Raw genomic sequence first — 57,671 nt, 5'->3', positions numbered from 1 at the left:
CGTACAGCACCACTTCCTGCGCATGGGCGACTAGCGCGGCAAAACGCAGAAAATCGCCCAGCGGGTTGTTCTCTGCCAGCTCGCGCAGACGCTCTGCGCGGCGGTTGTAGAGGTTCTTGAGTCTGGGGAATAACAACGGCGGAATATACTCCGCCGTACGTTTCTCGCTCGACCCCAGCTCATCTTGCGGGATTATGCGAATACTCATTCAGATGACTTTTCCTGTTTCTGGCGGACTTCTCGGTACCAGCGCGGGTGATGTTTCTTCGCCCACGTTTTGGTGACCCAGCCTTCCACCATCGCGGTAATGGTGCCTTTCACCCAGAGGGCGGCGTAAATATGCACCATGATAACCACAATTAACGCCACTGCGGCAAATGAATGCAGCATCAGCGCGAATCGGATCACCGGGATTGAGAAAGCAGGCGCAAAGTACGGACGCCAGATGATCACGCCGCTCACCAGCAACAGGACCAGGAAGATAATCGCCGCCCAGAATACGCATTTCTGGCCGAAGTTATAACGCCCGGTATCACCCACTTCCTCGTTGACGACGATCTTACGAATATTCTTCGCCCAAAAGATATCATCCCGATTGATTAGGTTATGGTGCCAGTAGCGGAAAAACATGATGATGAACGAGGCAAACATCACCACACCCACGAACGGGTGAAGGATGCGCGCCAGCTGCGGCGTGCCCAGTATCTGCATCAGCCAGTTGAAGGACGGGAAGAAGAACCCTAGCCCGCTTATCGCCGCCAGCATGAAGCAGAAGGCGGTGACCCAGTGGTTGATGCGTTCCGGCGCGGTGTAGCGCACGATGGTGTCACGTTTTCTCATTTGCGCACCTCGTCTTTCTCTTCATGCAGGTTGTCGTCTTCCTCTTCCGCACGGTTCGGACCAACGCCGACGTAGTGGAAGATGCTCGCTGCGAAGGTGGCCGCAAAACCGACCGCGGCCAGCGGTTTCCAGATGCCTTTCCAGAACTTCACGGTCGCGCTGATTTCCGGGTTCTCCGGCAGGCCGTGATACAGGTTCGGCTTGTCGGCGTGGTGCAGCACGTACATCACGTGCGTACCGCCAACCCCGGCCGGATCGTACAGGCCCGCGTTATCGTAACCACGAGTTTTCAGCTCGCCCACGCGCTCTGCCGCCAGCGTTTTCATATCCTCTTTGGAGCCAAAGTGGATAGCGCCAGTTGGACAGGTCTTCACGCACGCTGGCTCCTGGCCGACATTTACGCGGTCAACGCACAGCGTACATTTGTAGACGCGGTTGTCTTCCGGGTTCAGGCGCGGCACGTCAAACGGACAACCCGCGATGCAATAGCCGCAGCCAATACACTGCTCGGACTGGAAGTCGACGATGCCGTTGGCATACTGAATGATAGCCCCTTCTGACGGACACGCCTTCAGGCAGCCCGGATCCGCACAGTGCATACAGCCATCTTTGCGGATAAGCCATTCCAGTTTGTCGTTCTGCTCCACTTCCGAGAAACGCATTACCGTCCAGGACTTGGCGGTCAGGTCCGCCGGGTTGTCGTACACCCCGACGTTGTGACCCACTTCGTCACGGATGTCGTTCCACTCTGAACAGGCCACCTGACAGGCTTTACAGCCGATACAGGTGGTCACGTCGATAAGCTTCGCCACTTCCTGCTGGTGGTCCCGCGCCTGAGGCGCGGGCGTGAAACCGTTAGTCGCGGAACGACGGATAATGTCTTGAGATTGATAAGCCATAAGTCGTCTCCGTTAGACCTTTTCCACGTTCACGAGGAAGGCCTTAAACTCCGGCGTCTGCGTGTTCGCATCGCCGACGAACGGCGTCAGGGTGTTTGCAATGAACCCTTTCTTCGCCACGCCCTCATAACCCCAGTGAATTGGGATGCCGATGGTATCCACCTGCTGACCGTGAACGTTCAGCGTGCGAATACGCTTGGTCACCACCGCCTTGGCTTTGATGTAGCCGCGGTTAGAGGAGACCTTCACGGTATCGCCATGGGCAATGCCGAGTTTGTTCGCCAGCTTCTCGCCGATCTCCACAAACTGCTCCGGCTGCGCGATGGCATTCAGCAACGCGTGCTTGGTCCAGTAGTGGAAGTGCTCGGTCAGACGGTAAGTGGTGCCGACATACGGGAACTTGTCCTTTTTACCCAGCGCTTCAAAATCGCCCTTGAAGATGCGGGCTGCCGGGTTAGAGACCACGTTCGGGTGCAGCGGGTTGGTACCCAGCGGCGTCTCAAACGGCTCGTAGTGTTCCGGGAACGGACCTTCCGCCATCTTATCGATAGCAAACAGGCGCCCCATCCCTTCAGGCTGCATGATAAACGGCCCGACATCGCTGCCTGGTGCGGCAGTGCTGTAGTCCGGAATATCCACGCCGCCCCATTTCGCGCCGTCCCACTTCAGCAGCTGACGCTTCGGATCCCACGGGTTGCCCTGCGGGTCAGCTGAGGCGCGGTTATAGAGGATGCGGCGGTTAAGCGGCCATGCCCATGCCCAGCCCAGCGTATTGCCGAGGCCCGACGGGTCGGCGTTATCGCGGTTGGCCATCTGGTTGCCTTTTGGCGTCCAGCTACCGGCAAAGATCCAGCAGCCGCTGGAGGTCGTACCGTCATCGCGCAGGTGCGCAAAGGTGCTGAGCTGATCGCCTTTCTTCGCCAGCACCGCACCGGTCGCCGGGTCGATAACGTCCGCCAGCGCCTTACCGTTGCTCTCCATCGCCACTTCTTCCGGAGACGGATTCTCTGGCGTCGAGTAGTTCCAGGTCATGTTCAGCACCGGCTCAGGCGTTGCGCCGCCTTCAGCCGCGTACATTTTACGCAGACGTAAGAAGATACCGGCCAGGATCTCGCCGTCGTTCAAGGCGATGCCCGGGGCATCCGCGCCTTTCCAGTGCCACTGCAACCAGCGGCCGGAGTTGACGATAGACCCGTTCTCTTCCGCGAAGCAGGTAGACGGCAGACGGAACACTTCGGTCTGAATCTTCGACGGATCGACATCGTTCGACTCACCGTGGTTCTGCCAGAACGTCGACGTTTCGGTATTGAGCGGGTCAATCGTCACCAGGAACTTCAGCTTCGACAGAGACTCGACAACCTTGTTCTTGTTCGGGAACGACGCCACCGGGTTAAAGCCCTGGCAGATATAGCCGTTGACCTGGCCCTGGTGCATCATTTCGAAGTACTGAAGTACGTCGTAACCTTTGTCCCACTTCGGCAGCCAGTCAAAGCCCCAGCTGTTTTCCGCCGTCGCCTTGTCGCCGTAGAAGGCTTTCATCAGCGAGACGAAGAACTTCGGATAGTTGCCCCAGTAGTTCACCTGGCCTTCGAGCAGCGGTTTTGGCGTGCTGGCCGTCAGGTAGGTTTGCAGGTCGGTCTGTTTCTCGCTCGGCAGGTTCATGTAACCCGTCAGGCTCTGAGACAGCAGGCCGAGGTCGGTCAGACCCTGAATGTTGGAGTGACCGCGCAGGGCGTTCACGCCGCCGCCTGCCATCCCCATGTTGCCGAGGAGCAGCTGAACCATCGCCATGGTGCGGATGTTCTGCGCGCCGATGGAGTGCTGCGTCCAGCCGAGCGCATACAGGAACGACGCGGTTTTATCTTTCGCGCTGGTTTCCGCTATCAGCTCGCACACCTTCAGGAAATCCGCTTTCGGCGTCCCACAGATGTTTTCGACAACCTCCGGCGTATAGCGGGACACGTGCTCTTTCAGCAGGTTCCACACGCAGCGCGGGTGTTGCAGGGTGGTGTCGCGCTTCGCAAAGCCGTTTTCGTCCAGCTCGTAGTTCCAGCTGGTTTTGTCGTATTTGCGTTTTTCGGCGTCATAACCGCTGAACAGGCCATCTTCGAAGTGGTAATCCTCACGCACGATCAGGCTGGCGTTGGTATAGGCTTCGGTGTACTCGCGGTTGTATTTTTCGTTGGTCATCAGGTACAGCAATACGCCTGACAGGAAAGTGATGTCAGTACCTGAACGAATAGGGGTGTAGAAATCCGCCACTGACGCTGTACGCGTAAAGCGGGGATCGATCACAATCAGCTTCGCGCCGTTGTGGATTTTGGCTTCCATCGCCCAGCGGAACCCGACAGGGTGCGCTTCAGCGGCGTTACCGCCCATCACCACAATGAGGTTGGCGTTTTTGATGTCGACCCAGTGGTTGGTCATCGCACCGCGACCAAATGTTGGAGCAAGACTTGCTACCGTTGGTCCGTGTCAGACACGCGCCTGGTTGTCGACCGCGAGCATACCGAGTGCGCGCGTAAATTTCTGGGTTAAATAGCCGGTTTCGTTACTGGACGCAGAAGCACACAGCATGCCGGTGGAGAGCCAGCGGTTAACGGTGGTGCCTTCGGCATTCTTCGCGATAAAGTTGGCATCGCGGTCTTCTTTCATCAGCTTAGCGATGCGATCGAACGCTTCCTCCCAGCTGATTTGCTGCCATTTGTCAGAGCCGGGAGCGCGATACTCAGGAAACTTCAGGCGGCTTTCGGAGTGGATAAAATCTACCAGACCGGCCCCTTTCGGACACAGCGCACCACGGTTGACCGGGTGATCCGGATCGCCTTCGATGTGGAAAATGGATGCTTTGGCGTTTTTCGCACCGTCGCCGAGGCTATACATTAACAGCCCACAGCCGACGGAGCAGTACGTACAGGTGTTACGGGTTTCGCGGGTGCGCAGCAGTTTATACTGCCGTGTTTCCGCCAGCGCTACACCGGGCGCAAAGCCCAGTGCCGCCGCCGTGGTGCCTGCCATACCGCCAGCGCAGATCTTAAAGAACTGCCTTCTGCTGACCTGCATGGGTCACTCCTTGGTTCATTACGACATTGCTATGTAGTTTTACTTTGCGGTTGAGAATTAACCGCAAAGGAGAAAAATTTGCATTAATCCCTCATTTCTCCGAGGGATAAGCCCAGAATACCACAATGTCGGTACGCCTGTTCTAACGGGGTTAAAACAAAGTGAACGTATTATCACGGCATTGATTATAAAATGTGATATCAATCACATTTTATCCTGTACATGTTAAAGAGGTGTAGCAGCTGATCGGTTGCACCCCTCCGTATTGAGTAGGAGAATGGTTGCTGAAAAGTTGATCCATACTATGCGTAAGGCCTGCCGTTTGTGTTGCAATAGCAGGCTCACTTCCGTGGTTGTTCAGGAATACCGTTGTGTCTAAACAAAACCGTGCTGCCCACGTGTCGCCACTGCCTGCGGGCATTGTGGAACTGTCGGTACACAGACCGCCTCACATTTCACATGCCACGCCGGATTTTCTGGCGGAAGAGGTCCCCGTTGCCCTGGTTTACAACGGGATTTCGCATGTGGTGATGATGGCTTCGCCGAAAGATCTGGAACTGTTCGCCATAGGTTTTTCCCTCTCGGAAGGCATCATTGCGCATCCGCAGGAGATCTACGGTATGGATGTGGTTCAGGCCTGTAATGGCCTTGAAGTACAAATCGAACTCTCCAGTCGCCGCTTTATGGGGCTGAAAGAGCGCCGCCGGGCGCTGGCCGGACGCACCGGCTGTGGCGTGTGCGGTGTTGAACAGCTTAACGATATCGGTAAGCCCGTCGCGCCGCTGCCGTTTACCCAGACCTTCAACCTCGGTAACCTCGACAAAGCCCTGGAGCACCTCAATGATGTCCAGCCCATAGGTCAGCTGAGCGGCTGTACACATGCTGCGGCGTGGGTGCTCCCGTCGGGCGAGATCGTCGGAGGTCATGAAGATGTAGGCCGCCATGTGGCGCTGGATAAGCTGCTGGGCCGTCGCGCGCGTGAAGATGCCGTCTGGCAGCAAGGGGCCGCGCTCGTTTCCAGCCGCGCCAGCTATGAAATGGTGCAGAAAGCGGCCATGTGCGGCGTGGAGATCCTGTTTGCGGTGTCGGCTGCGACAACGCTGGCGGTCGAAGTGGCAGAGCGCTGCAACCTGACGCTGGTGGGGTTCTGCAAGCCGGGCAGGGCGACAATTTACACCCATCCGCAGCGAGTAATTGTTAATCAGTAATTTTGAATGAGTATAGCAAAACCTTCCGCTTTTAGTTGTTCATGATGAGGGCTAGTATTTATCTCATCAAGGCACGGTGCCTTATCTAAACAACTTAACGAAAAGGTTTATCTCATGAAAAGCATCAAAACTTTTGTCGCTGTAATCGCTCTGGCTGCTTCTTTCGGTTCTTTCGCTGCGCAGACTGTGACTGCATCCGCCTCTACGCTGGATGGTGCAGAAGCTAAAATCGCCGCACAGGCTCAGGAAGCGGGCGCGTCATCCTACAAAATTACCCAGGCATTCACCGGTAACCGCGTACACATGACCGCTGAACTGAACAAATAAGTCATATAGCCGCTGTCCCTTGCTTTTCGGAGCAGGGACAGGTTTCATTCTGCTCCCCTGTTTTATCCCGCCTTCCTGTACAAACCGCCTGTATTTTCAACCTGACAGAAAATAGCCATATCCTCCGGGATATTTCTTATTGGTTGAATAATAACTATAATGTTCCGTCCGGTTGAGTTACCCTTACTTAAAAATCAGCAATCTCATACATGATCTAAATATAAGGTCTGACCAGTTCTTTTAATTCATTTCAATAATGTATGATTTCATGTCTTTCAGACTGTATTTCGGGATTTATTATATAAATAATCAATAATTGATCCCAAATAATAAGGAAATCCTCAGGCTTTAATCCTAAAGAGATTCGGAGTCATTGACCCCGGTTATTCATGATGATAGTTTCAAAAACAATATTAAATCTTTACCCCTAAAACCAAATATTTCTCTTTTGGTTTATTTTGTATTTAACTCATATAAGGAAATTAAATGAACGCGATGTTTAAAAAAGGAGTGCTGGCATCTGTACTGGCAGTAGCGGCGTCTTCAGCAATGGCGGCTTCCAGTGTTGATATTCAGGTTACGGGGAAAATTGTTCCGTCTTCCTGTACACCGGCATTTATTAGCGGTGGCGGTATTGCTGATTTCGGTACCATGAAGGTGGCTAGTCTGAATTCCACCACCCCAACCCCTCTGGCGGATGTTAAAATTATCCCTATTTCTATTACCTGTGAAGAAGCGACCCGCGTTGGCGTGACCTTTAACGATTCGCATGTGGATTCTGCGCCTACGGAGACTATTCCGGTGAACTTTATTGATTCGGATTTCCCTACCAGCGTGGGTTTTACGGCTGGCCTGGGGATGTATGGCGATAAGAAAATTGGCGCTTATTCAATGGGTATCCAAAAGACCGACGGGGCGACGACCAACGGAGACGGTGTAAACCTTTATCCAATCTTCACCAGCGATAACGGTGCATCATGGGGAGTTAAAAGCGGGGTTCGCTATTTACAGGTGAAAGCAGATAAGAGTGAGATTTATTCCTTCACAGATCAAGCGACCGGTACAATTGCACCTGTTGCACAAACTAAAATTAACTTCAACGTGGGCATTGCCGCGATGATTAACCCAACCAACGATTTAAATATCACGGATGAAGCCACCCTGGACGGCTTAACCAACGTTGAGCTGGTTTATCTGTAATCACCCCCACGTATCATGAAATACCTGACACCTCACTTCGGTGGGGTGTCCTATACCAATATTAATGGACTAATATTATGCTGCTTTTAAAGAGAACGCTGATCTGTGCCTGCCTGCTGGCCTCATTCAACGGTATGGCTGCCGGGATGGTGCCGGATACCTCGCTGCTTATTGTCAATGAAGACAAGCAGGGGGCCAGCATGGATGTTAAAAACACCGATGCTGAAGCACAGCTGCTGTACACCAAAATTATTGATCTCCCGGACGACCCCAAACCGGGTCTGATTGCCACGCAGCCGGTTGTGCGCGTAGATGCGGGTAAAACCCAGCGCGTGCGTTTTGTGCTGAAAAACAGTAATGAGCCGCTGAAGGTGGAACATTTTAAGCGTGTCATTTTTACCGCTATCCCTCAGCGTGAAAAAAATAAAGTTAAAGTGGTGTTTAGCCAGAACCTTCCCGTCATTATTCACCCGGCTGGCCTGGCGGTAAATATTGAACCCTGGAAGGCACTCACCTGGCAGATAAAAAATGGCAATGTCACGGTTGAGAATAATACGCCTTATGTCGTCCGACTGGAGCAAAAGGTGAAATTAATGGCCTCGGGTACGATCGCGACATTAGCTAAGACTTACATTCTTCCTGGCGAAAAAATGACGGCCAGCGCCCCAGCCAAAATATCAGCATCCGAAAAACAAATCGAAATCTATCCGGCAACGCGTTATGGCTATAAGGCAGGGAATTATATCGCCGACCTTCAGCAATAAAATCACTTAACAAACATGGAGTAGTTATGTTAAACGGTTCCTGTAAAAAGGGAATGCTCGTGTTTTGCCTTAGCGTGCTGGCATTTAATATTCGGGCTGAGATTTCCTCTAATGCGAATGAATCTCTGGAACTGGCGCGAGCCATATTTGACAGCGATGCTTTAAAAAATAACGGGCTTGATCCGGCCATTGCGGATTACTATTCCCTCACTCCCCGTTTTACCCCTGGCTACCATAATGTGACGGTTAATATTAATGGTAAGCAGCGCAATATTATGCCCGTGAAATTTGATGAGGAAGGAACGCCCTGTATTGATAAAGCGTTTCTGGAAAACGCGGGCCTGATTAAACAGACGAAAAGAGGCACCTGCCCGAAGATTTATCACTACTGGTCCGGATCAACGATTCAGACTTCGCCGGATATTGATGAAATATCGGTTGTTGTACCGCCTGAAGCGATCGACCCTGATTATGGCCGACAGTTCGCCGAGGTGCGTGGCGGACGTGCAGCCATGCTGAATTACTCCATGTTTGGCACCCATAATCACTATGATGATGAGAACGCTGACCGTTTCCAGTCGACCTTTGAAATGGGCTTTAATGCCGGAGACTGGATTGTGCGCAGCACGCAGTTCATTAGCGACGGCAGCGATCAGGATTTTGAGGTTGACTCCCTCTACACCTATGCCCAGCGTACCTTTACCGATTATGGCGTGATGGTGCAGGGTGGCCAGATTAACATCGCCAACAGCCGCTTCAGTATTCCGGGAATTTACGGGGTCCAGATGATGCCGGATACCGCACTCACTCCTCAGGTGGGGACGGGCGTCGAAGTCAGCGGTATTGCCCGTAATCCGCAGGCGCGCGTCGATATCCGCCAGGGCGGACAGCTTATTTACTCAACGCTGGTTCCTGCCGGTCCGTTCAACCTGGAGGACGTGCCGCTGGCGAACCTCAACACCGACCTGAACGTAACGGTCACCGAGACTGACGGCAGCGAAAACCGATTCACTGTCTCGGCAAGTACGTTCCGCAGCAATCATATAGGCCGTGCCCCGGGCTTTACGCTGGCTATGGGCCGCGTTGAAGACATGGACTCACGCTTTGAAAATCCGTGGGTGGTGTCCGCCAACAACGGCTGGTCTGTCAATAAGCGTGTCAATTTCCTGGCCGGTATGGTGATGGCGGATAACCACTATTATGGCTTCTCCGGCAACCTCGATACCATACCGATGCAGAACCTGTATGCCTCGTTGGGTTTTCTGGCGTCAATAGACAACCAGACGCAAACTGACGGCAACAAAACGACGCTGGATCTGGGTTACTCCCTGCCGTGGGGCATTGGGCTTTCGCTGGGCGGTAGCTATGGCACACCGGACTATCGCGAGATGGCGGAACTTTACGGCGACGATGACGATATGTCGCAAACCAAATACGACACCAGCGTCGGTATCAACTGGTCGAGTACCACGCTGGGCCGCTTTTCCCTCAGCTATTATCGCAACGAGAGCTGGAACAGCGACTATGACAGTCGCCGGTTTATCTCGTCGTGGTCACAGACTTTTAAATACTTCAACGTGAGCGTGAACTGGGAGTCGGATGTCAGCCGGCACGACAGCAGCGACAACGATCAGTTTTACGTAAACGTGTCGATCCCGCTGGGACGCTCAGGCGTGACAACCAGCTCCTGGTATCGCGAGAGCGAAGGTAAGCGTTCTTACGGCACGCGGGCAATGGGCTCGCTCAACGCTGAGAACCAGTACACGGTGGGGGTCACTCAGGACCAGGAAGAGAACACCACCAGCTGGGACAGCTCGCTGAACAGTAATCTGCATTACACCAACCTGGCGCTGGCGGCAGGAGGAGATAACGACAGCAATACCAACTACTCAGCAGCATTAAGCGGCGGGATTGTCGCCCACAGCGACGGGGTGACCTTCTCGCCTTACCGCGTGACCGATACGTACGCCATTGCCAGACTGGATAAACCGGTGGCTGGTATCGAGATAGGTACCCCGCGCGGCGCGGTATGGACCGATAAATGGGGCCAGGCGATTATTCCTGCGCTGTCGCCGTTCCGTGAAAGCACGATAGAGATCAACACGGAAAGCCTGCCAGGCAATCTGGACGTAAGAAATGGCAGAACAGCGATCAAAGCGTCTCACGGCGCTGTGGCGAAGTGGGAGTTTGCGACGTTAAGCCAGCGCCGCGTGCTGCTCAGTATACGCCGTGCGGACGGTACGCCGCTGCCGGAAGGTGTCTCGATTGTGGACGCGGCAGGGGAGTATGTGACGAGTGCGCCAGAAGACGGCGTGATCTTCCTGAACGATATCTCTGCCAGCCAGCAGCTGTATGCGAAGCTGGATGAAGGGCGTTGCAGGCTGACGTACACCCTGCCGGAGGCAGAACCGAATAAATTCTATGAAGAGGTGACAGGGAAATGTCTCTGAATAACGTTCGTCAATACGCGCTGATGCTTATGCTGCTCTGCGGCGCAGCGGGACTTTCGGGAATGGCGCAGGCCGATGACGGCGCCTGTGAAATGATGTCGGCGGTGAAGAAAGTCGATTACGGGCGCTACCGTAAAGAGGATATGCGGCAAACGTCCGCTGAGCATATTGGCAAAGTGTATAACGGTTATGCTTCTGTGACGCGTGAAGTTCAGGTTTCGGTGCTGTGTCCGGATGCGCGCAAAATGCGCCTCTCCGTAGACGGGATTGCCCGACAGAACCTGGCGTATCGTTTTACGGATAACGGCGCGATGAAAATCGAATTTAAAGATGGGCGGGTAGACGGGAACCCCGTGCAGCTGGCCGCGGTCGATATTGGCGCGGTAGCCGTTCAGGGAGGCGCTTCTCAGGTGACGCTAAAGCCGGAAAAAGCGCTGGCTGCCGTAAACGGTACAGAAGTGGCGGGCGAGCAGTTTGTCGCCACCATGATGATCACGACCTATCTCTCTGACAAGGCGTTTAGCGTTACTAACACCACGGATTTTGAAGAAACGCTGACGCTTAACGTCGATACGCTTCCTGCGCATTAACCCCTCAGATGCCCGGCAGCGCTGTTCTGTCGGGCATTTTTCTTAGTGGATCCCCGCCAGACGCAGCAGCGCCGTCACCACCGCCGCCGCGACGATCACCACAATTAACGGCATTTTGCGCCAGGCCAGAAACACCGCGAACCCCACCCCCAGTACGCGCGCCATCCCGGCAAAATGGTCCCCTTCATAAAACGTTGTTGCCAGCGCGACGGAGAACAACAAAACGGTTGCCGCGTCTGAAAGCAGCGCCTGCGACCGTTCAGAAAGCGCCAGCCGGCTACCGAGTTTCGCCCCGCCGAGACGCATCAGATAGGTTCCGGCAGAAAGAATGGCGATGCCGAGAATAAAAACCGTCATGTTTTCCATTATTTTTTTCTCGCGGCAAGGCCGAGCAAAGAGAGCAGCACCGGCAGGCCAACCGGCGCAAACGGTACGGCGGCCAGCGACAACACTGCGCCGCTACAGGCGCGGATCAGCGTGGTACGGTTTTTAAATGCCGGCACCACTAACGCCAGCAGGATTGCCGGGAACACCGCGTCCAGCCCGATGGTTTCCGGGTCCGGCAGCAGCTTGCCGACTATCGCGCCCAGCACCGCCCCCAGCGGCCAGATGATTGCCACGCCCAGGCCGCACAGCCAGTAGGCCGCTTTACGCTGCTCGGCGGTTTTTTGCGACAGGCCGAACACCACACTTTCATCATTCATGATATGACAGCCCAGAAAGCTCAGGCCGCGCTTGCCCACCAGTTCACGCACCGTAACGCCGAACGGCACATGGCGCGCGTTAACCAGTAAACCGGCCGCTGCCGCTGCCAGCGGATTGCCGCCGCTCGCCACGATGCCGATAAACATAAACTCGGATGCGCCTGCCAGCACCGTGAGGGAGAGGACAAACGGCACCCACAGCGGGAAACCGTAGGCCATCGCCAGTGAGCCATAAGACATGCCGACCACGCCCACCGCGAGGCAGACCAGGACGATCGCTTTTATCGTGTCGCCTTTCAGGCAAGAGAGGTGATTCTTCATACCATTTTAGCCATATCGAACGTGTTTCCATTATAATGAACGCATCAGAAACGTTTTACAAGACGAACGATTCGTTCGTTATAGAGAGAAAGAGGCCGTTATTATGACGCAGCCAATCAGCGTGATCGCCAAAAGTCTGGTGCGAGAGCGCCTGCGAACCGGGCTCTCACTGGCAGAAATTGCCCGCCGTGCCGGGATCGCCAAATCCACGCTTTCTCAACTGGAGTCTGGCAACGGCAATCCTAGCCTGGAAACGCTGTGGTCGCTTTGCGTGGCGCTGGATATTCCGTTTGCTCGGTTACTGGAGCCGCAGCAACCCGTCACGCAGGTGATCCGCCGCGGCGAGGGCACAAAAGTCGTCGCCGGGCAGGCGAACTACGAGGCGATTTTGCTCGCGGCGTGTCCGCCTGGCGCGCGTCGTGATATCTATCTGCTGCTGACTCAGCCGGGGGCAGACCGTATTTCCCAGCCCCATCCGCCTGGTTCGGTTGAGCATATTATCGTGACCCAGGGGCGGGCGATGGTCGGCCTGATCGACGCGGCGGAAGAGCTCGGCCCGGGAGATTACATTTGCTACCCCGCTGACCAGCCGCATATCTTTAAGGCGCTGGAGCCAGATACGCACGCGCTGCTGGTGGCGGAACAAAACTAACAAAGATACGGAAAATCATGTCGCTTAAAGCCATTGCCAAAGAACTGGGGCTGTCTGTTACCACCGTCAGCCGCGCCCTCAACGGATATGACGACGTTTCTGCTGAGACGCGCGCCCGCGTGGAAGCGGAGGCCCAGCGCCGTGGCTACCGACCAAATACCTTTGCCCGTCGCCTGAAGATGGGCAAAATCGACGCCGTCGGGCTGGTGTTTCCGGTGCATCCTGTTCCGCTCAATAACAGCGTTTTTATGGACATGGTCGGCGAAATTAGCCACGAACTGGCGCGACATGAGATTGACCTGCTGCTCATCGCTGACGACGATCTGGCGGACAAACACAGCTATATGCGCATGGTGCAGAGCCGACGCGTGGATGCGCTGATTGTGGCGCATACGCTGGATCACGATCCGCGTCTTGAGCAGCTACAGGCCGCCGGGTTCCCGTTCCTGGCGCTCGGCCGCAGCCAGCTCCCGCAGCCGTACGCGTGGTTCGATTTCGACAACTATGCCGGCACATATCAGGCCACCCGCTGGCTGATCGAGAAAGGCCATCAGCGCATTGCGCTGCTGGGCGAAAGCAACAACCAGGCATTCATCACCCAGCGCCGCCAGGGCTACCTGGACGCGCTGCGGGAAGCCGGACTTTCCAGCGAATGGCTGCGCGCCATGCCCCCTTCGCGTCGCGTGGGGTATGCCACCACGCAAGAACTTCTCTCCCTGCCGCAGCCGCCCACGGCCATCATTACCGACTGCAACACCCACGGCGACGGCGCAGCGATGGCCCTGGCGCAGATGGGGCGCTTAACCGGTGAAAATGCCGTTTCGCTGGTGGTCTATGACGGCTTACCGCAGGACAGCATTGTCGATATCGACGTCGCGGCGGTGATCCAGTCTACCCGTCAGGGTGTCGGGAAACAGATTGCCGATATGGTGCGCCAGCTGATTAATGGCGACGACATTGACACCCTTCAGGTGCTCTGGCAGCCAGAATTCTCCCCAGGCCAGACGGCCTGATTACACCAAAAATTCCAAACCCGATCACAGATCCGAAACGTTTTGGTTTGTATCCGAAACGTTTCGGATCAACACTCAGGACATCCCGATGACAGGAGATGTCTGATGCAAGATTCCATTTTTCGACTTGAAAGCAATACGGTTGACGTGGTGGTAAAAACCCACCCGTTCGCCGAAATTTTCTACTGGGGGGCACACCTTCAGCACTTTTCGCCGCAGGATGTGCTGAGTATTGCGCGCCCGGTTGCTAATGGCAGGCTGGACGTCGACTCCCCCGTCACGCTGATGGCAGAGCTGGGGCATGGGCTGTTTGGCTCGCCGGGCATCGAGGGGCACCGCCAAGGGCTGGACGGATCGCCGGTATTTAAAACCACGCAGGTGCAGCAGGCGTTAAACGCCCTGACAATCACTGCTGAAGACGAGCATGCAGGCCTGCGCCTGACCAGTGAAATAACGCTGGATGCCAGCGGCGTACTGGTGGTGCGTCATGGGTTAACCAACCTGAAAATGCAGGCGTGGCAGGTGGATCGATTTGCCGTGACGCTGCCGGTGGCCGAACGCGCGCAGGAGGTGATGGCCTTCCACGGACGCTGGATCAGGGAGTTTCAGCCGCACCGCGTGATGCTTGAACATGACAGCTTTGTGATTGAAAACCGTCGGGGTAAAACCTCCCATGAACATTTCCCGGCGCTGATTTCAGGTACGCCGTCATTCAGTGAAATGCACGGCAACGTCTGGGGTATACATCTGGGCTGGAGTGGTAACCACCGCCTGCGCGCAGAGGCGAAAACCGATGGCCGCCGCTATATGCAGGCCGAAGCGCTCTACCTGCCGGGTGAAATGGCGATTGAAGAAGGGGAAACGCTCTGGACGCCGCGCCTGTATGCCAGTCACTCCCCGCACGGGCTGAACGGCATGAGCCAGCAGTTCCACCGCTACCTGCGCGACAATGTTATCCGCTTCCCGGAAGATAAACCGCGCCCGGTGCACCTCAACACCTGGGAGGGGATCTACTTCAACCACGACCCGGACTACATCATGCGCATGGCCGACGAGGCCGCAGCGCTGGGTGTGGAGCGCTTTATCATTGACGACGGCTGGTTCAAAGGCCGCAACGACGACCACGCCGCGCTGGGCGACTGGTATCTGGACGAGAAAAAATACCCGAACGGCCTAAAGCCGGTAATCGATCACGTTAAACAGCTCGGCATGGAGTTTGGTATCTGGGTTGAGCCGGAGATGATTAACCCGGATTCCGATCTGTATCGCGCGCACCCTGACTGGGTGCTGGCGCTGCCGGGCTACGCCCAGGCGACCGGGCGACACCAGCTGGTGCTCAATCTCAATATTCCGCAGGCCTTTGAATATCTGGTCGAACGCATGAGCTGGCTGCTGGGCGAACACGCGGTCGACTACGTGAAATGGGATATGAACCGCGAGCTGGTGCAGCCAGGGCACAAGGGCAAAGCCGCCGCCGACGCCCAGACGCGCCAGTTTTATCGCCTGCTGGACGTGCTGGGCGAGCGCTTCCCGCACATTGAGTTTGAATCCTGCTCCTCCGGCGGCGGGCGAATCGATTATGAAGTGCTGACCCGCTGCCACCGCTTCTGGGCGTCCGACAACAACGACGCGCTGGAGCGCAACACTATCCAGCGCGGCATGAGCTACTTCTTCCCGCCGGAGGTGATGGGGGCGCATATCGGTCATCATAAATGTCACGCCACCTTCCGCCAGCACAGCATTCAGTTCCGCGGGCTAACAGCGCTGTTTGGTCACATGGGGCTGGAGCTGGATCCGCTCACCGTCGATGCGCAGGAGCGTGAAGGCTATCGCCATTACGCCGCGCTGCACAAGCGGTGGCGAGAGGTCATTCATCACGGCACCCAGTGGCGCGTGGATATGCCGGACGCCACCACCCTGGCGCAGGGTATAGTGAGCGAAGATAAGACGCAGGGGCTGTTTTTGGTCAGCCAGCTCGCGATGCCGGATTACACCCTGATGATGCCGCTGCGCATGCCGGGGTTAGACGCCAGCGCGCTGTACCGCATCACGCTGCTCGATCACCCGAACATCCAGATTACGGGCGAGGGCGGGCACACCATGCGTAAGCTGCCGGCGTGGATGAACGCGCCGCAAACGGTAAGCGGTGAGTGGCTGATGCAGGCGGGTATTGCACTGCCGATTCTGGATCCGGAAACCGCCATTCTGATTGGTGTGGAACGCGTGTAAGGGTGACGGGCCGGGCAACCGGCCCTCCGTTGAGGATAAAAATAATGAACACAACAACCTGTACCCACAAAGACAACCCTAATTTCTGGATCTTCGGGCTGTTCTTCTTTCTCTACTTCTTCATCATGGCCACCTGCTTTCCGTTCCTGCCGATCTGGCTGTCGGACATCATCGGCCTGAACAAAACCCATACCGGGATTGTTTTCTCCTGCATCTCGCTGTCGGCCATTGCCTTCCAGCCGGTGCTGGGGGTCATTTCGGACAAGCTGGGGCTGAAAAAACACCTGCTTTGGATCATCTCGGTGCTGCTGTTCCTGTTCGCGCCGTTCTTCCTGTACGTCTTCGCCCCGCTGCTGAAAACCAATATCTGGCTGGGGGCGCTGAGCGGTGGGTTGTATATCGGCTTTGTCTTCTCAGCGGGGTCGGGGGCGATTGAGGCCTATATTGAGCGCGTAAGCCGCAACAGCTTTTTTGAGTACGGCAAGGCGCGTATGTTCGGCTGTCTCGGCTGGGGGCTGTGCGCCTCAACGGGCGGCATCCTGTTCGGCATCGATCCGTCGTACGTCTTCTGGATGGGGTCGGCCGCGGCGCTGTTGCTGATGCTGCTGCTGGTGGTCGCGAAACCGAAGCCTAACCAGACGGCGCAGGTGATGAACGCCCTGGGCGCGAATCAGCCGCAGATCACCGCTAAAACCGTCTTTACCCTGTTCCGCCAGCGCAGAATGTGGATGTTCATCCTGTACGTGATTGGCGTGGCCTGCGTGTATGACGTCTTCGACCAGCAGTTTGCCACCTTCTTCAAAACCTTCTTCGCCACGCCGCAGGAGGGGACCCGTGCCTTTGGTTTCGCCACCACGGCGGGGGAAATCTGTAACGCGATCATTATGTTCTGCTCGCCGTGGATCATTAACCGCATCGGCGCGAAAAACACGCTGCTGATTGCCGGGGTGATCATGGCGACGCGCATTATCGGCTCGTCGTTTGCCACCACTGCCGTGGAGGTGATTGCCCTGAAGATGCTGCACGCGCTGGAAGTCCCGTTCCTGCTGGTGGGGGCATTCAAGTACATCACCGGGGTGTTTGATACGCGCCTGTCGGCCACCATCTACCTGATTGGCTTCCAGTTTGCCAAACAGTCGGCGGCGATCTTCCTCTCCGCCTTTGCCGGAAATATGTATGACCGGGTCGGCTTCCAGGAGACGTATCTGATACTGGGCTGCTTCGTGCTGGCGATCACGGTGGTGTCGGCGTTTACGCTGAGTGGCAGGCGGGAGATTGCTGCCGCCTCGGGGGCAGCAGCGTTAACACATCAGTCCAGGTAAAACACCTCTTTCAGCGCCGAACTCACCGGGCTGTTATCCGAGTTCGACGGCATAACGTCACCCATATACTTCCACCAGCGCTGGCAGACATCGGTGTTTGCCACCGCGTTCCAGCGCTCCTCCGATTCAATCTCCACCGTCGCAAACAGCAGGTTGCGGGTTTTGTCGAGGTAAATGGCGTAGTGGTGCGCGCCATGGGCTTTCAGTACCGCCTCCAGCTCAGGCCAGATCGGGTTGTGGCGACGTGCGTACTCCTCGTGCGCGTCCGGGTTTACCTGCATCACAAACGCTTTGCGGATCATAAAGCCTCCAGGTACAGCTCGCGGACCTCATCGCGGCTGGCGGTGCGCGGGTTGCACGGCGCGCACGGGTCGGCGAGGGCTTTATCCAGCCAGCCTTCAATATCGGCTTTGGTGACGCCGAGCTGGCTAAATCCGGACGGAATGCCGACGCGAGCGCTCAGGTCGCGAATCGCCTGAATGGCCGACATGCTGGCCGCTTCATCGCTCATGCCGCGCGTGTCAACGCCCATCGCCTGCGCCACGCGGGCGAAACGTGCGACCGCGTTCGGGCGGTTAAAGTTTTCGATGATCGGCAGCAGAATGGCGTTGCACACGCCGTGCGGCAGGTTGTGCGTCGCGCCCGGCTGGTGCGCCAGGGCGTGCACCAGCCCCAGACCGGCGCTGTTAAACGCCATGCCCGCCAGATACTGACCAAAGGCCATCTGCTCGCGCGCTTCCAGGTTGTGACCATCGTCGACCGCTTTCGGCAGCCACAGGTTGATCAGGCGAATCGCTTCCAGCGCGTTAGCATCGGTCAGCGGGTGCGCGCCGACGGACACGTAGGCTTCAATCGCATGAGTCAACGCATCCATGCCGGTTGCGGCGGTCACGGAGGCGGGAATATCGAGCATCACGCTGGCATCGTCCACGGCGATATCCGGGATGATGTTCGGATCGATTATCACCTCCTTCACCTGGCGCGCGGAGTCGATGATCACCGCGTTGCTGGTCATCTCTGCTGCCGTGCCTGCGGTGGTGTTGATCGCCACAAGCGGTACGCCCGCGTTTTTCACCTTGCCGACGCCGGAGTAATCGGTTGACGGACCTGGGTTGGCGGTGAGGATTTTGATCGCCTTGGCGGTATCAATCGGGCTGCCGCCGCCAAAGGCAATCAGGTAATCACACTCCGCATCCTGATATGCCGCATAGCCTTTTTGCACCAGCGCTTCCGTCGGATTCGGGAATACCTCATCGAACAGGTGATACGACATCTGATGGGCGTCGAGCGCGGAAAACAAACTGTCGAGCAGGCCAAGTTTCACCAGCTGGCCGTCGGTGACAATCAGCGCTTTTCCCCACTGTTTGTTTGCCACCAGATTGACCATATCGCCGATCGCGCCCGCGCCGTGCAGGCTGATTTTGGGGAGTGCCAACATAAAGCTCATGATAATTCTCCTTAATTACTGTGATTTTTATGCCCGGCGGCGCTGCGCTTGCGCGGGCCTACGGTTAAGTAGGCCGGGTAAACGCAGTGCCACCCGGCTATGAGATCCGTCTTCGCTGCATCATCCGGCGGGTAATAATCGGCAGCGAAATCACCACGATCAGCATCGCGCCGATAATCACCGACATCACGATGCCGGGCACGTTGAGCAGGCTCAGGCCGAAGGTCACCAGCCCCATCAGGAAGGCGGCGATAATCACGCCCACCATGCTGCCGGACCCACCGAGAATATTGACGCCGCCGAGCACCGCCATCGTCACCACCGCCAGCTCCCAGCCCATCGCGATGGTCGGGCGGGTACTGCCCAGACGCGAGGTGAGCAGCACCGACGCCAGGCCGGACATCAGTCCTACCAGCGCAAACAGGATCAGGTTGTGGCGCTTCACGTTGATGCCGGAGTACCACGCGCCGGTCGGGTTGTTGCCGATGGCGTAGGTGCGGCGGCCAAAATTGGTGCGGTGCAGCACAAAGGCAAACAGAGCGGCCAGCACGATAAACAGCGCGAACTCAAACGACAGCGCGCCCCAGACGTAGCCCTGGCCGAACCAGGCGAAGCTCTCCGGGTAGCTGTTCAGCGCCTGGTCCCCGAGCAGGATGTAGGTGATCCCGCGGTACAGGCTCATGGTGCCGATGGTGATGACGATGGACGACAGGTTAAAGCGCGTCACCAGAATGCCGTTGAACAGCCCGCACAGTAGCCCGACGCCTAATCCCACGCACACCAGCAGCGGCGTATCGACGCCCGCCGCCGCGCAAAAGCCCATCACCGTGGAGCTGAGCGCGATGGTGGAGGCCACAGACAGGTCAATTTCCCGGGCGATAATCAGCATCGCCATCGGCAACACAATGATCGCTTTTTCCGTGAAGTTGAACGTCGCGTCGGAGAGGTTCCAGATATTGAGGAAGTAGGGCGAGGCGAGCGCGTTCACCACAAACACCGCCAGCGTCACCGCCAGCAGGAAGCCCTCCCAGCACAGCAGGCGCTGGAAGATGCCCGGCGCAGAAGTGGGTTTGAACTCTTCAGATGTCATCATTTTGCTCATGGTTTCACCGCCAGTTTCTGACGTGCCAGCGCCGCGTCGCGCAGGATCAGCCTGCCTTTGCGCCTGTTGCCGCGCTCGTTCAGCAGCACAGCGATGACAATGACCGAGCCGGAAATCGCCATCTGCCAGAACGGGGAGACGCCGATCACCGGCAGGGCGTTGTTGATGACGCCAAGGAACAGCGCCCCGAACAGACAGCCGAGCACGCGGCCGGTGCCGCCCATGGTGCTGATCCCGCCAATCACACAGGCTGCCACCACCTGCAATTCAAAACCGTTAGCGACGTCAACATACGCAACGGCAAAGCGTGATATCCACAGGTAGCCGCAGAACCCGGCCAGCAGACCGGAAAGGCAGAAGCTGATGAACTGCATTTTCCCGGCGTTGATCCCGGTGTAGTACGCTGCCGTGGCGTTCCCGCCGGCGGTGTAGAGCGCCCGTCCGGTGCGACTGTAGCGCAGGAAGTAGCCCACCAGCAGCAGTACGGCGATGGCGCACCAGCTCAGCACCGGCAGGCCCAGCACTGACGCACGCGGCAGGCCGAGGAAGTCTGCACCCATCTGGTTGGAGTTCACCCAGCCGCCGCCGGAGAGCAAAAAGATCATTCCGCGGTAGATGCTCATGGTGCCGAGCGTGACCACAATCGCCGGAATGCCCAGTTTCCACACCAGCAGGCCGTTTATTGCGCCCATCAGCAGCCCAAGCGCGCTGGCAAGGATCAGCAGCGCCCAGACGGGCACGTCCGGGTAATGGAAATTAATCAGGGCGACAATCATCCCGGTCAGGGCCAGATTAGCCGCCATCGACAGGTCGATGCCTTTAGTGAGCAGCACCATCATCTGCCCGAGCGCGAGGACGATCAGAATGGCGGTGTCGTTAAACATCTCCACCAGGTTTCCCGGTGCGATAAACGATGGCACGCGGCTGCCAATGGCGACGACCATCAGGACAATCACCGCGCCAAGCAGCGCCTCGCGGTGTTTTAAGAGTGAGCTAAGCATTTATGCCGCCTCCTGTTTTGCACCGCTGGCGGCGCTGACGATGGTTTCCGCCGTCGCGTCTCCCGCCTGGTATTCGGCCACCATCAGCCCCTCGTGCATGACGATAATGCGATCCGCCATGCCCATCACTTCCGGCAGTTCGGACGAGACCATAATCACCGCCAGCCCCTGACTGACCAGCTCGGACATAAACTGATGCACGGCTGCCTTTGAGCCGATATCGATGCCTTTTGTTGGCTCATCGAGGATGATCACGTCAGGGTGCGTCGCCAGCCATTTGCCGATCACCACCTTTTGCTGGTTGCCGCCAGAGAGGGTCTCCACCGCCTGCTTCCAGCTGAAGGCTTTCACTTGCAGGCGCCTGGCGTATTCGTCTGCCAGCTTCCATTCGCGGTCGTCGTGCAGTACGCCGTTCGGATTGAGCCTGCTGAGCTGAGGCAGGCTGATGTTCTGGGCAATCGGCAGGGCGATAATCGCCCCCTGTTTCTGCCTTTCTTCCGGCACACAGACGATACCGGCCTTGATCGCATCCGCAGGCTGGCGGAAGCGCCGGGGCTGTCCGTTGAGGATAATTTCCCCGGACGATGGCCGCGTGACGCCGGAAAGCGCCTGCATCAGCTCGGTACGCCCGGCACCCACCAGCCCGTAAAAGCCGAGGATCTCCCCTTTACGCAGGGAGAACGAGATATGCGCAAACTCGGTCGGATGGCAGAGGTTTTTCACCTCCAGCACCGTCTCGCCTTTTTCGCAGTCGATTTTCGGGAAGGTTTGGGTAATGGCGCGCCCGACCATCATCGACACCATCCGCTCCTCGGTGATCTCATTTATTGCCCCTGCACCGACGAACACGCCGTCGCGCAAAATGGTGTAGTGATCGGCCAGCTCAAAAATCTCGTCGAACTTGTGGGAGATAAACAGGATGGCTTTTCCCTCCTGCTTTAAGCGCTCCACAATCTGGTAAAACTCGAGGATTTCATGCTGTGACAGCGCCGCCGTGGGTTCATCGAGGATCACCACCTGCGCCTCAAACGACAGCGCGCGGGCAATCGCCACCATGTGACGCTGGGCGATGCTCAGGGTTTTCAGCGTTGCGCGCGGGTCGATTTGCACCTCAAGGCGGGCGAGAATAGCCTGCGCCCGGCGGTGCATTTCCGGCCAGTCGAGCTTTTTCAGGAAGCCTTTGTGAAGGTACTGACCGACAAAGATATTTTCGGTGACCGAGAGTTCATCGAACAGGACGGTTTCCTGGTGAATGGCGGTGATGCCCATTTTATGCGCCGACTCCGGCGTCGGAAGGTGAACGGGGATCGCCTTGTAGAGAATTTCGCCCTCGTCGGGCTGGTATATGCCGGTCATCACTTTGACCAGCGTCGACTTGCCCGCGCCGTTTTCGCCGATAAGCGCCGTCACTTTGCCGGGCCACAGCGCAAGCTGCACGTTCTCAAGAGCACGCACGCCGGGGAACACCTTGGTGATGCCAGAAAGCTGTAGCAATGGGGTCATGATAGTTCTCCTGGACAGGGGAATTTGTAGGGCGGGTAAGCGGCAGCGCCACCCGCCTTTTGCCGGATGGCGCTACGCTTATCCGGCCTACAAATCGCATCAAAAGATTTTTGAGAACTTATCAATATTGCTGGCATCGTAAACGAACGGCTCGGCCATCGCGCCGTTGCCGTCGGCATCCAGCTTCACTTTGCCCAGCTTGCCCATGCTGGCCTCGCCTTTCGTGGCGGTGCCTTTCACCAGGTCATCCGCCAGGTAGGTTGCGGCATAGCCCAGGTCAATCGGGTTCCAGATGGCAAAGCTCTTGCTTGCGCCGGACTTCACCGCGCCCGCCATCTCAGACGGCAGGCCTAAACCGGTGACGTACACTTTGCCAATCTTGTCCTGGTCCTTCACCGCCTGCGCCGCAGCGACAATGCCGACGGACGACGGTGAAACGATCACTTTCAGATCAGGATAGGTTTTCAGCAGGCCGACCGCTTCGCGGTAGCTCTTGTCAGAGAGATCGTCCCCGTAGGCCACGGTCACCAGATTGACGGACGGGTACTTCGGCAGCACCTTTTTCATCTCCGCAATCCAGGTGTTCTGGTTGGTGGAGGTTGGCGTGGCGCTCAGCACCGCCACATCGCCTTTCTCCACGTTCAGCGCTTTCAGGGCATCGGCGGCGAGCTTGACGTTAGTTTCGCCAATCAGGGCGTTATTGGACGGGTTGAGGTGGATCTGACGCCCGGCTTTCGCCACGCCGGAATCCCACGACACAACCTTGATGCCGCGCTGCATCGCTTTTTTCAGCACCGGCACGACGGCGTCCGGATCGTTCGCGGAAATCGCGATCGCATCAACGCCTTGGGCGATCAGCCCGTTCAGCACCTCGATCTGCGCTTCCGCCGTGGTGGTGGTCGGGCCGGTATAAATCACTTTTACATCGCCTAACTCTTTGGCCGCCTCCTGCGCGCCGACGTTCGCTGCCTCGAAGAATCCATTCCCTAAGGACTTCGCCACCAGGGCGATTTTCACTTCTGCTAAAGCGGAACCGGACAACGCCAGAGCGGCAACGGTGAGGATCAAGCTTGCTTTTATTTTCATTGCTTTTACTCCACTGACTTGAGTTAGTTGTAGGGATTGCAGGTGGTTTTCGCCCCGTCTCGGTGAGCGGGGCGCGATGTTGTTATTGGTACAAATCTAACGCCGACTGCATGGGGGTGACGCCAAAGCGTTTACCCAGGGCGATCAGTTCTTCCCGGGTGATGGTCTGCTTCATGCCGCCCATGGAATAGACCTTTACCAGCACTTCCGCGGATTTCTCGGCGGTGTCGATCAGGCCGAAGGTTTCATCCAGCGTCGGGCCGCTGCCGAAGACGCCGTGGAACGGCCACAGCACCAGTGAATGTTTCTGCATGTCCGTCGCGGTTGCCTGGCCGATTTCGTCGGTGCCCGGCACCATCCACGGCAGAATGCCGATGCCGTCCGGGAACACCACCAGACACTCGGTGCTGCCTTCCCACAGTTTGCGGGTGAAGAAATCAGAATTATTTTCCAGCACGTAGGTCAGGGCGATCAGGTTGGTGGCGTGGCAGTGCATGATCACGCGGTCCTTGCCATTGGTCGCCTTGATGCGCTCGCAGTGGGAGAGGAAGTGCGCCGGCAGCTCAGAGGTTGGCACCGCCTCATCCGTCAGCCCCCACAGAATGTGGTAGCCCGCGCCGTCGCTATCCACTTTCACTACGCCGAGGTTGGCCTGCGGGTCGAGCTGAACGTTGCGGAAGAACTTCCCGGAACCGGTGACGATAAACGGCGTGTTGGCGAGCAGCGGCATCGGCTGGCTCAGGGCGATATAGCGCGGCTTCTGGTGGAAATCGGCGGCAAATGGCTCGATATCCGCGTCGTCCAGGCGTAGCGTCAGGTTGCCGCCGTTGCGCTCGTCCCAGCCCTTCAGCCAGGCGTCGGAGGTGGCTTTGATCATGCCCTGGACGAACCAGGAGGTGGTGATGGTCTGCATACTGTGTTTCCTTTGAAAATGCCGGGTGGCGCTGCGCTTACCCGGCCTACTTTTACCTGTAGGCCCGGCAAGCAACGCGCCGCCGGGCAATGTTTTTTACTGACGAGCGGCAAGAACGTCTTTCTCATATGCCCGCACGTTGTCCAGCCACTGGCTGCCCGCAGGCGCATCGTGAAGCTGGCAGTACATCTCCCACACCGCCTGCCACGGCAGGGATTTCTGCTCTTCCAGCAGCGCCAGGCGCGCGGTGTAGTCGCCGTTTTCTTCCAGCTGTTTCAGGGCGGCGACAGGCTCCAGCAGCGCGCGCAGCAGGGCTTTCTTCATGTTGCGGGTGCCGATAACCCACGCCGCGATGCGGTTGATGGAGGCGTCGAAGAAGTCGAGGCCAATGTGTACGCGGTCGAAGAGGTCGTGGCGGATGATTTCGCTGGCAATCGCCTGGGTTTCGTCATCCAGCAGCACCACGTGGTCGCTGTCCCAGCGCACCGGACGGCTGACGTGCAGCAGCAGGCGCGGCACGAAGAGCATGGCGGCGGAGATCTTGTCGGAGATCACCTCGGTTGGGTGGAAGTGGCCGGCATCCAGGCACAGCGCGGTCTGGCGGCTGGTGGCATAACCCATGTAGAACTCGTTTGAGCCCACGGTGTAGCTCTCTGCGCCAATGCCGAACAGCTTGCTCTCGACGGCGTCGATGTGGTGCGCCGGGTCCAGCTTCTCGCTGATGGCTTCATCCAGCGCGGCCAGCAGGCGCTGGCGCGGGGCCAGTCGGTCTACGGTGATATCCTTCATGCCGTCCGGGATCCAGATGTTCATCACCGACGGTGTGCCAAGCTGCTCGCCGAAATACGCAGAAACGCGGCGGCTGGCTTTGACATGGTCGATCCAGAACTGGCGGATTTCGTCGTTGGCGTGCGCAAGGGTAAAGCCGTCCGCGCTCAGCGGGTGCGAGAAGCAGGAGGGGTTAAAGTCCAGGCCCAGCTTGTTGGCTTTCGCCCACGCCACCCAGTTCGTAAAGTGCTCCGGTTTGATTTCATTACGCGCCACCGGCTCGTCGGATTCGAGATAAATGGCGTGCAGATTCAGGCGCTTTGGCCCGGGGATCAGGCTCAGCGCCAGCTCCAGATCCGCACGCAGTTCGGTGGCGTTGCGCGCTTTGCCCGGATAGTTACCCGTGGCCTGAATCCCCCCCGTCAGGGAACCGCCCGGGTTCTCGAAGCCAGCAACGTCATCACCCTGCCAGCAGTGCATGGAGACGGGCAGACGGTCGAGCTGGCGCAGCGCCTCTTCGACATCCACGCCGACGGCGGCGAAACGCTGTTTAGCCAGGTCCCAGGCTTGTTCAAGTTGAGTGGTCATGCGCAAAGCTCCTTAGTCAGTCGTTTTTGCTGAAACTGCGCCCGGTAGCGGGCAATTTCATGGCAGGGATGGGGGGTGAAGGTGGTCAGGCTGTTATTCGCCGTCACCACCGAACGGAAATCGTCGACGTTTGAAAGTTCGTCCAGGGTCATCAGCTGAATGCCGATATTGCCGAGCGTGGAGGCTTCAATCGGACCTGCCACCACGGTAATGCCGCAGGCATCCGCGCAGAGCTGGTTCAGCAGCTGGTTCTGGCAGCCGCCGCCCACGATATGCAGCTGCGTGAACGGTTTGCCGCGAAGGTCAGCCAGCTCGCTCAGGATGTCGGCATAGAGCAGGGCGAGACTGTCAAAAATGCAGCGCGCCAGCTCGGCGGGGCGGGAAGGTACCGGCTGCCCCGCTTCAAAACAGGCGGCCTGGATTTCAGCGCTCATGTGCGCCGGATTGATAAAGCGGTCGTCGTTCGGGTTAATCAGGAAGGTGCAGGCCTTCAGCGTTTCGGTTTCCGCGATAAGCGCGGGCAGGTCGTTGATGTTCTGCTCTTTCAGCACCCGCTGGAGAAGCCACAGGCCCATGATGTTCTTCAGCACCCGGTAGCGCCCTTCGGCGCCACCTTCGTTAGTGATGTTCGCCGCCAGTGCGGCATCGCTGGTGTAGGGTGTTTTGCTCTCAAAGCCCATCAGCGACCAGGTGCCGGAAGAGAGGTACGCCGCATCTTTGCCGGCGAGCGGCGAGGCAATGACCGCGCTGGCGGTGTCGTGACTGGCAACGGCGACAACAGGGATCTCATTCCCCTGCGGGCAAAGCCAGTGGCCGATCACATTGCCCGGATGGGTTGGCGCGCCGAACCAGGACGGCGAGGCGCCCGTCCAGGCCAGCAGATGTTCATCCCAGTTATCGGTGTTGATGTTAACCAGCTGCGTGGTGGTGGCGTTGGTGTATTCCCAGTTCATGTTGCCTGTCAGACGGTAGCTTAAGTAGTCCGGGATCAGCAGCGCATGCGCCACCTTTTCGACCAGCTCTGGCTGTTGCTCAACCAGCGCGCGCAGCTGATACAGCGTGTTAAACGGCAGAAACTGAATGCCGCTGCGACCATAGATGTTCTCCTTGCCAAGCTGGGCGATGGCGTGCGCCATTAGCCCATCGGTGCGGCTGTCGCGGTAGGAGACGGGCAGGCCGACGCGTTCGCCGTGACTGTCCAGCAGTACGTAATCCACACCCCAGGTATCAATGCCGATACTGTCGATGCGAATACCGTCTTCGCAGACGTTGTGAAGTCCGGTGCGGATCTCTGCTTCCAGGGCGTCGATATCCCAGGTAACAAAACCGTCCTGTTTTTGCAGACAATTGGCGAAACGGTGCATTTCGCGAAGCGTAAGGGTGTGCAGGTCGCAGTCCCAGGTGGCGAGCATTACACGGCCGCTGGATGCGCCTAAATCGACAGCCACACAATGGCGAAAAGTCATGGTCGGGTCCTTTCTTAAGTCATTAGCGAGGAGTGTAAGAAAGGGAAGAAATAGCCACCTTCTCGCCACTGACAGCCCAAATCTCGCGCTGGCAAGAAAGCAAAGATGAACGTGAGGGAGTTCACAGTTTCCAGTAATGGCGGGGTTTGCAGGCAGTGTGACGCTGACCGCATTTCCTGATTTTTCCGCCTGTTTCTTGAAAAACCGACAGCTTTTGCGCGGTTTGCTGTCAAAAATTTAAGGTGAGCGTGGAAGGCCTTAATTACTATTTTGAGAACTTTTCTCATTGGTGGGGGCCGTTATGACCGTACTGCACAGCGTCGATTTTTTTCCTTCGGGGGCTTCGCCGGTCGCGATTGAGCCACGGCTGCCTCAGGCTGCGTTCCCGGAGCATCATCATGATTTTCATGAAATTGTGATTGTTGAGCACGGAACGGGCATCCACGTGTTTAACGGTCAGCCGTATACCATCAGCGGCGGTACGGTGTGCTTCGTGCGCGATCACGACAGGCACCTGTATGAACATACCGACAACCTTTGCCTGACCAATGTGCTCTATCGTTCTCCGGATGCGTTCCAGTTTCTCTCCGGGCTGAATCAGCTGTTGCCGCAGGAGAAGGACGGTCACTACCCCTCGCACTGGCGGGTGAATCAGTCCACGTTGCAGCAGGTGCGTCAGCTGGTGAGCCAGATGGAGCAGAGCGAGGATGGACAGGAGACGCACGCCATTGCTACCCGCGAGCTGCTGTTTATGCAGCTGCTGGTGCTGCTGCGGCGCAGCAGCCTGGTGGAAGGGCTGGAAAATAACGACGCGCGCCTGAATCAGCTGATGGCCTGGCTGGAAGATCATTTTGCCGAAGATGTCTGCTGGGAAACGCTGGCGGATGACTTTTCGCTCTCGCTGCGCACGCTGCATCGTCAGCTCAAGCAGCATACCGGGCTGACGCCGCAGCGCTACCTCAACCGTCTGCGCCTGATCAAAGCGCGGCACCTTTTACGTCATACCGACGAAAGCGTCACCGATATCGCCTATCGCTGCGGATTCGGCGACAGTAACCACTTTTCGACGCTTTTTCGCCGGGAGTTTAACTGGTCGCCGCGCGATATTCGTCAGGGGAAAGACGCGTTGCTTCAGTAACGCGAGGGCAGTCACCGTTTTTTTGCTGCAAAAAGGCTAATAATGTCCGGTTATTCGCCGTAGAGGTTGTGGTGTGGCTGCTCAGCTCATTCTTCGCAAAGATGATTTTTTTGCCTCCGCGAGTCAGGCCGTCGCGGTGGCCGACCGCTACCCGCAAAACGTCTTTGCCGAGCACACCCACGAGTTTTGCGAGCTGGTGCTGGTATGGCGAGGCAACGGCCTGCACGTCCTCAACGACCGCCCCTACCGCATCACGCGCGGAGACCTGTTCTACATCCGCGCTGAAGACAAACACTCCTACGCCTCGGTTAACGATCTGGTGTTGCAGAACGTCATCTACTGCCCCGACAGACTTAAACTGAATGTCGACTGGGCGGGCAATATCCCCGGTTTTCATGATGCCAGAGGCGAACCGCACTGGCGCTTAAGCAGCAACGGCATGGCTCAGGTGCGCCAGACGATTTCCCAGCTGGAGCAGGAGAGCCAGAAGAGCGATCCGGTGGCAAACCAGATGTCGGAGCTGCTTTTTGCCCAGCTGGTGATGACCCTGAAGCGGCATCGTTACGCTACGGATAATCCCTCTGCTACCACACAGGAAGCGCTGCTGGATAAGCTCATCACCCGGCTTGCGGGCAGTCTGAACAAGAGTTTCGTGCTGGAAAAATTCTGCGAGCAGGAGCAGTGCAGCGAGCGCGCGCTGCGCCAGCAGTTCCGCACCCAGACGGGGATGACGGTCAACCACTATCTGCGCCAGCTGCGCATCTGCCACGCCCAGTACCTGTTACAGCATACGGAGCTGATGGTGAGTGAAGTGGCGATGCGCTGCGGCTTTGAGGACAGTAACTACTTTTCGGTGGTGTTTAACCGTGAGGTGGGGATGACGCCGGTTCAGTGGCGTCATCGCAGTCGAAAGGCAGCGTAATCAGTTCGCCATGCCGAGGCCGACGATATTGGCCGCAATGATAATCACCACACAGCCCAGGCTCAGCACGCCAACCGGACGACGCCCGGCGTTGTTCCACTCTTTCAGCACCAGCCCAACAAGCCCGCCGCACAGCACGTAGAAGCTCATGTGCAGCATCCAGCTCATGTAGTCATACTGCGCCGGAATACTGGCGTGACCCCAGGCGTAGAAGAAGAATTGCAGATACCACATCAGACCGCCGAGGGCGGAGAGCAGGACGTTGGTGACGATCAGCGGTTTTGCCAGCGAGAAGTCGGCTTTTACCGACAGGTTCTTCACCTTTGCCAGACGAATGAAGCAGAAGCCGAGGTTTACCAGCGCGCCGCCGCCCATGATCACCACGTAGCTTGGCAGGGCAGCGTACAGCGGATCGACGCCCAGCGCCGCAGCGGCGTCGTGCATCGGTTTGGCGGCGTTCATGGCGAACGACATGCCCGCCGAGAAGACGCCGCACATCACCGCCAGCAGCAGCCCTTTCTTCAGGTTGAACTCTTCGGCTTTGATGCCCATCTTGCGTTCTTTCAGCTGGCCTGCGCGGGTGACGATGCCCACGCCGATCACCGCCACCAGCACGCCCAGCAGCGTCATTCGCCCGCCCTGAGTGTTGATCAGCACGTCGAAGTGGCCGTTGAGGATTGGCGTCATCAGGGTGCCAACAATCAGCGTAATGCCAATCGCGATGCCAATCCCCATCGACATGCCTAGGTAGCGCATGGTGAGGCCGTAGTTGATATTACCGATGCCCCACATCGCGCCGAACAGGAATACCGGCAGCAGGGTGGAGGCGTTGAAGGAGGAGAAGTAGCCCCAGAAATCGGGCAGCAGCATGGCGCTGATTGTCCACGGCAAAATCAGCCAGGACACGGTGCCGCCAACGGACCACATGGTTTCCCATGACCAGCCTTTCACCTTTTTAAACGGGGCATAGAAACAGGCTGCACTGGCCGCGCCTATCAAATGCCAGAAAATACCCATCGTAATCGCATGATTCATTTTTACATCCTCATCGTTTTTATAGCCGGAGGCTTCCCGCCGACTTGATGAGTGTAAAAATGAGGCGGTTTGGGAACCTTCAGAAGGTTGCCGCACTTTTGTTCAGGATGGCAATCAGCACGTTAAGCACGTGAGCAGACTCACAATTTTGTCATTTATCAAAAATCTAATAACCTTATAAAAACTACGGCATTGATAATCATTTTCAATATCATTTAATTAACTATAATGAACCAACTGCTTACGCGGCATTAACAGCTGTGCCGCCCGACAATAATGGAGAGGATTATGAGTTATACACTGCCATCCCTGCCGTATGCCTACGACGCACTGGAACCGCATTTCGACAAGCAGACGATGGAAATCCATCACACTAAACACCACCAGACCTATGTGAACAACGCGAATGCTGCGCTGGAAAGCCTGCCAGAGTTCGCTAATCTGCCTGTTGAAGAGCTGATCACCAAACTGGACCAGCTGCCGGCAGACAAGAAAACCGTGCTGCGCAACAACGCGGGCGGTCACGCTAACCACAGCCTGTTCTGGAAAGGCCTGAAAACCGGCACCACCCTTCAGGGCGACCTGAAAGCGGCTATCGAGCGTGACTTCGGTTCCGTTGACAACTTCAAAGCGGAATTCGAAAAAGCCGCTGCAACCCGTTTCGGCTCTGGCTGGGCGTGGCTGGTCCTGAAAGGTGACAAACTGGCGGTCGTTTCTACCGCTAACCAGGACTCCCCGCTGATGGGTGAAGCTATCTCTGGCGCATCCGGCTTCCCAATTCTGGGTCTGGACGTGTGGGAACACGCTTACTACCTGAAGTTCCAGAACCGTCGCCCTGACTACATCAAAGCCTTCTGGGATGTAGTGAACTGGGACGAAGCAGCAGCGCGTTTCGCCGCTAAAAAATAAGGTTGCATTGACGCCTGTGAGAAGCGAGTCTGATGACTCGCTTTTTTTGTATCTGAAGGAGTGGAGATGCATTACCCGGTGAATGTGTTTACAGGCAAGGTAAGGGAGTACGAAGGCAGCCGCCCGAGCGCCATCGCCAAAGTGCAGGTCGACGGTGAGCTGACGTTGACCGATCTCGGGCTTGCGGGTGACCAGCAGGCTGAAAAGAAAATCCACGGCGGGCCCGATCGCGCGCTGTGCCACTATCCGCGCGAGCACTATCAGCACTGGAAAGCCGAATTTCCTGAACAGGCGGACCTCTTCGTTGCCCCCGCGTTTGGCGAAAATCTCTCAACGGAGGGGCTGACGGAGAAGAACGTCTTTATCGGCGATATTTACCGCTGGGGCGATGCTTTGATTCAGGTCACCCAGCCGCGCTCACCGTGCTTTAAGCTTAATTACCATTTCGGCATTCAGGATATGTCGGCCCAGCTGCAAAACGCGGGTAAAACCGGCTGGCTGTATCGCGTTGTGCAGGCGGGACAGGTTTCGGCGGATGCGCCGCTTGAGCTGGCTTCGCGCTTGAGTGAGGTGTCGGTATACGAGGCCTGCGCAATTGCCTGGCATATGCCGTTTGATGACGAGCAGTATCACCGCCTGCTGTCAGCGGCGGGATTATCCACCAGCTGGACCAGAACGATGCAGAAGCGGCGGTTAAGCGGCAAGATCGAGAGCAGTTCGCGGAGATTGTGGGGGAAAGAGGTTCCGTAGAAAGTAGGCCGGGTAAGGCGAAGCCGCCACCCGGCACATACGGTTACGAACGCTTATACAGCGGCAGCCATAGCGTTAACCTCAGCCCGCCCAGCGGGCTGTCATCGGCTTTCACCCAGCCACGGTGCTGTTGCATGGCGGTTTCAACAATCGCCAGACCTAGCCCCGTACCACCAGATTCACGGTCGCGCGCCTCGTCGGTGCGGTAGAACGGACGGAAAATCTGCTCGCGATCTTCCGGGCTGACGCCAGGACCATCGTCATCGACAATGACGGTAATCCCGTCTTTATCCACCGAAAACGCCACTTCAATCTTCGTGTGCGAATAGCGCAGGGCGTTACGCACGATATTCTCCAGCGCGCTTTCCAGCGTGTTGGGGTTACCGTAGAGCGGCCACGGGCCCGGCGGGAAGTTGACGGTGAACGATTTGCCCATCTGCTCCGCTTCGAACGCCGCGTTGTCCAGCACCTCATGCCAGAGGTGATTGGCTTTCACCGTTTCGCTCACCAGCGCGTTTTTCTGCTGATTGCGCGACATCACCAGCAGATCGTTGATCATGCTGTCCAGGCGATGCGCTTCCGTCTCAATACGCTCCAGCTCTTTGCTCTCGCCGCTGCGGCGGCGCAGCAGGGCGGTACCCAGCTGTAAGCGCGTGAGCGGCGTCCGCAGCTCGTGGGAGATATCCGACAGCAGGCGTTGCTGCGCGGTCATCATGCGGTCAAGAGCAGAGACCATCTGGTTAAAACTGGTTCCGGCGGCCAGGAACTCCTGCGGCCCGGATTCCAGCTCCGGATGCTGCCTCAGGTTGCCCTGCGCCACTTCGTCCGCCGCATTTTTCAGCTTACGCGCCGGTTTCGCCAGGCTCCACGCCAGCCATAACAGCAGCGGGGAACTGACCAGCATCGTGACAATCAACAGCAAAAGCGGACGGTCAAACAGCAGGTTGATAAAGTCGGACTGGGAACTGCTCGCAGGGCGAATCAGATAGAGCTGGTAATTGTCTTCCCCATCCCGCACCGAGAAAGGACCGACCATCTCTACCCGACCATATTTCTTTTTCTGTGGGTGATCGGCATTATCCGCCTGGCCAATAAAGTTGCGGATAATCTGCATTTCATTGCGATCGGCCCCAATCACGCGGCCTTCACTGGTGACCAGTAAAAGACGTTGTCCGGGGGGCGCCCACTTGTCGATAGCGCGAAACAGCCTGCGCCACCACATTAAATCGTTCGGCGGATCGTTTGCCAGCTCCGCTTCCACGTGCTGCTCGATCATCACGCCCTGACGTTGCTCGCTGTCGAGCAGCTCCGTCATCTGGCGTGAGTCGAGTTTTGGCAACATCAAAACGAGCATTAAAACCAGTGCCAGCGTCAGCCAGAAGATGGCGAAGATGCGGGCGGTTAAGCTGCCTATCATGAAGCGGAAACCATCAGATAACCGCGACCACGCAGGGTTTTAAACCATGGGTGACCGTCTTTACGCTCCGGCAGCTTACGGCGCAGGTTAGAGATGTGCATGTCGATGGCGCGGTCAAACGGGGTGAGGCGTTTGCCGAGCACTTCCTGGCTTAAGTGTTCACGCGACACCACCTGGCCGAGATGCTGCGCCAGCAGATACAGCAGGGTGAACTCGGTGCCGGTTAGCTCCAGCGTTTCACCGTCGAAGCTCGCTTCCTGGCGGCCCGGGTTCAGGCTCAGGGAGTCCACTTCCAGCGTAGGTGAGCTGTTGTCGGTATTCTGCTGCTGCTCGCTCCAGTGAGAGCGGCGCAGGATCGCGCGAATACGGGCCACCAGTTCACGGTCGTTGAACGGCTTAGGTAAATAGTCATCCGCACCCAGCTCAAGGCCGAGTACGCGGTCAAGCTCGCTGCCGCGTGCGGTCAGCATAATGACGGGGGTCTGGTGTGTCTGGCGAAGCTCTTTCAACGTATCAATACCGTTTTTCTTCGGCATCATGACGTCGAGCAAAAGTAAATCGATGCTGTCGTCAAGGAGACTCAGCGCCTGCTCGCCATCATGGGCAACCAGGACGTTGAAACCTTCCATGTCGAGCAACTCCTTTAAAAGAGATGTGAGCTCTCGGTCATCATCAACTAACAGGATTTTATTCATTGTTTAAATACCTCCGAGGCAGAAATTACGACATCAAGGCTATCTAATCCATGACTTTACGTTGTTTTACACCCCCTGACGCATGTTTGCAGCCTGAATCGTAGACTGTCTCTCGTTGAATCGCGACACGAAAGATTTTGGGAGCAAGTGATGCGCAAAGTTACCGCTGCCGTCATGGCCTCAACGCTGGCCTTCAGTGCGTTTAGCCAGGCTGCTGTAGCTATCATCAGCGATAACGGTTCCTCAGCAGAGGGCGCAACGCAGCACAGCAGCCAAAGCCATATGTTTGACGGCATAAGTTTAACCGAACATCAGCGTCAACAGATGCGAGATCTGATGCAGAGGGCAAGACACGACCAGCCCCCTGTTAATGTTAGCGAAATGGAGACAATGCATCGCCTTGTCACCGCAGAAAATTTTGACGAAAGCGCTGTACGCGCTCAGGCCGAAAAAATGGCGCAGGAACAGGTTGCCCGCCAGGTAGAGATGGCGAAGGTTCGCAACCAGATGTTCCACCTGCTAACGCCCGACCAGCAAGCGGTTTTGAATACCAAACATCAGCAACGTATGAATCAGTTGCGTGAGGTTGCACGGATGCAGCGAAGCTCAGATATGACGCTTTTCAGTAGCAATAGCAGTACCCGTAGTAACCAGTAAACCCTGTTTTCCTTGCCATAGACACCATCCCTGTCTTCCCCCACATGATGTGGGGGTTTTTTTTGCCCATTGTTCAGGTTTGTTAACGCTTTATTCATCCTTTCACTCCACCACCATCCGTTATACTAGCGCCATGGCATGACAGGAGTGTTTATGAATCAATCCTATGGACGGCTGGTAAGCCGGGCCGCAATAGCCGCGACGGTGATGGCGTCGTGTTTGCTGATCATTAAAATTTTCGCGTGGTGGTACACCGGGTCGGTCAGTATTCTGGCGGCACTGGTGGATTCACTGGTGGATATTGCCGCCTCGCTGACCAACCTGCTGGTGGTGCGCTACTCGCTGCAACCGGCGGATGAAGAGCATACGTTTGGCCACGGCAAAGCGGAATCGCTGGCCGCGCTGGCACAAAGCATGTTTATTTCGGGCTCTGCGCTTTTCCTGTTTTTGACCGGTATTCAGCATCTTATTTCGCCTTCTCCGATGAACGATCCGGGCGTTGGCGTGGTCGTAACGGTAGTTGCACTTATAAGCACACTTGTTCTTGTAACGTTCCAGCGCTGGGTTGTACGCAAAACACAAAGCCAGGCTGTACGGGCCGATATGCTTCATTATCAGTCTGATGTTATGATGAATGGGGCTATTCTTATTGCGCTTGGTCTGGCCTGGTATGGCTGGCATCGGGCCGATGCGTTGTTTGCGTTAGGGATAGGGATCTATATTTTATACAGCGCCTTGCGGATGGGGTATGAAGCGGTACAGTCGCTTCTTGACCGTGCGCTTCCGGATGCAGAACGTGATGAAATTTATGCCATCGTGACCAACTGGCCTGGCGTCAGTGGTGCTCACGATCTTCGTACGCGGCAGTCAGGGCCGACCCGCTTTATTCAGATTCATTTGGAAATGGAAGACAACCTGCCACTGGTTCAGGCGCATATGGTCGCTGAACAGGTGGAGCAGGCGATTTTGCAGCGTTTCCCTGGGTCAGACGTCATTATTCATCAGGATCCGTGCTCTGTCGTACCCAGGGCGTTTTGAGCTTTCGTAATTCGTTGTAAAAAAGTGAGCCAGAGCAGCATTTTGTGGATAAATTACCACCATATGGCCTGACCTGAATCAATTCAGCTGGAAGGGATTGATATACTATTTGCAGTATTCGACGGTTGAACAGTTTCTTCCGGCAGCAGATTTCAATTTTGCATTCCTAAGTTCAGAGGTAGTCATGATTAAGAAAATCGGTGTGTTGACAAGCGGCGGTGATGCGCCGGGCATGAACGCGGCAATCCGTGGGGTTGTCCGTGCAGCGCTGACGGAAGGTCTGGAAGTTTTTGGTATCTATGACGGTTACCTGGGTCTGTATGAAGACCGCATGGTTCAGCTCGACCGCTACAGCGTGTCTGACATGATCAACCGTGGCGGTACTTTCCTCGGTTCTGCACGCTTCCCGGAATTCCGTGACGAACACATCCGTGAAGTGGCTATCGAAAACATGAAAAAACGGGGTCTGGATGCGCTGGTGGTTATCGGCGGCGACGGCTCCTACATGGGTGCAAAACGTCTGACTGAAATGGGCTTCCCGTGCATCGGCCTGCCTGGCACCATCGACAATGACATCAAAGGCACCGACTACACCATCGGTTACTTCACCGCGCTGGGTACCGTTGTGGAAGCGATTGACCGCCTGCGTGACACCTCTTCCTCACACCAGCGTATTTCTATTGTTGAAGTGATGGGCCGTTACTGCGGTGACCTGACTCTGGCGGCGGCAATTGCCGGTGGCTGTGAGTTCGTGGTGGTGCCGGAAGTGGAATTCAGCCGTGAAGATCTGGTCGCTGAAATCAAAGCCGGTATCGCGAAAGGTAAGAAACACGCCATCGTTGCTATCACCGAGCACATCTGTGACGTTGACGAGCTGGCGAAGTACATCGAAACCGAAACCAAACGCGAAACCCGCGCGACCGTTCTGGGTCACATTCAGCGTGGTGGTTCCCCAGGCCCGTACGACCGTATCCTGGCGTCCCGCATGGGCGCGTACGCGATCGAGCTACTGCTTCAGGGCCACGGCGGCCGCTGCGTCGGTATTCAGAACGAGAAACTGGTTCACCATGACATCATCGATGCCATTGAAAACATGAAGCGTCCGTTCAAAGGTGACTGGCTGGACTGCGCGAAAAAACTGTACTGATTGGCTCTGTTGCCCGGTGGCGGCAAGGTAAATGCAAAACGGTAACCCTTGGGTTACCGTTTTTTATGGTTGCTCCCTCTCCCGTGGGAGAGGGTTGGGGTGAGGGCATCAGGCCGCTCATTCACTTTTTTTATTCCTGCACGTTATAGCCAATCTTTTTTTATTCTTTAATCATCGGTTAGCTTTCTGGCACGCTGCATTCATCAAAACACTACACAAGAGAGCTGGGCGATGAATAAATGGGGCGTGGGGTTAACATTATTGCTGGCATCGACCAGCGTTCTGGCAAAGGACATTCAGTTACTGAACGTGTCGTACGATCCGACGCGTGAACTATACGACCAGTACAACAAAGCTTTCGCGGCGCACTGGAAACAGGAAACCGGCGATAACGTGGTGGTTCGCCAGTCTCACGGCGGTTCCGGTAAGCAGGCGACATCGGTGATCAACGGTATTGAAGCCGACGTGGTGACCCTGGCGCTGGCTTATGACGTGGACGCGATCGCGGAGCGTGGCCGTATCGACAAAAACTGGATCAAGCGTCTGCCGGACAACTCTGCGCCATACACCTCGACCATTGTCTTCCTGGTGCGTAAAGGCAACCCGAAACAGATTAAGGACTGGAACGACCTGATTAAGCCAGGCGTGTCTGTCATTACCCCGAACCCAAAAAGCTCCGGCGGCGCACGCTGGAACTATCTGGCAGCCTGGGGCTACGCGCTGCACCACAACAACGGCGATCAGGCCAAAGCACAGGGCTTCGTCAAAGCACTGTTTAAAAACGTCGAAGTGCTGGACTCCGGCGCGCGCGGTGCAACCAACACCTTCGTCGAACGCGGCATTGGCGACGTGCTGATCGCCTGGGAAAACGAAGCCCTGCTGGCGACCAACGAGCTGGGTAAAGACAAGTTCGAGATCGTCACCCCGAGCGAATCCATCCTCGCTGAGCCGACCGTCTCCGTCGTCGATAAGGTTGTTGATAAGAAGGGCACCAAAGCGGTGGCGGAAGCCTATCTGAAGTACCTCTACTCACCTGAAGGGCAGGAAATTGCGGCGAAAAACTTCTACCGCCCACGCGATGAGGCCGTCGCGAAGAAATACGAAAACGCCTTCCCGAAACTGAAGCTGTTCACTATTGATGATGTGTTTGGCGGCTGGACCAAAGCGCAGAAAGAGCACTTCTCTAACGGCGGCACCTTCGACCAGATCAGCAAGCGCTAAGCGTTTTACAAAGAACGACACGGTAACCCGGTGTGAGAAATCCGCCGGGTTTTTTATTTGGTCATCATTTTGCGTTACTCTTTTGCCTCTATTGAAAACAGGGAACGCGTTGTGAAAAAAATTATCTTACTGATTCTGATCGTTATCGCCCTTGCCGCAGGCGGCGTGTACTGGATGAAAGCGGGTAATCCGAATGCGTTGCGTCATATCGTTCTCGACCAGTGTGTGCCCAACCAGCTGCATAACCGTAACCCGGCACCGTGTGCGCAGGTGAAGCCAGATGCGGGCTACGTGGTGTTCAAGGACCGCAACGGGCCGCTGCAATACCTGCTGATGCCCACGTACCGTATCAACGGCACCGAAAGCCCGCTGCTGACTGAGCCGCAGACACCGAATTTCTTCTGGCTGGCATGGCAGTCTCGCCATTTTATGAGTATGAAACGGGGGGCCGACGTGCCTGACAGCGCCGTTTCGCTGACCATCAACTCCCCGACCGGGCGCACGCAAAACCATTTTCATATCCACATCTCCTGTCTGCGCCCAGACGTGCGCGAGAAGCTGAACGCGTCGCAGGGGCAAATCAGCACCCAGTGGTTACCGCTTCCGGGCGGGCTGGAAGGGCATGAATACCTTGCCCGTCGGGTGACGGAGAACGAACTGGTGCAGCGCAGCCCGTTTATGATGCTGGCGGAAGAGCTGCCGGAAGCCCGCGATCATATGGGACGCTTCGCGCTGGCGATGGCGCAGCAGTCGGACGGCTCGTTTGTATTGCTGGCGACAGAGCGTAACCTGCTTACCTTTAACCGCGCGTCGGCTGAGGAATTGCAGGATCATCAATGCGATATCCTGAAGTGACCCCACCATAAATAGCGTTTACTCGCCCTGCCTGTCGCCGTAGACTTGCTGAAAAATTCTACAGGAGACAGGTATGTCGCTCTGGTTAACGCATCCTCTGCTGCTTCCCTCGCTGATCGTCGGCGTCACCATCGTGCTGTGGGCGACGTCGCTGTTGCCGGAATTTATCACCGCGTTGTTGTTTTTCACGGCGGCGATGACCGCCAGAATCGCCCCGCCGGAAGTGATCTTCGGCGGCTTCGCCTCGTCTGCCTTCTGGCTGGTGTTCAGCGGCTTTGTGCTGGGCGTGGCGATTCGGAAAACCGGCCTGGCGGACAGGGCCGCCCGGGCGCTGTCGGCAAAGCTTACCGACTCCTGGGTGCTGATGGTGGCGAGCGTTGTGCTGCTGAGCTATGCCCTGGCATTCGTGATGCCGTCGAACATGGGACGTATTGCGCTGCTGATGCCGATTGTCGCCGCGATGGCGAAGCGGGCCGGCATTCCTGATGGCTCGCGGGCCTGGTTTGGCCTGGCGCTGGCGGTCGGGTTTGGCACCTTCCAGCTCTCGGCCACTATTTTGCCCGCCAACGTGCCAAACCTGGTGATGAGCGGCGCGGCGGAAGGCTCATACGGTATCCACCTCAACTATGTCCCGTATCTGCTGCTGCACACCCCGGTGCTGGGTATTCTCAAAGGCCTGATTCTGATTGGCCTGATCTGCTGGCTGTTCCCCGGCAACCCGAAACCGGCGAAGGATCTCGCGCCATCGGAACCGATGGGGCGTGACGAAAAACGACTCGCCTGGCTGCTGGCGGTGGTGTTGACGATGTGGGTGACGGAGAGCTGGCATGGCGTTGGGCCAGCGTGGACGGGGCTGGCGGCCTCGGTCATCGTTATGCTGCCGCGCATCGGTTTTATCACCGGGGAGGAGTTCTCGGCGGGGGTGAATATGCGCACCTGTATTTACGTCGCGGGTATACTCGGGCTGGCCATTACGGTGACGCAGACCGGTATCGGTGCGGCCGTAGGCGAGGCGTTGCTCCATATCATGCCGCTGGATGCAGACCGCCCGTTTACCAGCTTCCTGGCGCTGACGGGGATCACCACGGCGCTCAACTTCATTATGACCGCCAACGGCGTTCCTGCGCTGTACACCACGCTGGCGCAGAGCTTCTCCGACGCGACCGGCTTCCCGCTGCTGTCGGTGATCATGATTCAGGTGCTGGGGTATTCCACGCCGCTGCTGCCTTATCAGGCGTCGCCGATTGTGGTGGCGATGGGCTTAGGGAAAGTGCCTGCGAAGGCGGGGATGCTGCTCTGTCTGGCGCTGGCGATTGCGACGTATCTGGTGCTGCTGCCGCTGGATTATTTGTGGTTTAGCGTGTTAGGTCGTTTGTAGGGCGGGTTAGCGAAGCGCCACCCGCCACAAAGGCAATTACGCCTGCTTAGCCGCTTCTGCCGCTTTAACGATCACCGCGAAAGCGTCTGCTTTCAGGGATGCGCCGCCAACCAGTGCGCCATCGATGTCTGGTTGGGTGAACAGCTCAGCTGCGTTTGATGCGTTAACGGAACCGCCGTACTGGATGATGACCTGCTCAGCCACTTTCGCGTCTGCTTTTGCAATGTGGTCACGAATGAACTTGTGCACCGCCTGTGCCTGCGCTGGAGTTGCAGATTTGCCGGTACCGATCGCCCAGACTGGCTCGTAAGCGATAACCGCGCCTTCGAACGCTGCCGCGCCCTGGGTTTTCAGCACAGCGTCGATCTGACGTGCGCACACTTCTTCGGTTTTGCCTGCTTCGTTTTCTGCTTCGGTTTCACCGATGCACAGAACCGGGATCAGACCCTGCTCTTTCAGCACAGCGAATTTCTTCGCGATGAACTCATCGGATTCTTTGTGATAGGTGCGACGCTCGGAGTGGCCGATGATGATGTATTTCGCGCCGATATCTTTCAGCATTTCAGCGGAGGTTTCACCGGTGAACGCGCCAGACAGGTTAACGTCAACGTTCTGCGCGCCCAGAATGATGTGGCTGCCGTCAGCGGCACGTTTAGCCAGATCCAGGTACATATCCGGCGGAGCGATAGCAACCGCGCAGCCGGTCACGCCAGCCAGCTCTTTACGCAGGTTAGCAACCAGTTCGTTTACCATGTGGCGGCTGCCGTTCAGTTTCCAGTTACCCATCACTAAAGGATGTCGCATTTCAATTCTCCACGCTCAATAAGCGAATTAAGGAATATGGCCGCCCTGTCGGGCAGCATGGTCTGTGAATCAGTATAGAGATTTTCCCTCGAAAGGCTTTGCTTTTTGTCATTAATTCGCCCCCTCGAGTGCGTCTGATAGGGCCAGCTTAATCGGTTCAACCGCGAAGGTCAGCCCCTTTTCGCCGTTATCTGCGACGACATAGCGAACGGCACCTTCGGTATCGGCGTAATAGCGTTTGTTTTTCCCGGCGGTAAGCAGTTTTTGCAGCTTTTGCTGGCTTTGCGCTTTCGTGAAGGTGGGGGTAAAGGCGCGCAGAATAGCGCTCATGTACTCCAGCGCTTTCGCTTTCGCCGCTTTCTGCTCTGGCCCCTGAATCGGCAGCCAGGTGATCTGCATACTTTTGATTTTTAACGTTCCGCGCTCAAGGGCGGTAGAGGCATACAGATTCTCGTTAATTTTGCTGGCCGCGCGGGTCAGGGTCGGCGTATCGCGGGCGCTGTCAATCGCACGGAACTCTCCCAGCGGAAGTGAGGGGTTTTCTTTGTTGAAGGCTTCGCGGAACTGGCTGATAGATTGATCGAAAGAGGGGGCGCCCGCCAGAAGATAGGGGGCGGTGACCGGGGAAGCCGTTTCCGCGGCATACAGGGAAAAACTGGCGCTCAGCATCGCTAAACACAAATAAAGAGAGTGTGCCGAACTTTTCATCAACATTGCCCCTGGCCGTCATTGCCCATGATTAAAACGATATCTGGTCGGCTTGTCAAAAGGTCACAACTCCAGGGTAAAATGCGGGCTAAACAATAATAAGGAACCTTACATGACCATACAGCAGTGGCTGTTTTCATTCAAAGGGCGTATTGGACGCCGTGACTTCTGGATCTGGATTGCAACGTGGGTTGTCGCCATGCTGCTTCTGTTTTTTGTTGCCTACAACGCATGGCTGAGCACGCAAACGGCGGCATTTGCGCTGGTCTGTTTACTGTGGCCAACCGCCGCCGTAGTGGTGAAACGTCTGCACGATCGTGGCCGCTCCGGCGCATGGGCTTTCCTGATTATTCTGGCGTGGATGCTGGTGGCGGGGAACTGGTCAATGCTGCCCTCAATCCTCCCATGGGTGGTGGGCAGACTGCTGCCGACGGTTATCTTTGTAATGATGGTTGTCGAACTGGGCGCGTTTATCGGCACCCAGAGCGAGAACAAATATGGAAAAGATACCCTTGAGGTGAAGTACCGCTGATCACCAGTAGTGTTCGGCGGTCATGTGGCCCGGCCGGCGGCGAAGGTGCTTCGTCATCTGCCGGGTATCCTTCAGCAACTGCTGCGTATCGCGTACCATCTGCGGGTTACCGCACAGCATCACATGGCTGGTTTCGGTATTCATCGGTAAACCCACCGCTTCTTCCAGCGCGCCGCTTTCAATCAACGCCGGAACGCGACCGGTTAACGAGCCGGCTGCGGTTTCGCGGCTGACCACCGTCTTAATTTTTAACTTCCCGCCATATCGCTGTTCCAGCGCCTGCATCTGCGGCAAATAGCTCAGGTCTGCGGCGTAGCGCGCGGCGTGAACCAGCACGATATTTTTAAAGCGCTCCAGATCTTTGCCGTATTGCAGAATGGAGAGATACGGGCCGATGGCCGTCCCGGTCGCCAGCATCCAGAGCGTGTCACAGTCGGGGATTTCATCCAGCACGAAGAACCCCGCCGCGTCGGAGACAATCTGCACTTCATCGCCCGGTTTCAGCGCGGCGAGGCGCGGGCTGAGCTTACCGTCCGGGACGGTGACCAGATAGAACTCAAGGTCCGGGTTATCAGGCGCATTAACGTAAGAGTAGGCGCGCTGTACGCGTTCACCGTCGATATCCAACCCGAGCTTGGCAAACTGCCCGGCAGTAAACGGATGAACGGGAGCGTGCAGCGTGAGGCTAAATAGCGCATCGGTCCAGAACTGTACCTTTGTGACTTTACCTGTTACCCAGTCCGCCATGATCTTCTCCTGTGCTGTTTCTCTCTTCTATCTTCCGTACTTGCGGGAAACATTTCCAGCCCATTCGGGCCGGAAAGCTCTATCGATCAAACGGTTTTACAGAATGTGCGTCTGTACGTCCGGATCTTTACGATCGAGATAATGAATGGACTTAATGCGACGAATGGTGCGGGATTTACCACGGATCAGCAGGGTTTCAGTGGTGGCCATGTTGCCCTTGCGGGTGATGCCGTCCAGCAGATCGCCTTTGGTGATGCCGGTTGCGGAGAAGACCACGTTATCGCTGCGGGCCATCTCGTTCAGCGCGAGCACTTTATTGGCTTCGATGCCCATCGCTGCGCAGCGCGCCAGTTCGTCTGCACCAATGCGAAGGTTCTCGTCGCTGTCGCCTTTGACCTCATGGCGTGGCAGCAGACGCGCCTGCATATCGCCGTCCAGCGCGCGGATCACTGCCGCAGAGACCACACCCTCCGGCGCGCCGCCGATGCCGTAAAGCACGTCGACTTCGCTGTCAGGCATGCAGGTCAGAATAGAGGCGGCAACGTCGCCATCCGGAATAGCAAACACGCGTACGCCGAGCGCTTGCAGGTACGCGATGGTGGCGTCGTGGCGCGGTTTCGCCAGAATGGTCACGGTGAGTTCGCTGAGCGCTTTACCCAGCGCCGCAGCGATATTGCGCAGGTTGGCGTCCAGCGGCAGGCTAAGGTCGATAGCGCCTTTAGCGCCAGGACCGACGATCAGTTTTTCCATGTACATATCGGGCGCGTTGAGGAAGCAGCCCTTATCGCCCACCGCCAGTACCGCCAGCGCGTTGGCCTGGCCCATCGCCGTCATACGGGTGCCTTCGATTGGGTCGACCGCGATATCCACCGCATCGCCTTTGCCCGTCCCGACTTTTTCACCGATGTAGAGCATCGGCGCTTCGTCGATTTCGCCTTCGCCAATGACGATAGTGCCATCGATATTGACCTGATTAAGCACAATGCGCATGGCGTGGACGGCTGCACCATCTGCGGTATTTTTGTCGCCACGGCCCAGCCACTTGTAGCCTGCGAGGGCGGCAGCTTCGGTGACGCGGGAAAACTCGATAGCAAGTTCACGTTTCATGAGGTACTCGTACAATCAAAAGGAATTGCACGAAGTTTATCACAGAGTGGGGAGGGGCGAAGGGACCGGTGCGGTCGGAGCCCCTCACCCTAACCCTCTCCCAGGGGAGAGGGAATATAGGTTTACTCGTCGTGCTCTTCCCACGCCAGGGCACGTTTCACCGCTTTCTTCCAGCCGCTGTAGCGGTAGTTGCGCTCGGTGGTTTCGATGCCAGGACGGAATTCGCGTTCGATAACCGCTTTTTCCTGAAGCTCGTCGAGGTTTTGCCAGAAGCCAACCGCCAGACCTGCCAGATACGCCGCGCCCAGCGCCGTCACTTCTCGCACCTCAGGACGTTCAACGCGGGTGCCCAGAATGTCGGACTGGAACTGCATCAGGAAGTTGTTGGCTACCGCACCGCCGTCCACGCGCAGGGCGTGCAGACGAATGCCGGAGTCAGCCTGCATCGCTTCCAGCACGTCGCGCGTCTGATAGGCGATAGATTCCAGCGTCGCGCGAATGATGTGGTTTGAGTTCACGCCGCGCGTCAGGCCGAAAATCGCGCCGCGGGCATACGGATCCCAGTACGGTGCGCCCAGACCGGTGAACGCTGGCACCACGTACACGCCGTTGGTGTCTTTCACTTTGGTCGCGAAGTATTCGGAGTCAAACGCATCGCTGATCAGCTTCATCTCGTCGCGCAGCCACTGAATGGAGGCACCCGCCATGAATACCGCGCCTTCCAGGGCATAGTTCACTTCGCCGCGCGGGCCGCAGGCGATGGTGGTCAGCAGACCGTTTTCTGATTTCACCGCTTTCTCGCCGGTGTTCATCAGCATAAAACAACCGGTGCCGTAGGTGTTCTTCGCCATCCCTTCCTTGACGCACAGCTGGCCGAACAGGGCCGCCTGCTGGTCACCGGCGATACCGGCGATAGGAATACGCGTACCGCCTTTACCCCCAATGTTGGTCTGGCCGTATACTTCAGAAGACTTACGTACTTCAGGCAGCATCGCGCGCGGAATGTCCAGCGCGTCCAGCATCTTGTCATCCCACTCCAGGGTGTTGATGTTGAACAGCATGGTGCGCGAGGCGTTGGTGTAGTCGGTGACGTGAACGCGTCCCTGAGTCATCTTCCAGATAAGCCAGGTATCGACGGTGCCGAACAGTAGCTCGCCACGTCGTGCGCGCTCGCGTGAACCTTCCACGTGGTCGAGGATCCACTTCACTTTGGTGCCGGAGAAATAGGGGTCAACCACCAGGCCGGTGGCGCTGCGCACGTACTCTTCCATTCCTTCGCGCTTCAGCTGTTCGCAGATCTCTGACGTACGACGGCACTGCCAGACAATGGCGTTGTAGATGGGCTTACCGGTTTCGCGCTCCCAGACCACAGTCGTTTCACGCTGGTTGGTGATACCGATAGCGGCAATCTGGTCAGAACTGATGTCGGCTTTAGCCAGCACTTCCACCAGCGTGGAGCTTTGCGACGCCCAGATCTCCATCGGGTCGTGTTCTACCCAGCCTGGACGCGGATAAATTTGCTCAAATTCGCGTTGAGACACGCTGACAATGTTCGCGTCATGATCCATTACGACAGCGCGGGAGCTGGTGGTGCCCTGGTCGAGCGCAACGATATATTTTTTTTCGGTCATGGTATGTGTCCCGTAGTCAGATTACAGCGAAGCTTTTTGTTGTGTGGTGGAAGCCGTCTCTTTCTCCTCTTCCACACAGGTGTCGCACGGTAAGTGGCGACCAATTAATTTGCGATAGCCGAATGCGCCCAGCGCCGCCCCTACGATTGGCCCGAACAGCGGAACCAGGAAGTAAGGAATGTCTTTGCCGCCCGTGAAGGCGACATCGCCCCATCCCGCAAAGAAGGCGAAGGTTTTTGGACCCAGGTCACGCGCCGGATTCATCGCAAAGCCGGTCAGCGGACCCATGGATGCGCCAATTACCGCAATCAGAAGGCCAATCAAAAGTGGCGCCAGCGGGCCGCGCGGAATGCCGTTTCCATCGTCGCCCAGCGCCATGATGACGCCCATCAGAATAGCGGTAATCACCATCTCAACCGCGAACGCCTGCACAAAATTGATATGCGGATTCGGATACGTTGAGAAAATGCCTGCCAGATCCAGACTTTCGACACTGCCACGCACCATATGATGCGTCTGTTCGAAGTCGATGAAAAGATTGTAATAAAGCCCGTAAACTAACGCCGCTGCGCAAAAGGCGCCGGCAAATTGCGAAATGATGAAAGGAACAACTTTGCGTCCGTCAAAACACGCGAATAGCCACAACGCGATGGTCACCGCCGGGTTAAGATGTGCACCGGAAACCCCTGCGGTCAGGTAGATGGCCATCGCCACGCCCAGACCCCAGATAATACTGATTTCCCACTGACCAAAACTGGCACCCGCCACTTTCAGTGCTGCGACACAGCCTACTCCGAAGAATATCAACAACCCGGTACCCAGGAACTCGGCAATACACTGGCCTTTTAAGGTTGATGTCTGACTCATAATCGGAATCCTGCAAAAGAGTAATGTTTATTGTTTGCGTGACCGCCCGTGACAGTCACGATGCCCTGTAGACATAGTGTTAATTTATCGTTAACGAGCACAAACGAGAAATATCGAAATCTAAATGTGTGGTCTGCGTCAATAAAATGAGCGTTTTCGCGCCATAAAGCGCGTTTTTGCATCAGATAATGATTATGGGCTGAATCATTTCTTTAACTTATGGGTTAACAACTTAGGGGTATATGCGGCGAACGCACCAGGACGAGGCCGAAAAGTGTTGCAAACCGCGATCTGCGTGGCATGCCGCTGGACAGGGGCGACGGCGCTCCATACAATCGGAACATATGTTGTGCGCGTTTACGTTAAAGCGTCGCCTTGCAATTCAGGAGAGGTAGGATCATGTCTTTAGAAGTGTTTGAGAAACTGGAATCGAAAGTACAGCAGGCGATTGACACCATCACGCTGCTGCAAATGGAAATTGAAGAGCTGAAAGAAAAGAACAACTCCCTGTCACAGGAAGTTCAAAATGCTCAACACAGCCGTGAAGAACTGGAGCGCGAAAACAACCAGCTGCGCGAACAGCAGAACGGCTGGCAGGAACGCTTGCAGGCGCTGCTGGGACGTATGGAAGAAGTTTGATTTCCTTAGGGAATGCATTGAACAGGCCGGGTAAGGCGAAGCCGCCACCCGGCTTTTTTATGGTTTCCGCTAACCGATATCAAACCATAAAAAAGGCCGCCCTGGGCGGCCTTAACGCTACTTGTCCTGCGCTGTCGTAGCAAAAGCAACAAACCCAACAGGTTCATCGCTCTTTACAACGAGTACGCTGGCGACAATGAACGCGATACATAAATAGCGTTTCATTATACGGTCCCTGCTGCTTACCGCTCCACCGTTCACCATCGGTGATAAGTCGGTGGACACAAGCCCGGTTAAAGGTTGCTTTACGGTTGTGAATACACCTTTCCCTGGACCGATGCCCATTTGCGAGATGGCGGAAAGGGACACAGCATCATAATGAGCAACAGCTGCGGAGTTAAGGTTTCCACACATAATTAGGAATTTATAAAGGGTCGACAGGGGTTACCTGAGGAATGAACCAGGGTAAGATAAAAATCCTGGTTAAAGGTTGCAATATCACCCAACGGACCGCGAATCCCGAGGGACAAAAAAACCGCCACATTGCTGTTGGCGGTTTTTTTATGCATCTCGCTTACCGATTAACTACTCAATATCCAGCGCATCCTCAGAAAGGATAATGCCGGTATTGTCAGCATAAAGGTGGTCACCCGAGAAGAAGGTCACGCCGCCGAAATTGACGCGCACGTCGCTTTCGCCGATGCCGTCGCCCGCTGCGCCTACCGGTATGGCCGCGATGGCCTGAATCCCGATATCCAGGTCTTCGAGATCGTCCACCTGACGCACGGAACCGTACACCACAATGCCTTCCCACTCGTTCTGGACGGCAATTCCCGCCAGTTCAGCATCAATCAATGCACGGCGCACGGAACCGCCGCCGTCGACCACCAGAACGCGGCCACGGCCGTTCTCTTCGAGCAGATCGTACAGCAACCCGTTGTCCTCGAAACATTTCACCGTGATGATTTGTCCGCCAAACGACGACCGTCCACCAAAGTTGGAGAACAGGGGTTCAACGACGTTGACATCTTCCTGGTAGATGTCACAAAGCTCGGAGGTATCGTATTTCATAGGTTTAACGCTCTGTTGCTGCGAATGTGTTCAGTATATCGTGCGAAATGCGTTGTTGGCAAAATCATCAATTGTTAATTGATATTTGTCAGCTAACTCAGCGTCTGGCTTAAGACAATCCCGATGACGAACAGCAGGTTAGTCAACAGCGCGCCTTTTACCGTACGTTCCAGCATCGGTGGCATGGCGGCCGGGCTGAGTTCACGCATAACGTAGCGGGCCTGCTTAACCAGCAGCGGTGCGGCGAGCACAAACAGCCAGCCCCAGAGGCTGTGCAGCGAAATCAGATTGAACAGCGCCAGGCAGACCAGCGCGCCGATGAGCAGGCAGGCGTGATAGCGGCGTGCATTCACCGGACCTAGACGCACGGCCAGCGTGTTTTTACCGTTCTCGCGGTCGCTATCGATGTCGCGCAGATTATTGATATTCAGCACCGCCGTCGCCAGCAGACCACAGGCGGTCGCCGGCAGGAACAGGGCAGGGATCACCGTGTGCGCCTGTAAGTACCAGCTTCCCATCACGCTCAGCCAGCCGAAGAACACCAGCACGGAGATGTCGCCCAGACCAATATACCCGTAAGGACGCGTCCCGACGGTATAGGTAATGGCTGCAATAATGGCGAGCAAGCCCAGCACCAGGAAGCCAATGAAATCACTGGTGGTTTTCGAGGCGACCGTCACCAGCGCCAGCCCGGACAGGCAAATCAACACCACGGTGATAATCAGCGCCCGCTTCATCTGTGCCTGGGTAATCACCCCTTTTTGCATACCGCGCAGCGGCCCGATGCGGTCAGGCTTGTCGCTGCCTTTTACCGCATCGCCGTAATCATTGGCGAGATTAGAGAGGATTTGCAGCAGCCCGGCGGTGACAAGCGCCAGACCTGCTACCAGCGGATCGAAATGACCCTGCCACCAGGCAAGCGTGGTACCGACGATAATGGCGGCAAAAGCCAGAGGAAGCGTTTTAGGACGCAGACTTTCGAGCCACGCCTGTGTACGGCTGATATCAGTCATAGTTATTTAGCCAATAAAAATGGGGGCCATAGCCCCCATCAACAGTGATGAAAATGCATTGAACGCGATTATAGAATAAAACGGCTCAGATCTTCATCTGCCACTAACGCATCCAGGTGTTTGCCCACATAGTCTGCGTCAATGGTAATGCTTTGACCGTTAAGGTCGCTCGCATCATAAGAGATGTCTTCCATCAGGCGTTCCAGCACGGTGTGCAGACGACGCGCACCGATGTTCTCGGTGGTTTCGTTGACCTGCCACGCGGCCTGGGCGATGCGCTTGATACCGTCATCGGTAAATTCAATGTTCACGCCTTCGGTCGCCATCAGCGCTTTGTACTGTACGGTCACAGAAGCGTTTGGCTCAGTCAGGATACGTTCGAAATCTTCGGTGGTCAGCGCCTGCAACTCGACGCGGATTGGCAGACGTCCCTGAAGTTCCGGGATCAGGTCAGACGGGCTGGCAATCTGGAACGCACCGGAGGCGATAAACAGAATGTGGTCAGTTTTAACCATGCCGTGCTTGGTGGAGACGGTGCAACCTTCCACCAGCGGCAGCAGGTCGCGCTGAACGCCTTCGCGTGAGACATCCGGGCCGGACGCGTTGCCGCGCTTACAGATCTTGTCGATTTCGTCGATAAACACGATACCGTGCTGCTCAACCGCGTCGATAGCATCCTGTTTCAGCTCTTCCGGGTTAACCAGCTTCGCGGCTTCTTCTTCAATCAGCAGCTTCATCGCGTCTTTGATTTTCAGCTTACGCGCTTTCTGCTTCTGCCCGCCCAGGTTCTGGAACATGGACTGCAACTGGCTGGTCATCTCTTCCATGCCCGGAGGCGCCATAATTTCCACGCCCATTGGCGCGGCAGCGAGATCGATCTCAATCTCTTTGTCGTCCAGCTCGCCTTCGCGCAGTTTTTTGCGGAATGCCTGACGCGCAGCAGAAGGTTCAGGCTGCTGTTCAGCCTGTCCCCAGTTGTTTTTTGCCGGTGGGATCAGCACGTCGAGAATACGCTCTTCGGCCATCTCTTCGGCGCGATAGCGGTTTTTCTCAATTGCCTGGACACGCACCATCTTAATCGCCGAGTCGGTCAGGTCGCGGATGATGGAGTCCACTTCTTTACCCACATAGCCCACTTCGGTGAACTTGGTGGCTTCAACTTTGATGAACGGCGCGTTAGCCAGTTTGGCCAGACGACGGGCGATTTCGGTTTTACCCACACCGGTCGGGCCGATCATCAGAATATTTTTTGGCGTCACTTCGTGGCGAAGCTCTTCGTCGAGCTGCATGCGACGCCAGCGGTTACGCAGTGCGATAGCCACGGAGCGCTTGGCGTCGTCCTGGCCGATAATGTGTTTGTTCAGTTCGCTGACAATTTCGCGTGGGGTCATTTCAGACATGGGCGATCCTTACGCTTTAGACGGTAATTCTTCGATGGTGTGATTGTGGTTGGTATAGATGCAGATATCACCTGCAATATCCAACGCTTTCACCGCGATATCGCGCGCGTTCATGTCGGTATTTTCCAACAGCGCACGGGCTGCGGCCTGGGCGTACGGGCCGCCAGAGCCGATGGCAATCAGGTCGTTTTCAGGCTGAACCACGTCGCCGTTACCGGTGATGATCAGCGAGGCGTTTTCGTCAGCCACGGCCAGCAGCGCTTCGAGCTTGCGCAGCATGCGGTCGGTACGCCAGTCTTTTGCCAGCTCAACGGCGGCTTTCACCAGATGACCCTGATGCATTTCCAGTTTGCGTTCAAACAGTTCAAACAGCGTGAAGGCATCAGCCGTGCCGCCTGCGAAACCGGCGATCACTTTGTCGTTATAAAGACGACGTACTTTCTTCACGTTGCCTTTCATGACGGTATTACCCAGCGTGGCCTGGCCATCACCGGCAATTACCACCTGGCCGTTACGGCGTACACTTACTATTGTTGTCACGAGCAGACCCCCTGGTTACAGATTCGGGAAACAGAAGCCCTGAGCCTGTGCTCAGGGCTGAATTAAATGATAGATGGGGGGGATTTTGGGGGTTTCAACCCCCGGAGGCGAGTCGAATGCAGTTTGTGTGGCCAGCCACTTTCAAACGGGAAATGGTGCCGTCTGCGTTTTCTTTGCCTTTGACCGGTCCAATTACTACGCGATTCCAGCCGTTGTTGGTGGTAATGCGTGAGTCAAATCCTTCAAATGCCAGCTGAGCACGCACCGTTTCTGCCTGTTCGGCGCCTTTAAACGAACCGCACTGAACCATCCAGCGGCGTTCATCTTTTTTCTCAGCCGTCTGCTTCGGTGCCTCGGTCTCTTTGGTAACCGGCGCAGCCTGCTGCGTTTTTGGCTGTTGCGCAGTGGTATGCGCAGGCGTCTGCAACAGATCCTGATACGGCTGTGCCGTTTGCTTCTGCGGCTGCGCCTTCGGTTGCTGCTGGACAGGCTGAGTTTGTACGGTACGCGTCTGCTGCTGCGGTTGTGTACGCGGCTGCTGTACCGGCTGCGTCTGCGTCCACTGCTGCTGTTGCGTTTGCTGCTGAGCCTGACGCTGGCGCTGCAACGTTTGCTGACGCTGCGCCGGGGTTTGTTCGTTCCACGGTACTTCGTTCAGCTGCGTAGGCTGCTGGCGCATGTCCGCCTGCATCTGAGCGAGCAATTGACGCTGTTCGTCCGTCAGCTGATCGGCATTCTTTACTTCACCCCCGGCAGAAGGCTCGGTAGGCGCACGTACGCCAGGCTGGCGGCTTTCCAGCTCTTTAATGTAGCGCCAGCGCTCTTCAGGCTTCGGCGGCAGGCCGTTGCCGACGACCTTATTACCCTGAAGGGCTTCAGACTCTTCTTTTTTATGATGCGTAATGAAGTAGAGGCCGCCAATAAAGGCCACCAGCACAGCCGCAGCAATGGCGACCATAGCTGGGGAGACAGCAGACAGGCTGCGTTGCTTGCTTTTTGAACTACTCTTTTTGCGTCGCGAAGGTGCCGGCTGGCCGCGACGTACATAATCTCGTTGTGCCACTATCGTTTCGCTGTATTTATTCGTTCGTCAGCCCGCCATGTTACTTAAGCGACGGGGCTTTGACCAGATAAGGGTGTCGAAAGGTATTTACTTTAAGTTAATGCCTGGGTAGAGCCGCGCACAATCAGCTCACAATCCAGTAGTCGTGACCCACTGCTAACTGATTGACCGTGCAGCTGATCCAGCAAAAGCAGCATCGCTTCACGGCCGATGTCATACCGCGGCTGTGCAACGGTCGAAAGCGGCGGATCGCAAAACTCCGAAAGTGAAATATTATCAAAACCGATTATCGACAGGTCCTGCGGCACGCGCAGGCCGTGACGTTTGGCGTAGGATAACGCCCCCAGCGCCATCACGTCGCTGTGGCAGAAGACCGCGGTGGGCGGTTCTGGCAAGGACAGCAATTTTTCCAGCGCCTGCCCGCCCGCTTCAAAGGTGAAATCACCGCGCGCAATGTAGTGCGGATCGACGATAGCCCCGGTACGGCGCAGCGCCTGAACGTAGCCCTGCAAGCGGTAATGACACAGCGGCATCTCTTCTGGTCCGGCGATACAGCCGATACGCTTATGCCCCAGTTCCTGAAGATAGTTCACGGCGTTGAATGCGGCGGTGAGGTTATCGATATGAACGGTTGGCAGCTCCAGCTCCGGCGCGAATTCGTTCGCCATGACCATCGGCGGTAAATTGCGCTGTTCTTCAATGCTGGCATCAAACGGCAGGCGTGAGCCAAGCAGCAGCATGCCATCAATCTGCTTGGTGATGATCAGGTCGATGAACGTTTTTTCCTGCTGGTTCTGGTGAGCACAATCGCCAATCAGCACCAGATAGCCTTGGGCGGCGGCCGTGACCTCAATGCCGCGGATGATTTCGCTGAAGAAGGGATCGCAGATGTCCGGCACGATCACCAGGATGGTGCGGGATTCGTTGCGTTTAACGTTGCGCCCCATGGCTTGCGGGAAATAACCGACCTCAAGCGCCGCCTTTTCAACCCGGTTTCGGGTCGCCTGGGAGACTTTGTCAGGGTTCATCAATGCGCGGGACACGGTTGCTGTTGAGACTTGTGCTTTCTCGGCAACGTCTTTCATGGTCGCCGAGGCAACCTCTTTCCTGGACTTCAACGTCTTCTCCTCGCCTGAACACCGAACTGCGGACAGCACCATTTTTACAGATAGTTAATGGAATCGGTTACAGAATTTTCATAAAAAGTGTGAGGCGCATTAAATTTTTCGATCCGTCTTCAGCCTTCAATCGGATCGACGTCAAGAACCCACTTCACTTTTCGCGCTTCCGGTAGGGTATTGATCAGCGCCAGCGTGCCGCTGACGATCTGCTGTAAACGGATACGCGAGGGGTGCTGAAGTAACAGTTGCCAGCGGAAACGGCCGCCGCGTTTCGGGGCGAGCGCGGGTACCGGGCCTAAAATCCACAGCTGATTATCCACCAGCGGGCTGGCTTGCAGGAGGTTTCTCAGCTGTTGCAGGAACAGCGGAGCCTGCTGGTTATTATGATCTTCCGCACGGATGATAACGTGGCTGGTCCATGGGGGAAGCTGCATCGTCTGACGTTCGGCCAGCGCCTGGTCCGCGAAGGCGTCATAGCCTTTGTGCAGCAGAGTTTGCAGCAGCGGATGTTCAGGGTGGTGCGTTTGCAGCACCACCTCGCCCTGCTTACCCGCTCGACCAGCGCGACCGGCAACCTGGGTATAAAGCTGGGCGAAACGCTCGGCGGAGCGAAAATCCGCGGAGAACAGCGCGCCGTCGACGTCCAGCAGGGCGACCAGCGTCACGTCCGGGAAGTGGTGCCCTTTCGCCAGCATCTGAGTACCAATCAGGATGCGCGCGCCGCCGCGATGCACTTCCGCCAGTTGCTGCTCCAGCGCCCCTTTACGGCTGGTGGTATCCCTGTCGATACGGGAGATGGGTACGTCCGGGAAGAAGGGCGCGAGCGCCTGTTCAAGCTGTTCCGTTCCCAGACCGACCGGCACGATGTGCGTTGAGCCGCAGGACGGGCATTGACGGGGGACCGGACGCTGGCTGTCGCAGTGGTGGCAGCGTAAATGGCGCTGAGCCTGGTGGAAGGTGTAGTAGTGATCGCAGCGCGGGCACTCCGCGATCCAGCCGCAGTCGTGGCACAGCAGCGCAGGCGCGAAGCCGCGGCGGTTCAGGAACAGGATCACCTGGTTGCCCGCCTGCAAATGCTGGCGCATGCGGCTAATCAGCGCAGGCGCTAACCCGGCCTGCACCTGCTGGCCTTTCAAATCCAGCACATGCTGAATGGCCGGGCGAGCATTCCCCGCACGGCGCGTCAGGCGCAGCATGTGGTATTTACGCTGGCGAACGTTGTGCAGCGTTTCAAGCGCGGGGGTGGCGGACCCGAGAATAATGGGGATTTGTTCGCTGTGGGCGCGGTACACGGCTAAGTCGCGGGCGTGATAGCGCCAGCCTTCCTGCTGTTTATAGGAGCTGTCATGCTCTTCATCGATCACGATAACGCCGAGATTTTTAAACGGCGTAAACAGCGATGAACGGGTGCCGATCACAATCGCCGCTTCGCCGTTTTTCGCTTTCAGCCAGGCGCTGAGGCGCTCGCTGTCGTTCAGGCCGGAGTGCAGAACCTCAACTGGCGCATTAAAGCGTTCACGGAAACGCGCGATGGTTTGCGGCGTCAGGCCGATTTCCGGCACCATCACCAGCGCCTGTTTGCCCTGCGCGAGCACGTTTTCCAGCACGCTCAGATACACTTCGGTTTTACCGGAGCCGGTGACGCCCGCCAGCAGCCAGGCGGAAAAATGGTCGGCGGCGCTGTGAATCGCGCCTACGGCGGTGGCCTGCTCGGTATTCAGACGCAGGCGATCGCCCGAGACGGAAAAGCCGTCGCGCCAGTCGTGAAGGGCAGGTGCTTCACTGGCCAGCTCGCTCAGCCCTTTCTTCCTTAATGCCTGCAACGCGGTTTCGCTTACCTCAAGCTCGTCGACCTGATGGCGCCAGATTTTTCCCTGGCGCAGCGCGGCCAGCGCCTGCTGCTGTTTCTGCGAGCGCTTCAGGCTGTTAATGTCCACAGCCTGGCCCTGCTCGGTGGCAAACCAGTACCACATTGGTGCGTGGCTGGCGCTCTTGCCCTGGCGCAGCATAATGGGCAGGGCATGGAACAGCACGTCGCCAATCGGATGATGATAATAATCTGCCGCCCACAGCAGCAGTCGCCAGGTGCTGGTGGAGTAAACCGGCTCGCTGTCCAGCACCTCAACAACCGATTTCAGCTCGTTAAGCGGCAGTTCGCTGTGTTCGCTGACGGACACCACGATCCCCACGCGCTGCTGTTTGCCAAACGGCACGGTCACGCGACAGCCCGCTTTGGCGCTCATGCTGTCGGGCAGCAGGTAGTCAAAGGTGCGGGGAAGCGGAACGGGCAGGGCAACGTGAGCGACGGGCATCGAATCTTCCTGACTTGAAAAGTGGCGCGTTAGTATACACATTAGTGAAAGCGGCGTGCGGATCAGTTTGCATACGTTGGTCAAATTCTGTATGATTCGCCGCCTTTGGTGTATTTTACGCCAAAGAACTTACATTCAACATCGCGTGGTGTCTGGCGTTAGGGCTGGAAGAGCGACGCGGCCTTAACTGAGGTTCTCCCATGAAAAAAGATATTCACCCGAAATACGAAATGATTACTGCAAACTGCTCTTGCGGTAACTCTATCCAGATCCGCTCTACCGTGGGTCACGATCTGAACCTGGACGTGTGCGGCAAATGCCACCCGTTCTACACTGGTAAGCAGCGTGATGTTGCAACCGGTGGCCGTGTTGACCGCTTCAACAAGCGTTTCAGCATCCCGGGCGCTAAATAAGTTTCCCGAAAAAAAGGCACCGCAAGGTGCCTTTTTTGTATCCGCTTATCAGTATTCCCACGTATCCGGGTCGATACCCAGTTCACGCATGATCACCTTCGCCTCTTCTGGAATTTCGTCACTGCGCTCTTTGCGCAGATCGTCATCGTTCGGCAACGGTTGGCCGGTAAACGCATGCAGGAACGCTTCGCACAGCAGTTCGCTGTTGGTGGCGTGACGCAGGTTGTTCACCTGACGACGCGTACGTTCATCGGTGAGGATCTTCAACACCTTCAGAGGAATGGACACCGTGATTTTCTTGACTTGCTCACTCTTCTTACCGTGCTCAGCGTATGGGCTGATATATTCGCCGCTCCATTCAGCCATGAGATACCTTTAATCCTCTCAGTCATTAATCTAAAGGTGCAAAACCGGTAACCATCAGTTTTGAACCGTAATCTTGCGTAGTTTACCGTAGAGACGATACCGAGGCACGGATATTGCCGCTGTAGCGTGTCCTAAAGCATATAATTTTAACGGCTATTTGCACATTGCTCAATCTATACGCAAAGAAGTTTAGATGTCCAGATGTATTGACGTCCATACTTTCAATGTTTACTCTGGTGCCTGACTTTTCACCTCATTCGCCAGGAAGCCTCACCATGACGCGTAAACAGGCCACCATCGCAGTGCGTAGCGGATTGAATGATGACGAGCAGTACGGCTGCGTTGTCCCGCCAATTCATCTCTCCAGCACCTATAATTTCACCGGATTTAATGAACCCCGCGCGCATGACTACTCGCGTCGCGGCAATCCTACGCGTGACGTCACCCAGCGCGCGCTGGCGGAACTGGAAGGCGGCGCGGGTGCGGTATTAACCAATACCGGCATGTCTGCCATTCACCTGGTGACTACGGTGTTCCTGAAATCTGGCGATCTGCTGGTGGCGCCGCACGACTGTTATGGCGGCAGCTATCGTCTGTTTGATAGCCTGGCGAAACGTGGCTGCTACCGTGTGCTGTTTGTCGATCAAAACGACGAACAGGCGCTGAAACAGGCGCTTGCCGAGCAGCCGAAGCTGGTGCTGGTGGAAAGTCCAAGCAAT

The 57,671-nt window shown here is 56.7% G+C and carries 56 protein-coding genes (2 of these 56 cut by a window edge); 24 read left to right on the top strand and 32 right to left on the bottom strand.

From position 1 onward, the window contains the following. The 4 genes in view from fdhE to fdnG are tightly spaced (at most 12 nt apart) and all read right to left on the bottom strand, a layout consistent with a single transcriptional unit that may run on beyond the window. Positions 1–208 carry the 5' end (the start) of a formate dehydrogenase accessory protein FdhE gene (gene fdhE, locus L463_RS18935; protein ID WP_003861956.1) on the bottom strand. It extends 722 nt beyond the left edge of the window, so the window shows 208 of its 930 coding nt (coding positions 1–208); its start codon is at positions 206–208; its stop codon lies off the left edge, out of view. Next, the gene (gene fdoI / locus L463_RS18940; protein WP_015569914.1) at positions 205–840 is read right to left on the bottom strand and encodes a formate dehydrogenase cytochrome b556 subunit; all 636 of its coding nucleotides are present in this window, start codon (positions 838–840) and stop codon (positions 205–207) included. Before fdoI ends, fdhE begins: the two co-directional genes overlap by 4 nt. Then, positions 837–1,739 carry a formate dehydrogenase subunit beta gene (gene fdxH / locus L463_RS18945; protein WP_014072386.1) on the bottom strand — a complete coding sequence of 301 codons (903 nt, stop codon included), beginning with the start codon at positions 1,737–1,739 and terminating at the stop codon, positions 837–839. Before fdxH ends, fdoI begins: the two co-directional genes overlap by 4 nt. A 12-nt stretch (positions 1,740–1,751) precedes the next feature. Further along, positions 1,752–4,802 carry a formate dehydrogenase-N subunit alpha gene (gene fdnG / locus L463_RS18950; protein WP_085929672.1) on the bottom strand — a complete coding sequence of 1,017 codons (3,051 nt, stop codon included), beginning with the start codon at positions 4,800–4,802 and terminating at the stop codon, positions 1,752–1,754. A gap of 371 nt (positions 4,803–5,173) precedes the next feature. Here fdnG and fdhD point away from each other — a divergent pair, with 371 nt between their 5' ends. The 6 genes from fdhD (at position 5,174) to L463_RS18985 (ending at position 11,341) form a co-directional block, all read left to right on the top strand. After that, on the top strand, positions 5,174–6,010 hold the full coding sequence (gene fdhD / locus L463_RS18960; protein ID WP_032103437.1) for a formate dehydrogenase accessory sulfurtransferase FdhD: 837 nt from the start codon (positions 5,174–5,176) through the stop codon (positions 6,008–6,010). Positions 6,011–6,124: 114 nt separating this feature from the next. After that, positions 6,125–6,337 (top strand): YdgH/BhsA/McbA family protein, encoded by a 213-nt coding sequence (locus L463_RS18965; protein WP_015569916.1) that lies wholly within the window; start codon positions 6,125–6,127, stop codon positions 6,335–6,337. Between the two features lie 486 nt (positions 6,338–6,823). Further along, the gene (locus L463_RS18970) at positions 6,824–7,537 is read left to right on the top strand and encodes a DUF1120 domain-containing protein (RefSeq protein WP_032103438.1); all 714 of its coding nucleotides are present in this window, start codon (positions 6,824–6,826) and stop codon (positions 7,535–7,537) included. Positions 7,538–7,614: 77 nt separating this feature from the next. After that, the gene (locus L463_RS18975; RefSeq protein WP_015569918.1) at positions 7,615–8,301 is read left to right on the top strand and encodes a fimbria/pilus chaperone family protein; all 687 of its coding nucleotides are present in this window, start codon (positions 7,615–7,617) and stop codon (positions 8,299–8,301) included. A 26-nt stretch (positions 8,302–8,327) separates the two neighbouring features. Then, entirely contained in the window at positions 8,328–10,751 is a 2,424-nt protein-coding gene (locus L463_RS18980) for a fimbrial biogenesis usher protein (protein ID WP_032103439.1), read from the top strand. Beyond that, entirely contained in the window at positions 10,742–11,341 is a 600-nt protein-coding gene (locus L463_RS18985) for a DUF1120 domain-containing protein (protein WP_032103440.1), read from the top strand. Before L463_RS18980 ends, L463_RS18985 begins: the two co-directional genes overlap by 10 nt. 42 nt (positions 11,342–11,383) lie before the next feature. Here the strand turns inward: L463_RS18985 and L463_RS18990 are convergent, their stop codons facing one another. Together L463_RS18990 and L463_RS18995 are read right to left on the bottom strand one after the other, a co-directional pair. Then, entirely contained in the window at positions 11,384–11,707 is a 324-nt protein-coding gene (locus L463_RS18990; RefSeq protein WP_015569921.1) for an AzlD domain-containing protein, read from the bottom strand. Beyond that, entirely contained in the window at positions 11,707–12,366 is a 660-nt protein-coding gene (locus L463_RS18995; RefSeq protein ID WP_032103441.1) for an AzlC family ABC transporter permease, read from the bottom strand. The genes L463_RS18990 and L463_RS18995 overlap by 1 nt, the downstream gene beginning before the upstream one ends. 103 nt (positions 12,367–12,469) lie before the next feature. On the opposite strand from L463_RS18995, the gene L463_RS19000 reads away from it, so the two are divergent. The 4 genes from L463_RS19000 to L463_RS19015 all read left to right on the top strand — a co-directional run bounded on the left by L463_RS19000 (position 12,470) and on the right by L463_RS19015 (position 17,582). Then, positions 12,470–13,018: a helix-turn-helix domain-containing protein gene (locus L463_RS19000; RefSeq protein WP_003861973.1), complete on the top strand. Its 549-nt coding sequence runs from the start codon at positions 12,470–12,472 to the stop codon at positions 13,016–13,018. A gap of 17 nt (positions 13,019–13,035) precedes the next feature. Then, the gene (locus L463_RS19005) at positions 13,036–14,031 is read left to right on the top strand and encodes a LacI family DNA-binding transcriptional regulator (protein ID WP_003861974.1); all 996 of its coding nucleotides are present in this window, start codon (positions 13,036–13,038) and stop codon (positions 14,029–14,031) included. Between the two features lie 105 nt (positions 14,032–14,136). Then, on the top strand, positions 14,137–16,260 hold the full coding sequence (locus tag L463_RS19010) for an alpha-galactosidase (RefSeq protein WP_032103442.1): 2,124 nt from the start codon (positions 14,137–14,139) through the stop codon (positions 16,258–16,260). Between the two features lie 44 nt (positions 16,261–16,304). Then, positions 16,305–17,582: an MFS transporter gene (locus tag L463_RS19015; RefSeq protein ID WP_015569924.1), complete on the top strand. Its 1,278-nt coding sequence runs from the start codon at positions 16,305–16,307 to the stop codon at positions 17,580–17,582. On the opposite strand, the gene rhaM is transcribed toward L463_RS19015, so the two are convergent. The 9 genes from rhaM to rhaB all read right to left on the bottom strand — a co-directional run bounded on the left by rhaM (position 17,570) and on the right by rhaB (position 27,456). After that, on the bottom strand, positions 17,570–17,884 hold the full coding sequence (gene rhaM / locus L463_RS19020) for an L-rhamnose mutarotase (protein ID WP_032103443.1): 315 nt from the start codon (positions 17,882–17,884) through the stop codon (positions 17,570–17,572). The two genes, L463_RS19015 and rhaM, sit on opposite strands and share 13 nt — an antisense overlap. Further along, positions 17,881–19,029, bottom strand: a complete 1,149-nt coding sequence (gene fucO / locus L463_RS19025) for a lactaldehyde reductase (protein ID WP_022649823.1) — start codon at positions 19,027–19,029, stop codon at positions 17,881–17,883. The genes rhaM and fucO overlap by 4 nt, the downstream gene beginning before the upstream one ends. Positions 19,030–19,126: 97 nt before the next feature. After that, complete coding sequence (locus tag L463_RS19030) at positions 19,127–20,131, bottom strand: ABC transporter permease (RefSeq protein ID WP_032103444.1); 1,005 nt, start codon at positions 20,129–20,131, stop codon at positions 19,127–19,129. Beyond that, the gene (locus tag L463_RS19035; RefSeq protein ID WP_015569927.1) at positions 20,128–21,132 is read right to left on the bottom strand and encodes an ABC transporter permease; all 1,005 of its coding nucleotides are present in this window, start codon (positions 21,130–21,132) and stop codon (positions 20,128–20,130) included. Before L463_RS19035 ends, L463_RS19030 begins: the two co-directional genes overlap by 4 nt. Next, complete coding sequence (locus L463_RS19040) at positions 21,133–22,635, bottom strand: sugar ABC transporter ATP-binding protein (protein ID WP_015569928.1); 1,503 nt, start codon at positions 22,633–22,635, stop codon at positions 21,133–21,135. It abuts the gene before it with no gap. 99 nt (positions 22,636–22,734) lie between these two features. Next, entirely contained in the window at positions 22,735–23,721 is a 987-nt protein-coding gene (rhaS, locus tag L463_RS19045; RefSeq protein ID WP_032103445.1) for a rhamnose ABC transporter substrate-binding protein, read from the bottom strand. Positions 23,722–23,803: 82 nt separating this feature from the next. After that, positions 23,804–24,634, bottom strand: coding sequence for a rhamnulose-1-phosphate aldolase (gene rhaD, locus L463_RS19050; RefSeq protein ID WP_032103446.1), 831 nt, complete (start codon positions 24,632–24,634; stop codon positions 23,804–23,806). Positions 24,635–24,730: 96 nt separating this feature from the next. Continuing rightward, positions 24,731–25,990: an L-rhamnose isomerase gene (gene rhaA / locus L463_RS19055; RefSeq protein WP_032103447.1), complete on the bottom strand. Its 1,260-nt coding sequence runs from the start codon at positions 25,988–25,990 to the stop codon at positions 24,731–24,733. After that, positions 25,987–27,456: a rhamnulokinase gene (rhaB, locus tag L463_RS19060; RefSeq protein WP_017694057.1), complete on the bottom strand. Its 1,470-nt coding sequence runs from the start codon at positions 27,454–27,456 to the stop codon at positions 25,987–25,989. Before rhaB ends, rhaA begins: the two co-directional genes overlap by 4 nt. Positions 27,457–27,757: 301 nt before the next feature. On the opposite strand from rhaB, the gene rhaS (L463_RS19065) reads away from it, so the two are divergent. Further along, entirely contained in the window at positions 27,758–28,594 is an 837-nt protein-coding gene (gene rhaS / locus L463_RS19065; protein WP_015569934.1) for an HTH-type transcriptional activator RhaS, read from the top strand. A 73-nt stretch (positions 28,595–28,667) separates the two neighbouring features. Further along, entirely contained in the window at positions 28,668–29,516 is an 849-nt protein-coding gene (rhaR, locus tag L463_RS19070; protein WP_017382695.1) for an HTH-type transcriptional activator RhaR, read from the top strand. Here rhaR and rhaT read toward each other — a convergent pair whose 3' ends face one another. Further along, positions 29,517–30,551 (bottom strand): L-rhamnose/proton symporter RhaT, encoded by a 1,035-nt coding sequence (rhaT, locus tag L463_RS19075; protein ID WP_017694058.1) that lies wholly within the window; start codon positions 30,549–30,551, stop codon positions 29,517–29,519. Between the two features lie 288 nt (positions 30,552–30,839). Between rhaT and sodA the strand changes: the two genes are divergently transcribed. Both sodA and yiiM read left to right on the top strand, forming a co-directional pair. After that, entirely contained in the window at positions 30,840–31,460 is a 621-nt protein-coding gene (sodA, locus tag L463_RS19080) for a superoxide dismutase [Mn] (RefSeq protein ID WP_003861999.1), read from the top strand. A gap of 66 nt (positions 31,461–31,526) precedes the next feature. Then, complete coding sequence (gene yiiM, locus L463_RS19085; RefSeq protein WP_017382697.1) at positions 31,527–32,210, top strand: 6-hydroxyaminopurine reductase; 684 nt, start codon at positions 31,527–31,529, stop codon at positions 32,208–32,210. Between the two features lie 43 nt (positions 32,211–32,253). On the opposite strand, the gene cpxA is transcribed toward yiiM, so the two are convergent. Both cpxA and cpxR read right to left on the bottom strand, forming a co-directional pair. Beyond that, positions 32,254–33,627 carry an envelope stress sensor histidine kinase CpxA gene (gene cpxA, locus L463_RS19090; RefSeq protein ID WP_015569937.1) on the bottom strand — a complete coding sequence of 458 codons (1,374 nt, stop codon included), beginning with the start codon at positions 33,625–33,627 and terminating at the stop codon, positions 32,254–32,256. After that, positions 33,624–34,322, bottom strand: coding sequence for an envelope stress response regulator transcription factor CpxR (cpxR, locus tag L463_RS19095; RefSeq protein WP_003862004.1), 699 nt, complete (start codon positions 34,320–34,322; stop codon positions 33,624–33,626). Before cpxR ends, cpxA begins: the two co-directional genes overlap by 4 nt. A 150-nt stretch (positions 34,323–34,472) precedes the next feature. Here cpxR and cpxP point away from each other — a divergent pair, with 150 nt between their 5' ends. From cpxP to L463_RS19125, 6 genes are all read left to right on the top strand, one after another. After that, complete coding sequence (gene cpxP, locus L463_RS19100; protein ID WP_032103449.1) at positions 34,473–34,979, top strand: cell-envelope stress modulator CpxP; 507 nt, start codon at positions 34,473–34,475, stop codon at positions 34,977–34,979. Positions 34,980–35,132: 153 nt separating this feature from the next. Then, a complete protein-coding gene (gene fieF, locus L463_RS19105; RefSeq protein WP_017382698.1) occupies positions 35,133–36,017 on the top strand; it encodes a CDF family cation-efflux transporter FieF in 885 nt (294 codons plus the stop codon). 184 nt (positions 36,018–36,201) lie between these two features. Then, on the top strand, positions 36,202–37,164 hold the full coding sequence (gene pfkA / locus L463_RS19110) for a 6-phosphofructokinase (protein ID WP_003862009.1): 963 nt from the start codon (positions 36,202–36,204) through the stop codon (positions 37,162–37,164). A 231-nt stretch (positions 37,165–37,395) separates the two neighbouring features. Then, a complete protein-coding gene (locus L463_RS19115; protein WP_032103450.1) occupies positions 37,396–38,385 on the top strand; it encodes a sulfate ABC transporter substrate-binding protein in 990 nt (329 codons plus the stop codon). Positions 38,386–38,496: 111 nt separating this feature from the next. Then, positions 38,497–39,240: a CDP-diacylglycerol diphosphatase gene (locus L463_RS19120; protein ID WP_003862014.1), complete on the top strand. Its 744-nt coding sequence runs from the start codon at positions 38,497–38,499 to the stop codon at positions 39,238–39,240. A gap of 73 nt (positions 39,241–39,313) precedes the next feature. Then, complete coding sequence (locus L463_RS19125) at positions 39,314–40,618, top strand: SLC13 family permease (protein WP_032103451.1); 1,305 nt, start codon at positions 39,314–39,316, stop codon at positions 40,616–40,618. 36 nt (positions 40,619–40,654) lie between these two features. On the opposite strand, the gene tpiA is transcribed toward L463_RS19125, so the two are convergent. Next, positions 40,655–41,422: a triose-phosphate isomerase gene (gene tpiA, locus L463_RS19130; protein ID WP_003862019.1), complete on the bottom strand. Its 768-nt coding sequence runs from the start codon at positions 41,420–41,422 to the stop codon at positions 40,655–40,657. A gap of 111 nt (positions 41,423–41,533) precedes the next feature. Beyond that, entirely contained in the window at positions 41,534–42,130 is a 597-nt protein-coding gene (locus tag L463_RS19135; protein WP_017383094.1) for a DUF1454 family protein, read from the bottom strand. A 112-nt stretch (positions 42,131–42,242) separates the two neighbouring features. Between L463_RS19135 and L463_RS19140 the strand changes: the two genes are divergently transcribed. Next, the gene (locus tag L463_RS19140; protein WP_006808672.1) at positions 42,243–42,662 is read left to right on the top strand and encodes a DUF805 domain-containing protein; all 420 of its coding nucleotides are present in this window, start codon (positions 42,243–42,245) and stop codon (positions 42,660–42,662) included. Here L463_RS19140 and fpr read toward each other — a convergent pair whose 3' ends face one another. The 4 genes from fpr to L463_RS19160 form a co-directional block, all read right to left on the bottom strand. Then, on the bottom strand, positions 42,663–43,409 hold the full coding sequence (fpr, locus tag L463_RS19145) for a ferredoxin--NADP(+) reductase (protein ID WP_032103452.1): 747 nt from the start codon (positions 43,407–43,409) through the stop codon (positions 42,663–42,665). It abuts the gene before it with no gap. Positions 43,410–43,505: 96 nt separating this feature from the next. Beyond that, complete coding sequence (glpX, locus tag L463_RS19150; RefSeq protein WP_015569942.1) at positions 43,506–44,516, bottom strand: class II fructose-bisphosphatase; 1,011 nt, start codon at positions 44,514–44,516, stop codon at positions 43,506–43,508. A gap of 122 nt (positions 44,517–44,638) precedes the next feature. Next, positions 44,639–46,147: a glycerol kinase GlpK gene (gene glpK, locus L463_RS19155; protein ID WP_006808669.1), complete on the bottom strand. Its 1,509-nt coding sequence runs from the start codon at positions 46,145–46,147 to the stop codon at positions 44,639–44,641. Between the two features lie 21 nt (positions 46,148–46,168). Further along, positions 46,169–47,014 carry an MIP/aquaporin family protein gene (locus tag L463_RS19160; protein ID WP_015569943.1) on the bottom strand — a complete coding sequence of 282 codons (846 nt, stop codon included), beginning with the start codon at positions 47,012–47,014 and terminating at the stop codon, positions 46,169–46,171. A gap of 399 nt (positions 47,015–47,413) precedes the next feature. Here L463_RS19160 and zapB point away from each other — a divergent pair, with 399 nt between their 5' ends. Beyond that, on the top strand, positions 47,414–47,653 hold the full coding sequence (zapB, locus tag L463_RS19165; protein ID WP_003862031.1) for a septal ring assembly protein ZapB: 240 nt from the start codon (positions 47,414–47,416) through the stop codon (positions 47,651–47,653). Between the two features lie 585 nt (positions 47,654–48,238). Here the strand turns inward: zapB and rraA are convergent. The 7 genes from rraA to priA all read right to left on the bottom strand — a co-directional run bounded on the left by rraA (position 48,239) and on the right by priA (position 56,173). Then, positions 48,239–48,724: a ribonuclease E activity regulator RraA gene (gene rraA / locus L463_RS19170; protein ID WP_015569946.1), complete on the bottom strand. Its 486-nt coding sequence runs from the start codon at positions 48,722–48,724 to the stop codon at positions 48,239–48,241. 92 nt (positions 48,725–48,816) lie between these two features. Next, positions 48,817–49,743, bottom strand: coding sequence for a 1,4-dihydroxy-2-naphthoate polyprenyltransferase (gene menA, locus L463_RS19175; protein WP_094089599.1), 927 nt, complete (start codon positions 49,741–49,743; stop codon positions 48,817–48,819). Positions 49,744–49,805: 62 nt separating this feature from the next. Next, on the bottom strand, positions 49,806–51,137 hold the full coding sequence (hslU, locus tag L463_RS19180) for an HslU--HslV peptidase ATPase subunit (protein ID WP_015569947.1): 1,332 nt from the start codon (positions 51,135–51,137) through the stop codon (positions 49,806–49,808). A 9-nt stretch (positions 51,138–51,146) separates the two neighbouring features. Further along, positions 51,147–51,677 carry an ATP-dependent protease subunit HslV gene (gene hslV / locus L463_RS19185; protein WP_003862036.1) on the bottom strand — a complete coding sequence of 177 codons (531 nt, stop codon included), beginning with the start codon at positions 51,675–51,677 and terminating at the stop codon, positions 51,147–51,149. Positions 51,678–51,771: 94 nt separating this feature from the next. Then, positions 51,772–52,740 carry a cell division protein FtsN gene (gene ftsN, locus L463_RS19190; protein ID WP_017383099.1) on the bottom strand — a complete coding sequence of 323 codons (969 nt, stop codon included), beginning with the start codon at positions 52,738–52,740 and terminating at the stop codon, positions 51,772–51,774. A gap of 92 nt (positions 52,741–52,832) precedes the next feature. Further along, complete coding sequence (cytR, locus tag L463_RS19195; RefSeq protein ID WP_032651968.1) at positions 52,833–53,858, bottom strand: DNA-binding transcriptional regulator CytR; 1,026 nt, start codon at positions 53,856–53,858, stop codon at positions 52,833–52,835. 119 nt (positions 53,859–53,977) lie between these two features. Further along, positions 53,978–56,173, bottom strand: coding sequence for a primosomal protein N' (priA, locus tag L463_RS19200; RefSeq protein WP_032104298.1), 2,196 nt, complete (start codon positions 56,171–56,173; stop codon positions 53,978–53,980). 200 nt (positions 56,174–56,373) lie between these two features. Between priA and rpmE the strand changes: the two genes are divergently transcribed. Beyond that, a complete protein-coding gene (rpmE, locus tag L463_RS19205) occupies positions 56,374–56,586 on the top strand; it encodes a 50S ribosomal protein L31 (RefSeq protein WP_003862040.1) in 213 nt (70 codons plus the stop codon). 48 nt (positions 56,587–56,634) lie between these two features. Here the strand turns inward: rpmE and metJ are convergent, their stop codons facing one another. Continuing rightward, positions 56,635–56,952, bottom strand: a complete 318-nt coding sequence (gene metJ, locus L463_RS19210) for a met regulon transcriptional regulator MetJ (RefSeq protein WP_006179183.1) — start codon at positions 56,950–56,952, stop codon at positions 56,635–56,637. A gap of 275 nt (positions 56,953–57,227) precedes the next feature. On the opposite strand from metJ, the gene metB reads away from it, so the two are divergent. After that, on the top strand, positions 57,228–57,671 hold the beginning of the coding sequence (metB, locus tag L463_RS19215) for a cystathionine gamma-synthase (protein WP_032104301.1). Its footprint extends 717 nt past the window's final position; 444 of the gene's 1,161 nt are visible here — the first part of the coding sequence; the start codon lies at positions 57,228–57,230; its stop codon lies off the right edge, out of view.

The organism is Enterobacter sp. BIDMC 27 (assembly GCF_000534415.1).
Lineage (GTDB): Bacteria > Pseudomonadota > Gammaproteobacteria > Enterobacterales > Enterobacteriaceae > Enterobacter > Enterobacter hormaechei_C.
This window is presented reverse-complemented; position numbering and strand designations above follow the sequence as displayed.

Bases quoted from the DNA above. Each gene is read 5' to 3' on its own strand.
- L463_RS18990 (WP_015569921.1), bottom strand. From the start codon at position 11,707: ATGGAAAACATGACGGTTTTTATTCTCGGCATCGCCATTCTTTCTGCC.
- rhaS (WP_015569934.1), top strand. From the start codon at position 27,758: ATGACCGTACTGCACAGCGTCGATTTTTTTCCTTCGGGGGCTTCGCCG.
- rhaB (WP_017694057.1), bottom strand. From the start codon at position 27,456: ATGACTTTTCGCCATTGTGTGGCTGTCGATTTAGGCGCATCCAGCGGC.
- rhaA (WP_032103447.1), bottom strand. From the start codon at position 25,990: ATGACCACTCAACTTGAACAAGCCTGGGACCTGGCTAAACAGCGTTTC.
- L463_RS19160 (WP_015569943.1), bottom strand. From the start codon at position 47,014: ATGAGTCAGACATCAACCTTAAAAGGCCAGTGTATTGCCGAGTTCCTG.
- zapB (WP_003862031.1), top strand. From the start codon at position 47,414: ATGTCTTTAGAAGTGTTTGAGAAACTGGAATCGAAAGTACAGCAGGCG.
- L463_RS19125 (WP_032103451.1), top strand. From the start codon at position 39,314: ATGTCGCTCTGGTTAACGCATCCTCTGCTGCTTCCCTCGCTGATCGTC.
- L463_RS18965 (WP_015569916.1), top strand. From the start codon at position 6,125: ATGAAAAGCATCAAAACTTTTGTCGCTGTAATCGCTCTGGCTGCTTCT.
- L463_RS19010 (WP_032103442.1), top strand. From the start codon at position 14,137: ATGCAAGATTCCATTTTTCGACTTGAAAGCAATACGGTTGACGTGGTG.
- cpxP (WP_032103449.1), top strand. From the start codon at position 34,473: ATGCGCAAAGTTACCGCTGCCGTCATGGCCTCAACGCTGGCCTTCAGT.
- L463_RS19000 (WP_003861973.1), top strand. From the start codon at position 12,470: ATGACGCAGCCAATCAGCGTGATCGCCAAAAGTCTGGTGCGAGAGCGC.
- fdoI (WP_015569914.1), bottom strand. From the start codon at position 840: ATGAGAAAACGTGACACCATCGTGCGCTACACCGCGCCGGAACGCATC.
- fpr (WP_032103452.1), bottom strand. From the start codon at position 43,409: ATGGCGGACTGGGTAACAGGTAAAGTCACAAAGGTACAGTTCTGGACC.
- rhaD (WP_032103446.1), bottom strand. From the start codon at position 24,634: ATGCAGACCATCACCACCTCCTGGTTCGTCCAGGGCATGATCAAAGCC.
- rhaM (WP_032103443.1), bottom strand. From the start codon at position 17,884: ATGATCCGCAAAGCGTTTGTGATGCAGGTAAACCCGGACGCGCACGAG.
- rhaT (WP_017694058.1), bottom strand. From the start codon at position 30,551: ATGAATCATGCGATTACGATGGGTATTTTCTGGCATTTGATAGGCGCG.
- rpmE (WP_003862040.1), top strand. From the start codon at position 56,374: ATGAAAAAAGATATTCACCCGAAATACGAAATGATTACTGCAAACTGC.
- fdxH (WP_014072386.1), bottom strand. From the start codon at position 1,739: ATGGCTTATCAATCTCAAGACATTATCCGTCGTTCCGCGACTAACGGT.
- L463_RS19040 (WP_015569928.1), bottom strand. From the start codon at position 22,635: ATGACCCCATTGCTACAGCTTTCTGGCATCACCAAGGTGTTCCCCGGC.
- pfkA (WP_003862009.1), top strand. From the start codon at position 36,202: ATGATTAAGAAAATCGGTGTGTTGACAAGCGGCGGTGATGCGCCGGGC.
- L463_RS19005 (WP_003861974.1), top strand. From the start codon at position 13,036: ATGTCGCTTAAAGCCATTGCCAAAGAACTGGGGCTGTCTGTTACCACC.
- metJ (WP_006179183.1), bottom strand. From the start codon at position 56,952: ATGGCTGAATGGAGCGGCGAATATATCAGCCCATACGCTGAGCACGGT.
- cpxA (WP_015569937.1), bottom strand. From the start codon at position 33,627: ATGATAGGCAGCTTAACCGCCCGCATCTTCGCCATCTTCTGGCTGACG.
- cpxR (WP_003862004.1), bottom strand. From the start codon at position 34,322: ATGAATAAAATCCTGTTAGTTGATGATGACCGAGAGCTCACATCTCTT.
- yiiM (WP_017382697.1), top strand. From the start codon at position 31,527: ATGCATTACCCGGTGAATGTGTTTACAGGCAAGGTAAGGGAGTACGAA.
- L463_RS19140 (WP_006808672.1), top strand. From the start codon at position 42,243: ATGACCATACAGCAGTGGCTGTTTTCATTCAAAGGGCGTATTGGACGC.
- fucO (WP_022649823.1), bottom strand. From the start codon at position 19,029: ATGAGCTTTATGTTGGCACTCCCCAAAATCAGCCTGCACGGCGCGGGC.
- glpX (WP_015569942.1), bottom strand. From the start codon at position 44,516: ATGAAACGTGAACTTGCTATCGAGTTTTCCCGCGTCACCGAAGCTGCC.
- L463_RS18980 (WP_032103439.1), top strand. From the start codon at position 8,328: ATGTTAAACGGTTCCTGTAAAAAGGGAATGCTCGTGTTTTGCCTTAGC.
- L463_RS19015 (WP_015569924.1), top strand. From the start codon at position 16,305: ATGAACACAACAACCTGTACCCACAAAGACAACCCTAATTTCTGGATC.
- L463_RS19035 (WP_015569927.1), bottom strand. From the start codon at position 21,132: ATGCTTAGCTCACTCTTAAAACACCGCGAGGCGCTGCTTGGCGCGGTG.
- rhaS (WP_032103445.1), bottom strand. From the start codon at position 23,721: ATGAAAATAAAAGCAAGCTTGATCCTCACCGTTGCCGCTCTGGCGTTG.
- L463_RS18975 (WP_015569918.1), top strand. From the start codon at position 7,615: ATGCTGCTTTTAAAGAGAACGCTGATCTGTGCCTGCCTGCTGGCCTCA.
- L463_RS18995 (WP_032103441.1), bottom strand. From the start codon at position 12,366: ATGAAGAATCACCTCTCTTGCCTGAAAGGCGACACGATAAAAGCGATC.
- L463_RS18970 (WP_032103438.1), top strand. From the start codon at position 6,824: ATGAACGCGATGTTTAAAAAAGGAGTGCTGGCATCTGTACTGGCAGTA.
- sodA (WP_003861999.1), top strand. From the start codon at position 30,840: ATGAGTTATACACTGCCATCCCTGCCGTATGCCTACGACGCACTGGAA.
- L463_RS18985 (WP_032103440.1), top strand. From the start codon at position 10,742: ATGTCTCTGAATAACGTTCGTCAATACGCGCTGATGCTTATGCTGCTC.
- rraA (WP_015569946.1), bottom strand. From the start codon at position 48,724: ATGAAATACGATACCTCCGAGCTTTGTGACATCTACCAGGAAGATGTC.
- L463_RS19135 (WP_017383094.1), bottom strand. From the start codon at position 42,130: ATGAAAAGTTCGGCACACTCTCTTTATTTGTGTTTAGCGATGCTGAGC.
- glpK (WP_006808669.1), bottom strand. From the start codon at position 46,147: ATGACCGAAAAAAAATATATCGTTGCGCTCGACCAGGGCACCACCAGC.
- priA (WP_032104298.1), bottom strand. From the start codon at position 56,173: ATGCCCGTCGCTCACGTTGCCCTGCCCGTTCCGCTTCCCCGCACCTTT.
- fieF (WP_017382698.1), top strand. From the start codon at position 35,133: ATGAATCAATCCTATGGACGGCTGGTAAGCCGGGCCGCAATAGCCGCG.
- L463_RS19115 (WP_032103450.1), top strand. From the start codon at position 37,396: ATGAATAAATGGGGCGTGGGGTTAACATTATTGCTGGCATCGACCAGC.
- tpiA (WP_003862019.1), bottom strand. From the start codon at position 41,422: ATGCGACATCCTTTAGTGATGGGTAACTGGAAACTGAACGGCAGCCGC.
- L463_RS19030 (WP_032103444.1), bottom strand. From the start codon at position 20,131: ATGAGCAAAATGATGACATCTGAAGAGTTCAAACCCACTTCTGCGCCG.
- hslU (WP_015569947.1), bottom strand. From the start codon at position 51,137: ATGTCTGAAATGACCCCACGCGAAATTGTCAGCGAACTGAACAAACAC.